The sequence below is a fragment of the Micromonospora pisi genome (genome assembly GCF_003633685.1).
GTDB lineage: Bacteria > Actinomycetota > Actinomycetes > Mycobacteriales > Micromonosporaceae > Micromonospora_G > Micromonospora_G pisi.
In genome coordinates, this window is the sequence record NZ_RBKT01000001.1 from 6,382,504 (window position 1) to 6,438,894 (window position 56,391).

General features: G+C 70.3%; 52 protein-coding genes, 1 tRNA gene and 1 pseudogene (2 of these 54 cut by a window edge). 36 read left to right on the forward strand and 18 right to left on the reverse strand.

Translation table 11 applies throughout. From position 1 onward, the window contains the following. Positions 1-76 carry the end of a TetR/AcrR family transcriptional regulator gene (locus BDK92_RS27415; protein WP_246017272.1) on the forward strand. 515 nt of this gene lie to the left of the window's left edge, so the window shows 76 of its 591 coding nt (coding positions 516-591); its start codon lies off the left edge, out of view; the stop codon is at positions 74-76. Between the two features lie 77 nt (positions 77-153). Here BDK92_RS27415 and BDK92_RS27420 read toward each other — a convergent pair whose 3' ends face one another. Then, a complete protein-coding gene (locus BDK92_RS27420; RefSeq protein ID WP_121159285.1) occupies positions 154-732 on the reverse strand; it encodes a type 1 glutamine amidotransferase domain-containing protein in 579 nt (192 codons plus the stop codon). A gap of 149 nt (positions 733-881) precedes the next feature. Between BDK92_RS27420 and BDK92_RS27425 the strand changes: the two genes are divergently transcribed. The 4 genes from BDK92_RS27425 to BDK92_RS27440 all read left to right on the forward strand — a co-directional run bounded on the left by BDK92_RS27425 (position 882) and on the right by BDK92_RS27440 (position 6,094). Beyond that, positions 882-1,556, forward strand: coding sequence for a TMEM175 family protein (locus BDK92_RS27425; RefSeq protein ID WP_211349384.1), 675 nt, complete (start codon positions 882-884; stop codon positions 1,554-1,556). A gap of 154 nt (positions 1,557-1,710) precedes the next feature. Continuing rightward, positions 1,711-3,033 carry a serine hydrolase gene (locus BDK92_RS27430; protein ID WP_147457131.1) on the forward strand — a complete coding sequence of 441 codons (1,323 nt, stop codon included), beginning with the start codon at positions 1,711-1,713 and terminating at the stop codon, positions 3,031-3,033. A gap of 192 nt (positions 3,034-3,225) precedes the next feature. Continuing rightward, on the forward strand, positions 3,226-4,416 hold the full coding sequence (wecB, locus tag BDK92_RS27435; RefSeq protein WP_121159287.1) for a non-hydrolyzing UDP-N-acetylglucosamine 2-epimerase: 1,191 nt from the start codon (positions 3,226-3,228) through the stop codon (positions 4,414-4,416). An 85-nt stretch (positions 4,417-4,501) separates the two neighbouring features. Further along, positions 4,502-6,094: a right-handed parallel beta-helix repeat-containing protein gene (locus BDK92_RS27440; protein ID WP_246017273.1), complete on the forward strand. Its 1,593-nt coding sequence runs from the start codon at positions 4,502-4,504 to the stop codon at positions 6,092-6,094. 77 nt (positions 6,095-6,171) lie between these two features. Here the strand turns inward: BDK92_RS27440 and BDK92_RS27445 are convergent, their stop codons facing one another. Then, positions 6,172-9,492 (reverse strand): ThuA domain-containing protein, encoded by a 3,321-nt coding sequence (locus BDK92_RS27445; RefSeq protein WP_121159289.1) that lies wholly within the window; start codon positions 9,490-9,492, stop codon positions 6,172-6,174. 712 nt (positions 9,493-10,204) lie between these two features. Between BDK92_RS27445 and BDK92_RS27450 the strand changes: the two genes are divergently transcribed. Together BDK92_RS27450 and BDK92_RS27455 are read left to right on the forward strand one after the other, a co-directional pair. Further along, complete coding sequence (locus tag BDK92_RS27450; RefSeq protein WP_211349385.1) at positions 10,205-10,741, forward strand: hypothetical protein; 537 nt, start codon at positions 10,205-10,207, stop codon at positions 10,739-10,741. A 104-nt stretch (positions 10,742-10,845) separates the two neighbouring features. After that, positions 10,846-11,247 (forward strand): cold-shock protein, encoded by a 402-nt coding sequence (locus BDK92_RS27455; RefSeq protein WP_425462264.1) that lies wholly within the window; start codon positions 10,846-10,848, stop codon positions 11,245-11,247. A 19-nt stretch (positions 11,248-11,266) separates the two neighbouring features. Here the strand turns inward: BDK92_RS27455 and BDK92_RS27460 are convergent, their stop codons facing one another. Continuing rightward, positions 11,267-11,737: an aminoacyl-tRNA deacylase gene (locus tag BDK92_RS27460; protein WP_121159291.1), complete on the reverse strand. Its 471-nt coding sequence runs from the start codon at positions 11,735-11,737 to the stop codon at positions 11,267-11,269. Between the two features lie 287 nt (positions 11,738-12,024). On the opposite strand from BDK92_RS27460, the gene BDK92_RS27465 reads away from it, so the two are divergent. Together BDK92_RS27465 and BDK92_RS27470 are read left to right on the forward strand one after the other, a co-directional pair. Next, on the forward strand, positions 12,025-12,696 hold the full coding sequence (locus BDK92_RS27465; RefSeq protein WP_121159292.1) for a FadR/GntR family transcriptional regulator: 672 nt from the start codon (positions 12,025-12,027) through the stop codon (positions 12,694-12,696). Between the two features lie 91 nt (positions 12,697-12,787). Then, positions 12,788-13,327: a serine acetyltransferase gene (locus tag BDK92_RS27470; RefSeq protein WP_121159293.1), complete on the forward strand. Its 540-nt coding sequence runs from the start codon at positions 12,788-12,790 to the stop codon at positions 13,325-13,327. On the opposite strand, the gene BDK92_RS27475 is transcribed toward BDK92_RS27470, so the two are convergent. The 3 genes from BDK92_RS27475 to BDK92_RS27485 form a co-directional block, all read right to left on the reverse strand. After that, positions 13,324-14,211 carry a universal stress protein gene (locus tag BDK92_RS27475; RefSeq protein WP_121159294.1) on the reverse strand — a complete coding sequence of 296 codons (888 nt, stop codon included), beginning with the start codon at positions 14,209-14,211 and terminating at the stop codon, positions 13,324-13,326. The genes BDK92_RS27470 and BDK92_RS27475 overlap by 4 nt on opposite strands. A 3-nt stretch (positions 14,212-14,214) precedes the next feature. Beyond that, positions 14,215-16,596, reverse strand: coding sequence for a phosphoketolase family protein (locus BDK92_RS27480; RefSeq protein WP_121159295.1), 2,382 nt, complete (start codon positions 16,594-16,596; stop codon positions 14,215-14,217). Positions 16,597-16,700: 104 nt separating this feature from the next. Continuing rightward, positions 16,701-17,540, reverse strand: coding sequence for a universal stress protein (locus BDK92_RS27485; protein ID WP_121159296.1), 840 nt, complete (start codon positions 17,538-17,540; stop codon positions 16,701-16,703). Positions 17,541-17,701: 161 nt separating this feature from the next. Here BDK92_RS27485 and BDK92_RS27490 point away from each other — a divergent pair, with 161 nt between their 5' ends. Next, positions 17,702-17,938 carry a helix-turn-helix domain-containing protein gene (locus BDK92_RS27490; protein WP_121159297.1) on the forward strand — a complete coding sequence of 79 codons (237 nt, stop codon included), beginning with the start codon at positions 17,702-17,704 and terminating at the stop codon, positions 17,936-17,938. Beyond that, entirely contained in the window at positions 17,938-18,507 is a 570-nt protein-coding gene (locus BDK92_RS27495; RefSeq protein WP_121159298.1) for a Clp protease N-terminal domain-containing protein, read from the forward strand. Before BDK92_RS27490 ends, BDK92_RS27495 begins: the two co-directional genes overlap by 1 nt. A gap of 95 nt (positions 18,508-18,602) precedes the next feature. Here the strand turns inward: BDK92_RS27495 and BDK92_RS27500 are convergent, their stop codons facing one another. Further along, positions 18,603-19,784, reverse strand: a complete 1,182-nt coding sequence (locus tag BDK92_RS27500) for an ice-binding family protein (protein WP_211349386.1) — start codon at positions 19,782-19,784, stop codon at positions 18,603-18,605. 385 nt (positions 19,785-20,169) lie between these two features. On the opposite strand from BDK92_RS27500, the gene BDK92_RS27505 reads away from it, so the two are divergent. From BDK92_RS27505 to BDK92_RS27565, 13 genes are all read left to right on the forward strand, one after another. After that, positions 20,170-21,309, forward strand: a complete 1,140-nt coding sequence (locus tag BDK92_RS27505; protein ID WP_121159300.1) for a S1 family peptidase — start codon at positions 20,170-20,172, stop codon at positions 21,307-21,309. 107 nt (positions 21,310-21,416) lie between these two features. Then, positions 21,417-22,430: a diacylglycerol/lipid kinase family protein gene (locus BDK92_RS27510; RefSeq protein WP_121162638.1), complete on the forward strand. Its 1,014-nt coding sequence runs from the start codon at positions 21,417-21,419 to the stop codon at positions 22,428-22,430. Further along, positions 22,423-23,457 (forward strand): YihY/virulence factor BrkB family protein, encoded by a 1,035-nt coding sequence (locus BDK92_RS27515; protein WP_121159301.1) that lies wholly within the window; start codon positions 22,423-22,425, stop codon positions 23,455-23,457. Before BDK92_RS27510 ends, BDK92_RS27515 begins: the two co-directional genes overlap by 8 nt. 69 nt (positions 23,458-23,526) lie before the next feature. Next, positions 23,527-24,993, forward strand: coding sequence for a phosphatase PAP2 family protein (locus tag BDK92_RS27520; RefSeq protein ID WP_121159302.1), 1,467 nt, complete (start codon positions 23,527-23,529; stop codon positions 24,991-24,993). Positions 24,994-24,995: 2 nt separating this feature from the next. Next, a complete protein-coding gene (locus BDK92_RS41260; protein WP_425462320.1) occupies positions 24,996-25,562 on the forward strand; it encodes a helix-turn-helix domain-containing protein in 567 nt (188 codons plus the stop codon). Next, the gene (locus BDK92_RS27530) at positions 25,459-26,064 is read left to right on the forward strand and encodes an ATP-dependent Clp protease proteolytic subunit (protein ID WP_121159303.1); all 606 of its coding nucleotides are present in this window, start codon (positions 25,459-25,461) and stop codon (positions 26,062-26,064) included. The genes BDK92_RS41260 and BDK92_RS27530 overlap by 104 nt, the downstream gene beginning before the upstream one ends. A gap of 76 nt (positions 26,065-26,140) precedes the next feature. Further along, positions 26,141-27,214, forward strand: a complete 1,074-nt coding sequence (locus tag BDK92_RS27535) for a hypothetical protein (protein WP_147457132.1) — start codon at positions 26,141-26,143, stop codon at positions 27,212-27,214. Between the two features lie 45 nt (positions 27,215-27,259). Continuing rightward, a complete protein-coding gene (locus BDK92_RS27540; protein ID WP_425462265.1) occupies positions 27,260-27,865 on the forward strand; it encodes a DinB family protein in 606 nt (201 codons plus the stop codon). A 193-nt stretch (positions 27,866-28,058) separates the two neighbouring features. Beyond that, positions 28,059-29,447, forward strand: a complete 1,389-nt coding sequence (locus BDK92_RS27545) for a M1 family metallopeptidase (RefSeq protein WP_121159305.1) — start codon at positions 28,059-28,061, stop codon at positions 29,445-29,447. A 217-nt stretch (positions 29,448-29,664) separates the two neighbouring features. Next, positions 29,665-31,062 carry a cellulase family glycosylhydrolase gene (locus BDK92_RS27550; RefSeq protein ID WP_121159306.1) on the forward strand — a complete coding sequence of 466 codons (1,398 nt, stop codon included), beginning with the start codon at positions 29,665-29,667 and terminating at the stop codon, positions 31,060-31,062. A 629-nt stretch (positions 31,063-31,691) separates the two neighbouring features. Then, entirely contained in the window at positions 31,692-32,666 is a 975-nt protein-coding gene (locus BDK92_RS27555; RefSeq protein ID WP_121159307.1) for a trypsin-like serine peptidase, read from the forward strand. Positions 32,667-32,808: 142 nt separating this feature from the next. After that, entirely contained in the window at positions 32,809-33,249 is a 441-nt protein-coding gene (locus BDK92_RS27560; protein WP_170208700.1) for a carboxypeptidase-like regulatory domain-containing protein, read from the forward strand. Positions 33,250-33,444: 195 nt separating this feature from the next. Beyond that, complete coding sequence (locus BDK92_RS27565) at positions 33,445-34,392, forward strand: sporulation protein (protein ID WP_121159309.1); 948 nt, start codon at positions 33,445-33,447, stop codon at positions 34,390-34,392. A gap of 140 nt (positions 34,393-34,532) precedes the next feature. Here BDK92_RS27565 and BDK92_RS27570 read toward each other — a convergent pair whose 3' ends face one another. After that, complete coding sequence (locus BDK92_RS27570) at positions 34,533-34,937, reverse strand: hypothetical protein (protein ID WP_246017275.1); 405 nt, start codon at positions 34,935-34,937, stop codon at positions 34,533-34,535. 224 nt (positions 34,938-35,161) lie between these two features. Between BDK92_RS27570 and BDK92_RS27575 the strand changes: the two genes are divergently transcribed. Next, positions 35,162-35,545 carry a hypothetical protein gene (locus tag BDK92_RS27575; RefSeq protein ID WP_121159310.1) on the forward strand — a complete coding sequence of 128 codons (384 nt, stop codon included), beginning with the start codon at positions 35,162-35,164 and terminating at the stop codon, positions 35,543-35,545. A gap of 2 nt (positions 35,546-35,547) precedes the next feature. Here the strand turns inward: BDK92_RS27575 and BDK92_RS27580 are convergent, their stop codons facing one another. Together BDK92_RS27580 and BDK92_RS27585 are read right to left on the reverse strand one after the other, a co-directional pair. Beyond that, the gene (locus tag BDK92_RS27580; RefSeq protein ID WP_425462266.1) at positions 35,548-37,872 is read right to left on the reverse strand and encodes a HelD family protein; all 2,325 of its coding nucleotides are present in this window, start codon (positions 37,870-37,872) and stop codon (positions 35,548-35,550) included. Between the two features lie 292 nt (positions 37,873-38,164). Then, positions 38,165-39,310 (reverse strand): LolA family protein, encoded by a 1,146-nt coding sequence (locus tag BDK92_RS27585; protein ID WP_121159311.1) that lies wholly within the window; start codon positions 39,308-39,310, stop codon positions 38,165-38,167. Positions 39,311-39,404: 94 nt separating this feature from the next. Between BDK92_RS27585 and BDK92_RS27590 the strand changes: the two genes are divergently transcribed. Together BDK92_RS27590 and BDK92_RS27595 are read left to right on the forward strand one after the other, a co-directional pair. Beyond that, positions 39,405-40,064 (forward strand): response regulator transcription factor, encoded by a 660-nt coding sequence (locus tag BDK92_RS27590; RefSeq protein ID WP_121159312.1) that lies wholly within the window; start codon positions 39,405-39,407, stop codon positions 40,062-40,064. A 101-nt stretch (positions 40,065-40,165) separates the two neighbouring features. Next, the gene (locus BDK92_RS27595) at positions 40,166-41,581 is read left to right on the forward strand and encodes a sensor histidine kinase (protein WP_121159313.1); all 1,416 of its coding nucleotides are present in this window, start codon (positions 40,166-40,168) and stop codon (positions 41,579-41,581) included. Between the two features lie 14 nt (positions 41,582-41,595). On the opposite strand, the gene BDK92_RS27600 is transcribed toward BDK92_RS27595, so the two are convergent. Together BDK92_RS27600 and BDK92_RS27605 are read right to left on the reverse strand one after the other, a co-directional pair. Continuing rightward, positions 41,596-43,665: a tetratricopeptide repeat protein gene (locus tag BDK92_RS27600; RefSeq protein WP_121159314.1), complete on the reverse strand. Its 2,070-nt coding sequence runs from the start codon at positions 43,663-43,665 to the stop codon at positions 41,596-41,598. Positions 43,666-43,723: 58 nt separating this feature from the next. Continuing rightward, positions 43,724-44,200, reverse strand: coding sequence for a MarR family winged helix-turn-helix transcriptional regulator (locus BDK92_RS27605; RefSeq protein ID WP_121159315.1), 477 nt, complete (start codon positions 44,198-44,200; stop codon positions 43,724-43,726). A 46-nt stretch (positions 44,201-44,246) separates the two neighbouring features. Between BDK92_RS27605 and BDK92_RS27610 the strand changes: the two genes are divergently transcribed. Further along, complete coding sequence (locus BDK92_RS27610) at positions 44,247-44,768, forward strand: VOC family protein (RefSeq protein WP_121159316.1); 522 nt, start codon at positions 44,247-44,249, stop codon at positions 44,766-44,768. 90 nt (positions 44,769-44,858) lie between these two features. Further along, complete coding sequence (locus tag BDK92_RS27615) at positions 44,859-45,812, forward strand: hypothetical protein (protein ID WP_121162642.1); 954 nt, start codon at positions 44,859-44,861, stop codon at positions 45,810-45,812. Positions 45,813-45,923: 111 nt separating this feature from the next. Here BDK92_RS27615 and BDK92_RS27620 read toward each other — a convergent pair whose 3' ends face one another. Next, a complete protein-coding gene (locus tag BDK92_RS27620; protein ID WP_121159317.1) occupies positions 45,924-46,103 on the reverse strand; it encodes a DUF4236 domain-containing protein in 180 nt (59 codons plus the stop codon). Positions 46,104-46,434: 331 nt separating this feature from the next. Between BDK92_RS27620 and BDK92_RS27625 the strand changes: the two genes are divergently transcribed. Beyond that, complete coding sequence (locus tag BDK92_RS27625; RefSeq protein WP_121159318.1) at positions 46,435-46,956, forward strand: NAD(P)H-dependent oxidoreductase; 522 nt, start codon at positions 46,435-46,437, stop codon at positions 46,954-46,956. Between the two features lie 19 nt (positions 46,957-46,975). Here the strand turns inward: BDK92_RS27625 and BDK92_RS27630 are convergent, their stop codons facing one another. The 3 genes and pseudogenes from BDK92_RS27630 to BDK92_RS27640 all read right to left on the reverse strand — a co-directional run bounded on the left by BDK92_RS27630 (position 46,976) and on the right by BDK92_RS27640 (position 49,148). Continuing rightward, entirely contained in the window at positions 46,976-47,431 is a 456-nt protein-coding gene (locus BDK92_RS27630; RefSeq protein WP_121162643.1) for an RrF2 family transcriptional regulator, read from the reverse strand. Between the two features lie 158 nt (positions 47,432-47,589). Further along, positions 47,590-48,550: pseudogene (locus BDK92_RS27635) on the reverse strand (helix-turn-helix transcriptional regulator); the annotation flags it as partial. A 148-nt stretch (positions 48,551-48,698) separates the two neighbouring features. Continuing rightward, the gene (locus tag BDK92_RS27640; protein WP_121159320.1) at positions 48,699-49,148 is read right to left on the reverse strand and encodes a hemerythrin domain-containing protein; all 450 of its coding nucleotides are present in this window, start codon (positions 49,146-49,148) and stop codon (positions 48,699-48,701) included. A gap of 354 nt (positions 49,149-49,502) precedes the next feature. Here BDK92_RS27640 and BDK92_RS27645 point away from each other — a divergent pair, with 354 nt between their 5' ends. After that, positions 49,503-50,279 (forward strand): glucose 1-dehydrogenase, encoded by a 777-nt coding sequence (locus BDK92_RS27645; RefSeq protein WP_121159321.1) that lies wholly within the window; start codon positions 49,503-49,505, stop codon positions 50,277-50,279. Positions 50,280-50,409: 130 nt separating this feature from the next. On the opposite strand, the gene BDK92_RS27650 is transcribed toward BDK92_RS27645, so the two are convergent. Next, positions 50,410-50,841, reverse strand: a complete 432-nt coding sequence (locus BDK92_RS27650; RefSeq protein ID WP_121159322.1) for an SsgA family sporulation/cell division regulator — start codon at positions 50,839-50,841, stop codon at positions 50,410-50,412. A gap of 304 nt (positions 50,842-51,145) precedes the next feature. Between BDK92_RS27650 and BDK92_RS27655 the strand changes: the two genes are divergently transcribed. From BDK92_RS27655 to BDK92_RS27675, 5 genes are all read left to right on the forward strand, one after another. Beyond that, a complete protein-coding gene (locus tag BDK92_RS27655) occupies positions 51,146-51,706 on the forward strand; it encodes a TIGR02611 family protein (RefSeq protein ID WP_121159323.1) in 561 nt (186 codons plus the stop codon). Between the two features lie 86 nt (positions 51,707-51,792). Then, positions 51,793-51,867, forward strand: a tRNA-Val gene (locus BDK92_RS27660). Between the two features lie 631 nt (positions 51,868-52,498). Further along, positions 52,499-52,966 carry a DUF5709 domain-containing protein gene (locus BDK92_RS27665; RefSeq protein ID WP_121159324.1) on the forward strand — a complete coding sequence of 156 codons (468 nt, stop codon included), beginning with the start codon at positions 52,499-52,501 and terminating at the stop codon, positions 52,964-52,966. 142 nt (positions 52,967-53,108) lie between these two features. After that, positions 53,109-53,684: a copper resistance CopC family protein gene (locus tag BDK92_RS27670; RefSeq protein WP_147457133.1), complete on the forward strand. Its 576-nt coding sequence runs from the start codon at positions 53,109-53,111 to the stop codon at positions 53,682-53,684. Then, positions 53,681-55,720, forward strand: a complete 2,040-nt coding sequence (locus BDK92_RS27675) for a bifunctional copper resistance protein CopD/cytochrome c oxidase assembly protein (protein WP_121159326.1) — start codon at positions 53,681-53,683, stop codon at positions 55,718-55,720. The genes BDK92_RS27670 and BDK92_RS27675 overlap by 4 nt, the downstream gene beginning before the upstream one ends. A gap of 61 nt (positions 55,721-55,781) precedes the next feature. On the opposite strand, the gene BDK92_RS27680 is transcribed toward BDK92_RS27675, so the two are convergent. Beyond that, positions 55,782-56,391, reverse strand: the 3' portion of a protein-coding gene (locus BDK92_RS27680; protein ID WP_170208701.1) for a zf-HC2 domain-containing protein. 152 nt of this gene lie beyond the right edge of the window; 610 of the gene's 762 nt are visible here — the last part of the coding sequence; its start codon lies off the right edge, out of view; the stop codon is at positions 55,782-55,784.

The window sequence follows — 56,391 nt, forward strand, 5'->3', positions numbered from 1 at the left end:
CGAAGCGGCCGGGCAGGCGCGACGGGCGGCCGAGATCCTGATCGGCGTGGCTCTCGGTGGGGACCCGGCGCGATGAGGTGGCGGTAGCAGCCCCGGCACCCTGACGTGGCGGCATGACCCGGCGGTGGAGGCCGGCCGCCGGCGCCACAGGGGTCAGGCGACGGTCAGTTGGCCGACGTGGCTCTCGGTGAACTCCTCCACCATCTTGTCGCAGAACGCCGGCAGGTCGTCGGGGCTGCGGCTGGTCACCAGGCCGTCGTCAACCTGGACCTGCCGGTCGACCCACAGACCGCCCGCGTTGCCGATGTCCGTACGCAGACTGGGGTACGAGGTGACGGTCCGGCCGTCCACCATGCCGGTCTCGACGAGCGACCACGGTCCGTGACAGATCGCCGCCACCGGCTTGTCCTGGTCGAAGAACGCCCGGACGAACGCCATCGCGGTCGGGCTCATCCGGAGGCGGTCCGGGTTGACTGTCCCGCCCGGCAGCACCAGGCCGTCGTAGTCGGCCGCGTCAGCCTCGTCCACGGTGCGATCCACCGCATGTCGACCGGCGACATGCAGGTCGTGCTTCATGGCCTGGATCTCACCGGGCGCGAGTGAGATCAGGTAGACCTCGGCGCCCGCCTGCTCCGCGGCGATTCGTGGCTGGAGGTACTCCACCTCCTCGACACCGTCCGTGGCGAGGAACGCGATTCGTCTGCCCTGCAAGGGCTGCTGCTTCTTGGCCATGAGAGGGGCCTCCTTAACGGCGCCGCCCGGCGCCGCCCGGACGGCGGCGCGTGGGCTCGTTCCCATTCGCGTTCCCGCTGCCGGAGTGCACAAACGGACGCCCGGCAGGCCGCCCGGTTGCGGCCCTTTCCTACGGGTACCCAACTCCGGTGAGCGGGCAAATCGGCGCCATCGGCATCAGGTCGGACACCAGCCGCGCCGAGAGTTTCAGCGACGCGGTCCTCGCGATCGTCATCACCCTGCTCGTGCTCGACCTCCGGGTACCGGACGTCGAACCCGGCCGGCTGCTCTCCGGGCTGCTGCACCAGTGGCCCGCCTATGCGGCGTACGTTTCGTCGTACCTGTACGTGGCCGTCGTCTGGTTGAACCACAAGGCCGCGTTCAGCCGCATTCGGCAGGCCGATCGTGGCCTGCACTGGAGGAACCTCTTCGTCCTGTTCACCGCGGCGCTGCTGCCGTTCCCGACGGCCGTCGTCTCACACGCGCTACAGGAGGACAACTCAACGGACCAGCGTGTCGCCATCGCCTTCTACGCCGCGGTCGGGGCGCTGCTCTGCTTCAGTTGGTTGGCCTTCTTCCATTACCTGACCAGACACCGGGACCTGGTCGAGGAGGGGGTGCACGAACGGCTCATTCCGATCGAACAGGTCCGGGCGATGATCGGGATCGTCCTCTATGTCGCGGGCGGGGTCCTCGGATACCTGATCGTGCCGATGGTCGGCCTGGTGGTTTTCATCGTGGTGCCCGTGTTCTACGGCTTGACCAGCGTCGGCCTGTACTACGTCTCACCCGTCGCCCGTCGGGTCTCCGACCGCCACCGTTAGTCGACGCTGGCGGGGAGCGCCGGACCGTCAGCGGCCGTGTCGGTCGACACGTCGGGCGGGTTGCGACCGCGACCCGCCGGGGACGTACGCACGGTTGGGTGACCCGGTCGTCGAGCCGCTCCGACCGGCCCACACCGCTGGCTACGTTGCCCGGGTGAACCAGAACCGACCACCCGCACGGACCACCATGGCGTTGGCGGGTCTGCTCTTCGGCCGCCTTGCCATCCTCGTCGTGACGACCCTGGTGGCCGTCGCCGTGATGCCGGCTCCGGCGCGTTCCGGCGCGACCGGGCGCCCCGACGACGGTGTGGGTGTATCGGATGGTTCTGCCAGCGCATCGGCCCGGACCCGGCTTGCCTGGCTCGCCACGGCGAACGCCATCTTCGCCGTCGACGCGGCCGAACGGATCGTGCGGTACCGGGGCTGCGACGGTGACACCGGCCGCGTGCTCGACCAGGGCATGCTGGTCTCCGATGGTGTCGCCAGCGGACGGGTGACGGTCGGCGATGTCGGTTACGCCTACCGGGTGCCGCTGCGCGGCCGGACCGGGGGCACGGTCGAGATCAGCCGTCCGGGTCGGGAGCCCGAGGTGCTCACCGGTGAGGTGGTGACGAACCCGCAACCGCCGGTCGACCGCGAGCGGGGCGGGAAGCTGCTGCCACTGACCGAACGCCTGCGGGCGATCGTGGCCGCCTCACCGAATCCGACCGGCGTCGCCGTACGTGATCTCTCCGGCCGGTACGGCGACCAGCAGATCGGGGTCAACGGCACTTTCCGTCCGAAGGCGGCGAGTGTCATCAAGCTCTGGATCCTGACCGAGTTGCTGCGGGAGGTCGACTGCGGGTGGCAGCGGCTCGACGACGGTGTGCTGGTCGAGCCGAAGGATGTGGTCGGCGGCAGCGGCCAGCTCCAGTACGAGACGTTTCCCCAGGTGGTGACGCTGTACCGGCTGGCCCGCTACATGATCATTTACAGCGACAACACGGCCGCGAACGTACTGATCAATCATCTCAACGGGTTCGTTCGGGTGAACGCGCTGATCGACACGATGCTGTTGAAGCAGACCGCGTTGAACCGCCGAATGCTCGACACCGCCGCCGCCGCGCGGGGCGAGGAGAACTACCTCACCGCCGACGACGTGGTCAGCCTGCTCGGTGCGGTCTGGGACGGGAACCTCCTCTCACCGGTGTCCCGGACACTGATGATCTCGTTCATGCTCGAACAGACCATCAACACGAAGATCCCGGCCGCGTTGCCGCCCGGCGTACCGGTCGCGCACAAGACCGGTGAACTGCCGGACGCCTCGCATGACGTCGGTTACCTGCTGATCCCGCACTCGGAGGTCGCGGTCGCGTTTGTCACCTCCGGGCCGGAGGCCACCGGCGCAGAGACGGTACGCCAACTGGCCCGCGCGGTCTACGACTACCTCGTACCCCCGGCCGTCACCGGCTTCGGTCCCGCCCCCACCCCCAACTGACCCGATACGGATGCGATAAGTGGAGTTTCGTAATTTGTGAGGCAAACGTCCCTTTAGCTGGTTAGCGTGACATCGAGCGTCACCACAGCTGCACGAGGGGCTTCACATGTACGGACCGCACACTGGGCAGATCGCCCAACCGCCAGGTGTCTTCGGGTGTCACCCGTGGGCGCTGGAAGGCTGAGGACCAGGATGCGCGGCAGCGGTTCGACCTCGGCGGAGGTCATGGTTCTGATCGGCACCCGGCCGGAGGGGGTGAAGACAGCCCCACTGGTACGTCAGTTGCGGCTGGACACCCGTTTCACCGCCACCGTGGTGGACACCGGTCAGCACCCGGGCCGGGTCGGAGAGGCACTGGCACCCTTCGGGCTCACCGCCGGGGTGACGCTCGAACCCGTACGGCACACGGGTTCTCTGGCCGAACTCGCCGCCGCGCTCATTACGGCGACCGACGCGGTGCTCGCCGAGCACCGTCCCGCCGCTGTCGTGGTCCAGGGCGGCACCCTGACCGCGCTGGTCGGCGGAGTGGTCGCCTTCTGGCACCACCTACCGGTGGTGCACCTGGAGGCCGGTCTGCGTACGCACGACCTGGACCGGCCCTTCCCCGAGGAGGCGAACCGGGCCATGCTGGCCCGGTTCGCCGCCCTCCACCTGGCTCCCACCCCGACCGCGCACCGGCACCTGCTCGACGAGGGGGTGCCGGAGGAGCGGATCGTGGTCACCGGAAACACCGTGGTCGACGCGCTGCATCACCTGATCGACCACGGCCTGGCCCAGCCGCCCCGGTGGATCGACCCGACCCGGCGGCTGATCGTGGCCACCCTGCACCGCAGGGAGAACTGGGGCGGCGGGGTCTTCGGTGTCTGCGCCGGCCTGCGGCACCTGGCCCGCCGTCACCCCGACGTCCAGATCGTCATGGTCACCCACCCGAACCCGACGCTCGGCGCGGAGGTGACCGCCCAACTGGGGCGGACTCCCGGCATCCGGCTCACCCCACCGCTGCCGTACCCGGAGATGGTCGGCCTGTTGAGCGTCGCGGATCTGGTGATCACCGATTCCGGCGGCCTACAGGAGGAGGCCGGCACGCTCGGCGTACCGGTGCTGGTCACCCGGGAAACCACCGAGCGCCCCGAGATCGTCAGCTCCGGCTACGGCACCCTGGTCGGCACCGATCCGGAGCGGATCATCGCCGCCGCGGCGGCGGAACTCGCCGTACGCTCGCTGGCCGAACGTACGTCCGCCTTCGGCGACGGGCAGGCCAGCGTACGCGCCGTCGCGGCCATCGCCGACCTGCTCGCCCTGCCGACAAAACCGGTCGAGCCGACCCGGCTGCCCGTACCGGTGGCTTCGGTGGCGAGCAACGTCCCCGTCCGCGCCGCGTAGTTCGTCTTCGTCGACGCGGCTGGGGCGATTGGGCGTTACCCGGGGCCGGAAGCGGGAAATGCGGAGGCGTCGGAGGGGGACGTACGTGTCGCTGGCTGAGGGTACGGTCTGCAACGCCCGCGAGCACGGTCTCAAGGGTGACGGTGTCACCAACGACCAGCCGGCGCTCCAGGCGTTGGTCGACGCACTCGGCGAGGCGTACGCGGCGGACGGGCGACCACGGGTCATCCACTGCCCACCCGGCACCTACTCGATCCGGGACGCCGGCACGGTGTGGCGTAGCGGGATCTCGCTGACCGGTGCCGGGATCGGGGTCACCAGGTTCGTCCTCAGCAACGAGGGGAACCGGGTGGATCCGACGCCGCTGGCCTACTTCACCACCGTGCAGCACGGCGCGAGCCGGGACAACTGCATCACCGACTGCACCTTCGCCAGCTTCGAGATCGACGGGTCCGGCGTGAAACTGGCCCGCTACGACTACCTGGCCAAGGGCCTCGGCCTGCAGTACGTACAGCGCGGGCGGTTCCGCGACCTCTACATCCACGACACCGCCGCGACCGGGCTCGGCTGCGACTTCCTCCAGGACACGACCGTGGAGGCGGTGCACGTGCTGCGCTGCGGTCGGCTGGACACCGGGCAGCAGATGGGCGGCGCCGGCATCGGCATCGGCGTCGGCGGCTGGGGAGACAGCGAGCGGCTCACCGTCGCCAACTGCACCGCCGTCGGCAATGGCACCAACGGCATCTTCCTGGAGTTGCAGAAGCCGGACTGGGTGCCGCCGCGCGGGATCCGGATCGTCGGGTGCCACGTCGAGGACAACCGCTTCGGCATCTCCGACTGGGGCGCGGAGGGCCTGATCGTCAGCGCCTGCACGATGATCGGCAACCACGAGGCCGGGTTCGACGTCTCCGCCCAGGGCACCTCCGGGGTCGCCGGCCGGGGCGGCATCGTGGCCGACTGTGTCATCGACGCGAACATCATCGACGGGCTGAGCATCGGCAACACCCCGGGACGGTACGTCGTCAGGGGAAATCGGATCAGCCGCAACGGCCGGTACGGCTACTGCGAGCACAATCTCGCCCGGAACCCGATTCCGGGCCGCGAGGTCGTGCTGGACGGGAACGAGATCTGGGAGAACGGGCTCGACGGGATCCGGATCGACGCCGGACTGAGCGACGGCGCGATCGTGAACAACCGGATCCGGGACAACGGTCGGCGCTCGGCCGGCGGTGACAGTGGCGCGGGGGAGGCGGTCAGCTACACCCGTACCTCGGTGCGGGACAGTGGCGCCGACTGGCCGGTCGACGGGCACCGGGGCAAGGTCGTGCGAATCGGCCCCCGGAGCGCCGTGGTGGCGACCAACACCAGCAACGAACTGTTGCTCGCACCGGTCCGGCCCGGCGCCACCACCGCCTGGACCGGCGGTACGCCCTCGGCAGGGGAGCGTTACGAACTGCCGGAGGCACCCACCCGGCGGGCCGGCATCACCCTCGCCTCGACCACCTCCGATCTCACCCTGCGCCACAACCGGGTCTGGGACAGCCAGGAACGGAAGACCCAGACGCACGGGCTGTTGGTCACCGGTGAGGGCCCGCACGGTTCGGCCGACATCCAGGACAACGACTTCGCCTGCAACGCCGTCGCCGCCACCCGGATCGAGACCCCCGAGTACGCCTGACCCGGCCCGGAACGCCGAACGGGTGGCTGCCCGGGTACGGACAACCACCCGTTCGGTCTCGGGTGCGGGACGGGTTGTTACGGGGTGGTGCCGCCGAACTCGACCCAGTTCAGGTTCACCAGGCCGGTGGTCGGGCCACCGGTGACCGGGGTGAACACCAGGTAGAGCCGTTGGGCGCCGGCGGGGTGGTTCACCGGCACCGACTGGCTCGCGTACGCGCCGTTGCCGCTGGTGGCGTTCAGCGTGGCGGTGGCGACCAGGGCACCGGTCGGCGAGCCGACCCGCAGTTCCACGTTGGCGCGCGGCTGCCCGACGGTGGTCGTGGATCCGCCCGAGTAGCGGAACGTCACCGTGCTGACGCCGGCGAAGTTGATCGGCTCGAACGCGATGTGGTCACCGGCGTCGATGCCGCCGACCTGCGATCCGCCACCGGTGTCGGTGCTGGCCGCGATCGTCACGCCCTGCTGGACCTGGGCGTGCTCGGCCTGCTGCCGCCGTACCTGGATGATCGCCTGTCCGACCGTGGTCAGCGCCGGCTGGCCGCCCGCGCCCAGGTCGGTGTAGGTGGCGCTGATCCCGCCGTAGAGGTAGCCACCGGCGTGGTCGGCACCGTCGGCCGGGGTGGGCAGGGTTCCGGTGCAGCCGGTGGTCTCGGTCTCACCGTGGCCGTGGCTGTCGTGACCGAGGACGAAGGCGACCGTGACCCGGCTGCAGTCGATTGTCCCGTCCTCCGGGTCGGTGACCGCGACCGTGTACGGCACGGTGTCACCCCAGTTGAAGAACGTCCCGCCTGCCGGCACCGTCACGGTCACCGTCGGCGCCGTGTTGCCGACCACGATCTCCCTGGTCAGCACCGCGGTCTTGCCGCTGGAGTCGGTCACCGTCAGCTTGGCGTGGTACACCCCGTTGGTGGTGTAGGTGTACGTCGGGTTCGGGTCGGCCGAGTCGACCGTGCCGTTGCTGTCGAAGTCCCAGGCGAACGAGATCGACTCGCCCGGGTCAGGGTCGGACGATCCGGCGCTGGAGAACTGCACCGGCAGCGGGGCCTGGCCCGAGGTCGGGTTGGCGGCCAGCTGCGCGATCGGCGAGCGGGTGCCCTTCACGTACCGGATCATCGAGAGCTGGGCGTCCGGGTTGGCCCGGAAGAAGCCGTCGCCGTACTCCAGCACGTAGAGGTTGCCGTCCGGACCGAACTCCATCTCCATCGGGTTGTCGAAGATGACGCCGGGCAGGAACTGCTCCACCCCGACCAGTTGTCCGCTGCCGTTGGTGCGCATCATGAAGAGCTTGTCGCGGGTGAACTCCCCGAAGACCACGCTGTTGTCGTAGTACTCCGGGAACTTCGTCTCCGAGGTGTTCGCCTCGTCGTAGGAGTAGATCGGGCCGCCGTGCGGGCCGACGCCACCGGTGCCGATCACCGGCCACTTGAAGTCGCAGGTGGTCGGCGGGTTCTGCAGGTACGCCCCGGCGCAGGTGGTCCGGGCCTCGTAGGTGTACCAGAACTGCGGCTGGGCCACCGCCGGCAGCGTCGTCCGGCCGGTGTTACGCGGTGAGTCGTTCACCGGCGCACCGCAGTTGAACGGCTGCCCGGAGGTACGGGTGGCGAAGTCGTAGTCGATGTACGGCAGGCTCGGCGAGTAGCAGTACGGCCAGCCGTAGTTCGCGGCCTTGTTGGTGGCGAACCACCGGCCGGTGCCCTCCGGCCCCCGGGTCGGGCTGGAGGTACGCGAGTCCGGCGAGTAGTCGCCGACGTACACGAAGCCGTTGTGGTCGACGTCGAACCGGAACGGGTTGCGCAGGCCCATCAGGAAGATCTCCGGACGGGTCTTGTTGTCGTAGTCGCCGTTCTCCGGGAAGAGGTTGCCGGCCGGGATGCTGTACGTCCCGTTGTCCTTCATCTTGATCCGCAGCAACTTGCCGCGCAGGTCGTTGGTGTTGGCGGAGGAGCGCTGGGCGTCGTACCCGGGGCCCTGGGTGGGGGACTCGTTGATCGGGACGTAGCCGTCCGAGCCGCTGGCGTTGGTGTCGTCACCGGTGATCAGGTAGAGCAGCCCCTTGCCGTCGAACTTGACCTTGCCGGCGACGTGGCAGCAGATGCCCCGGTCGGTGTCGACCCGCAGGATCTGCTGCTCGGTCGACATGTCCAGGCGCGGGTTCGGGCCGTCGACGAACTTGACCCGGGAGAGCTGGTTGTAGCCCTTGAACTTGTCCCAGACCGTCGGGTCGGTGCTGGTCGCGGGCGCGTCGCCCTCGTTGACGCCGGGCGTGGCCGGGTTGTCCACGGGGGTGTTCAGCACCGGCGAGTAGTAGATGTAGACCCACTTGCTGGTGGCGAAGTCGGGCGCGATGGTCATCGTCTGGAGCCCGTCCTCGTCGTGCTGGTAGACGGGGATGGTGGTGATGACCGGGCTGGCGCCGGTGGTCGGGTCGTAGAGCCGGATCTCACCGCCACGGGTGTTGTGCAGCACCCGCCCGTCGGGCAGGACCGAGAGCGACATCGGCTCGCCCGGCTCGTCGTTGAGGGTGACCTTCTCGTAGTTGCCGAGTACGGTCGCGCCGCAGTCGCCCTCGACCACGCCGGCAGCCCACTGGATGCCGCCGAGCAGGTGCTTCTTGAAGCCGCCCACCCGGTACGTGTCGATCGAGTGGCCGAGTCCGGTGTAGAAGGAGCGACCGCCCTGGTAGTCCTTGCACCAGCTGACCGGGTGGTCGAAGCCCATGGTGCCGCCCGCGAAGCTCTTCTCCTGGGCGGTGGCGAGCACGTGCGACGAGCCCCGGACGTTGGTGGTGAAGTTGTACCACTCCTCGGTGAGGGTCAGCGTCTGCGGCACCGCCTCGGTGGCGGGGTGTACCCGGTCGGCGACCTCGACCACACCCTCCTCCAGGCTGGCCGCGCCGGACGCCTTCGCTCCGACGAGGTTCTGGTAGAAGGCCCAGTCCGGCTCGGTCTCGGCGGCGGCGTGTACGCCGACGTACCCGCCGCCGGCCTTGACGTACGCCTCGAAGGCCGCTTCCTGGGTCGGGTTGAGCACGTTGCCGGTGGTGTTGAGGAAGACCACCGCCCGGTAGTTGTCGAGGTTGGCCGGGGTGAACGCGGCGGCGTCCTGGGTGACCGTGGCGGTGAAGCCGTTGGCGTCGGCGAGCGCCTTGATCGTACGGACACCATCCGGAATGGAGGACCGTCGGGTGCCGTCGGTTTTGGTGAAGACGAGCACCCCGTACGTTTCCGGGGCGCGGGCGGTCGAGCGCAGCGCCGCCGGTCCGTTCTCCTCGCCGACCAGGCGTTCCTCTGCGGTGGCCTGGTCGGGTGCGGCGCTTGCCGGGGCGGCGACCAGGCCGGGGATGGTGATGGCGGCGCCGACCGTGGCGGCGAGCCACCGGCGCAATGGTCTTGTCATGCTTTCCTCCGGGGGTGTGGAGCGGGCATACGGCCGCGCCGTCGGGCCGGACCCACTGGGGCCCGGTGCCGCGGTTCGGTTGCCGTTGTCGGGCGCGGTGACGCATCCGTCATGGATGGTTGGTGGTCGCGCGCGCCGCCACGACGAACCACGTTCTCTGCTTGCCGAGCCGACCAGTGCGGGCCGGTTCCACCGCCGCTGAGGGGCGGGGTTCTGGGCTCAGCCGCGTGACGGCGGCCAAGTTCCGGGTACGGACGGGTCGCCTACGACCGCGTCGTGCCGGCTCATCTCGTCGCGAGGGACGAGGGGGGTGTGCGCAAGCGGCCGGGCGCTGTCGTGTCCATGTCTCGCTACCTTCCTCGCGGCCGGGGCCGCGGCGACGATGCGGGAGTGGCTGTTGGACAGTGGCGCCGCCGATGCGCCGCTGAAACGTTTCGTTAGGGTCCCATGCAGGGGATTTGGAGCTGTTCTGGTTGAAACAGAACCTTAATCCGTGGGCAACACGAAAGATAGACCCATGACCAACTAACTTCCGTCAATACTGATGAAAGTCACTGTGTTACGCAACGAAAGTCCCCGGACGCCCGCCGCCGCCCTGTCCGCCATCCCGACGACCGGTCGACATGGCGCACGTCACGCGAGTTGTGAATCTTCTGTGTGGGTAGTCGGCCGACCGTCCCGGCGTGCCCCGGCCCTCGATACGCTCCGGCTCGTGTCCAACCTCAGTCGGATCCGCGCCTGGTTGATCGTCTTCGTCATTGGTCTGGTCCTGAGTGGGGTGACCGCCTTCCCTCTCGAAGCCGAGAGCCGTCTGCTGGTGCGGCTGCTGCACGCCGACTGGTCACCGGCGCCGGAGCACCTGCCGGTGCTGGTCGACTGGATCGACCGGGTGCATCGGGGCATCGTGGTGACCAACGACCAGTTCCCCTTCCTCGCGTACGGCACCGACTGGTTGGCCTTCGCGCACCTGGTCATCGCGGTCGCGTTCTGGGGTCCGTACCGGGACCCGGTGCGCAACATCTGGGTGGTCCATTTCGGGATGATCTCCTGTGCCGCGATTGTCCCACTCGCGCTGATCGCCGGCCCTGTCCGGGGGATCCCCTGGTGGTGGCAGTTGATCGACATCTCGTTCGGGATCTTCGGCATCATCCCGCTGCTCTTCGTCCACTGGGAGACCCGCCGACTCGCCGCCCAGGCGCCCCCTGTCGCGGCGCCCGGTCCGGAGCCCGCCACGGCAACCGGAGATTGACACTATGCTGTTGACGCGGTAAAAGGTGCCGCGCTGTGTGGCGGAGATCGGGCGAGACGGGATCGGGTGCGGTGATCAGGGGTAGGTTCATACGGTTCGACGAGGTGCGCGGGTACGGGTTCATCACGCCGGACAACGGTGGCGAGGATGTATTCGTGCACGCGAACGTGCTGGGCGACGAGAAGTACGCCTTCGCACCGGGCGTCCCGGTGGAGTTCGAGGCGGTGGAGAGCGACCGGGGTATGAAGGCCCTCGCGGTCCGCATCCTGAAGACGGAACGGGCCCTGGCCTCCACGGTCAGCGTGACCCTGCCCGAATCCGTACCGGCCGCGTCCGAACGCTCGGACGACGACGGCATGTGCGACGTGCTCACCCCGGCCGGGTTCCGGCACGAGGTGACCGAGCTGCTGCTCGAAGCCGTACCGACCCTGACCGGGGCGCAGATCGTCACGCTGCGGCAGAGCCTCACCGTGCTCGCCCAGCGACACGGCTGGGTGGAGAACTGACCGCCACGGGGGACGACAGCTAGCGCGACGGCTCCGGTTCGGTCACGTCGGCGACGGTCGCGTCGAGCGCGGTCAGCGCGTCGTCGGCCGCGAGGGCGATGGCGACACCCCGTTCACCCGCACCGAGGGTGATCTTCCGGCCACGGATCCGTTCGTCCGCGACCACCGGCCACGCCGTGGTCGAACCGAACGGTGTGATGGTGCCGCGTTCGTAGCCGGTCGCGTCCTTCGCCGTGCCCGCGTCCGGCAGGGAGAGCCGGTTCACGCCGAGCAGGGCGCGGAGTTTCGGCCAGGAGATGACCCGGTCGCCGGGGACGAGGACGAAGACGTGGTCGTTCTCGCCGCGACGGATCACGATCGTCTTCACCACGTCCGCGACCGCGACGCCGAGCGCCGCGGCTCCCTCGGCCACGCTTCCCACCGGTCCGTGCCGGAGCACCTGGTAGGCGACGGCGGCGGAGTCGAGGGCGTCGGTGGCGGAGCCGGGCATGATCGAACTCTACCTCCGGGGCCGGCCGGCCGGACGGCACTTCCCGGGTGGCCACCCCGGTCGAGAAACCATCGGATGTCGTTGCGGTCGTGGTCATGGGAGCCGGGGAGAGGTACGCCCGCTGGGCCGCACTACTTACCGACAGTGGTTGTGAAAGCGTTCGAGAGACTGGTAGACATCGGATGTATCACGGCCGGTTCAGTGCCTCGACGGAACGGATCACGTCTCGGTGGCACCGCGCTGCCAGCCTGTGAGCTGACTGTCCGAGCGGGCCGGAGGGAACGAGCATGGCGCTCACCGACGAAGCGATCCACAAGATCAAAGAGATGATCGTCTCCGGCGAGTTGCGCCCCGGCGATCGGCTCCCGAAGGAGGCCGACCTGGCCGACCGGTTGGGGCTGTCCCGCAACTCCCTGCGTGAGGCCGTGAAGGCACTTTCGGTGATCCGGGTGCTGGACGTACGCCAGGGTGACGGCACGTACGTGACCAGCCTCGACCCCGGTCTGCTGCTGGACGCGATGAGCTTCGTGGTCGACTTCCACCGCGACGACACCGTTCTCCAGTTCCTGGAGGTACGCCGAATCCTGGAACCGGCCGCCGCGGCGATGGCCGCCCAGCGGATGACCGAGCAGGAGATCGCCACCCTGCGTACCCTGCTCGACGGGCTGGGCGGTGAGCCGACCATCGACGCGTTGGTCGCCAACGACCTGGAGTTCCACCGTCAGATCGCGGCCGGCGCCGGCAACGACGTGCTCTGCTCGCTGATCGACAGTCTCTCCGGTCCCACCACCAGGGCCCGGATCTGGCGGGGCCTCACCCAGGAGAGCGCGGTGGCGCGCACCCGTGAGCAACACGCCGCGATCCTGGACGCCATCGCCGCCCGGCAACCCGAACTCGCCCGTTCCTGGGCCACCGTGCACGTGGCCGGTGTCGAGGACTGGCTGCGCCGTGCCCTGTAACTCGCCTGAGCTGGGCATTGTCATATTTCCGACCGATGTGGCTCGGCCGTTCGGTCAGGTGCGGTGACCTGCTGGTCTTACGCTCTGCGTCATGTTCGACACCCTTCGTCAGGACTATCGGCGCAACCGTGATCCGTTGGTCCGGCTCGTGCTGACCGTTTTCCGCTTCGGACAGTGGACGGTCGGCCGCCGTACGCTGATCCGTCGCCTCTGCACCCTTCCGTACAAGGTGCTCAACCTGGTGGTCATCCGCCTCGGCACCAACAGCGACCTGCCCCGTGAACTGTCCTGCGGCCCCGGACTGCGGCTCTTCCACCCGTACGGGCTGGTGTTCCACCGGGACGCCCGCCTCGGGCGGGACGTCAGCGTCTACCACCACGTGACGATCGGGCGGCGGGACCACAGCGGTGAGCCGCAGATCGGTGACGAGGTCACGCTCGGCGCCGGCGCCACCGTACTCGGGCCGGTCGTGGTCGGCTGCGGCGCCAAGATCGGTGCCGGCGCCACCGTGCTCGACGACGTGCCGCCCGGCGGTCGGGCGATCGGCCCACGCGCACAGGTCACCGGCGTCCGGCAGGGCGAACGGCGGGCCGACTCCGATCACGGCAGCCCACTGCTCGCCGGAGGCTAACCCCGACCGGTCGCCAGTTCGCGGACCACTACGGTCGGGCACTCGGTGTGGTGCAGCACCTGCTGGCTGACCGAGCCGAGCAGCAGACCCCGGAAGCCACCGCGACCCCGGCTGCCGACCACCAGCAACTGGGCCCGCCGGCTCGCCTCGACCAGCACCTCGACCGGGTGGCCGGCGACCACCTCGCCGGTGATCGACAGGTCCGGAAACCGTCGCCGACAGTCGACCAGTTGCTGGTCCACCGCGTCCTGCTCGGCCCGGGACATCTCGTTCGGGTCCGACTCCGCCGGCCGCCACCGGGTCGTCGACCCGGTCCAGACCCGTACCGCGTGCACCGGGGCACCGCGTCGCGCCGCGCGTTCGATCGCCCAACCGAGGGCGAGCTGCGCGTACGGGGAACCGTCGGTCCCCACCACGATCCGACTCCGGGCCGGGTCGGCACCGGCGGCGCCGGACGGCACCACCACGACCGGGCAGTGCGCGTGGGTGCTCATCGCGATCGTCGTCGACCCGGCGAGCAGGCCGGTGAAGCCACCGTGGCCGCGACTGCCGAGCACCACCATCGTGGCGTCGGCGGAGCGCTCCCGTAGCCCCATCGAGGCCGGTGACTCCAGCACCTCACCCCGTACGTCCAGTCCCGGATGACTGGCCACGGACTGGTCCACCGCCGCCGCCACCATGCCCTCCACCGCACGCCGCGTGGTCTCGTCCGGCCAGGTCCCGGGGCCGGGTCCGGGACCGATCCAGGTCCCGGCGGCCATCCACTCGAAGGCGTACGCCAACTGGACCGGCTCCCCGGTCCGGCCGGCCTCGTCGAGCGCCCAGTCGAGCGCGCGGGTGGCGCCCTCGGAACCGTCGTAACCGACCAGGATCGGTCTGTCCATCCGTCAGCTCCGGGTTCCGACCCAGCGCCACTCGGCGACCCGGGGAGCGTCCTCGCCGTAGCGGCGGGTGTACTCGCGACACTCCTGCCGGGCGTCGACCATGGCCTGACGCAGGTGGGCGGCGCGGGCACCGAGCCCCGGCACCCGGTCGATCACGTCGACCACCAGGTGGAACCGGTCGAGCTGATTGAGCATCACCATGTCGAACGGGGTGGTGGTGGTCCCCTCCTCCTGGTAGCCCCGTACGTGCAGGTTGTCGTGGTTGGCGCGGCGGTAGGTCAGCCGGTGGATCAGTGCCGGATAACCGTGGTAGGCGAAGATCACCGGCTTGTCGCGGGTGAAGATGGTGTCGAACTGGGTGTCCGGCAGACCGTGCGGATGCGCCGCCTCCGACTGCAACCGCATCAGGTCGATCACGTTGACCACCCGTACCCGGAGTTCGGGCAGGTGCCGGCGGAGCAGGTCGGCGGCGGCCAGCGTCTCCAGGGTGGGTACGTCGCCGGCGCAGGCGAGCACCACGTCCGGTTCGGCGCCCTGGTCGGTGCTGGCCCAGGGCCAGATGCCGAGCCCGCGCCGGGCGTGCAGGATCGCCTCGTCCATGGAGAGCCAGTTCGGGCTGGGCTGCTTGCCGGCGACCACCACGTTGATGTAATGCCGGCTGCGCAGGCAGTGGTCCATGGTGGTGAGCAGGGTGTTCGCGTCCGGTGGCAGGTAGACCCGGACCACCTCGACCTTCTTGTTCACCACGTGGTCGATGAAGCCCGGGTCCTGGTGGGAGAAGCCGTTGTGGTCCTGCCGCCACACGTGGCTGGAGAGCAGGTAGTTGAGGGACGCCAGCGGGCGGCGCCAGGGGATGCCCCGGGTCGTCTTGAGCCACTTGGCGTGCTGGTTGACCATCGAGTCGACGATGTGGATGAACGCCTCGTAGCTGGTGAAGACCCCGTGCCGGCCGGTCAGCAGGTACCCCTCCAACCAGCCCTGGCAGAGGTGCTCGGAGAGCACCTCCATCACCCGCCCGTCCGGGCCGAGGTGGTCGTCGCCGGCCCGTTGGGCGCCGAGCCACACCCGGTCGGTTGCCTCGAAGACCGCGTCGAGCTTGTTGGACGCGACCTCGTCCGGGCCGAAGAGCCGGAACCGGTCCGGGTTGGCCACGATCACGTCGCGCAGCCACCGGCCGGTGGCGGTGGTCGCCCCGGCCGTCGTACCGCCCGGTTCCGGCACCGCTACCGCGTAGTCGCGGAAGTCGGGCAGCGTCAGGTCGCGCAGCACCTGGCCGCCGTTGGTGTTCGGATTGGCGCTCATCCGCCGGTCACCCCTCGGCACCAGGCCGGCGATCTCGGCTACGGGCGAACCGGTGGCGTCGAAGAGTTCCTCGGGGCGGTAACCGCGCAGCCACCGTTCGAGCTGTGCCAGGTGTTCCGGGTTGTCCCGTACCCCGGAGAGCGGGACCTGGTGGGCGCGGAAGGTCCCCTCGACCGGACGGCCGTCGACCTCGCGCGGCCCGGTCCAGCCCTTCGGCGTACGGAGCACGATCATCGGCCAGCGGGGGCGTTCGACCACGCCGGTGCCCCGGGCCCGACGTTGGATCGCGGCGATCTCGTCCAGCGCCCGGTCCAGGGTGCCGGCGAGCTCCTGGTGCACCCGGTCCGGTTCGTCACCGGCGACCACGTACGGCTGGTAGCCGTAGCCGCGCAGGATCGACAGCAGGTCCTCCTGGGGGATCCGGTCGAGCACCGTCGGGTTGCCGATCTTGTAGCCGTTGAGGTGCAGGACGGGCAGGACCGCCCCGTCGCGGGCCGGGTTGAGGAAGACGTTGGAGAGCCAGCTGCCGGCCAGTGGCCCGGTCTCCGCTTCGCCGTCGCCGATCACACAGGCGACGATCAGTTCCGGGTTGTCGAAGGCGGCGCCGTACGCGTGCATCAGCGAGTAGCCGAGCTCGCCGCCCTCGTGGATCGACCCGGGTACCTCCGAGGCGACGTGGCTGGGGATGCCGCCGGGAAAGGAGAACTGCCGGAACAGCCGCTCCATGCCCTCCTCGTCGCGGGAGACCGACGGGTAGCGCTCGGTGTAGGTCCCTTCGAGCCACGTGTTGGCCACGATCGCGGGTCCGCCGTGTCCCGGCCCGGTTATGAACATCATCTGGAGGTCGCGGCGGACGATGGTCCGGTTCAGGTGCGCGTAGACCAGGTTCAGCCCGGGGCTGGTACCCCAGTGTCCGAGCAGCCGGGGCTTGATCTGCGCCGGGGCCAGTGGCTCGCGCAGCAGCGGGTTGGCCATCAGGTAGATCTGCCCGACGGTCAGGTAGTTCGCCGCCCGCCAGTACGCGTTCAGCCGACGCAGTTCGTCGTCGGCGAGCGGGGCGTGTGGTTCCACGGCGGTCTCCATCGGCCTCAGACTCTCGCGAGTCGGGCGCTCGCGCAGCCGGATCCGGGATGTTGACTCCGACCGGGTCGTCAGTTCCGGGCGGAGGACCGGCCGGTCCCGGGCCTCTACGCCTGTATGTAGAGCTCGTGCGCGGTACGGACGATCACCACCGGGGCGGGTGAGTGGTAGAGCAACGTCTGGCTGAGTGCCCCGAGCATGCTGCGTGAGGGTTGTTCGCCGCGCATGCTCACCACGACGAGTTCGGCCGTACGGGACGCCTCGATCAGGAGGTGCTTGGACTCGCCGGAGCGGACCTGCTGGGTGACCCGGACCGCCGGGTACCTCTCCTGCCACGGGGCGACCGTCTCGGCGAGTTGCCGGGCGATGGAGGGGTCCGGTTCCTCCGAGGGGTCGTCCGCCTCCCATACCCGGAGCACGACCAGTTCGGAGTCGCGTGTGGCGGCGGCGTCGAAGGCGAAGTCGAGGGCGGTCGACGTACCGGCCCCGCAGTCGATGCCGACCAGCACCGGCGCTGGCGGTGGCAGGTTCTCCCGGGCGACCAGCACGCTGCACCCGGCCCGGGCGGCGATCTGCACGGAGATCGCCTCGATCGGTACTGCGGTCTGACCGGAGAGCCCGCCGTCGCCGAGTACGAGCAGCGCGGCGCTGCCCGACTCCCGCAGCAGGGTGGTCAGGGCCGGCCCTTCGATCAGCGCGCAGGTGAGTCGTAGTACGGGTTCGGACTCGGTGGCGACCTGGGCGGCCTGGTTCAGGATTCGTTCGGCCGGTTCCCGTAGCTCCCCCTCGATTGGTGCCGACGGGTCGGCGATCCAGTTGAAGGCGTGCACGATCCGGAGCGGTCGCTGGTGTGCCGCTGCCTCGTGTGCGGCCAGCCGAACGGCGGTCAGGCTCTGTGGTGAGTCGTCCACGCCGACCACGACCGGTGCGTCCGCGGTCAGGCTCATCGTTCTCACCTCCGGGCCGGGGTCTCGGCGACGGTCGGCGGGCCGGGACGTGCGGAAACAGGCCCGGTACCGACAGTAGTGGCGGTTCGGGACCTGGTGGGCCGGAACCGGTTTGTCAACCAGGGTTGACAAGCGCCATACTGTCAACCTAGGTTGACAGTATGAGTCAGGCTACGGATCTCGCGGCGGCGGCGGGGAGCACCGACCCCAGGGTCGGACTCCGGGCGGTGCTCGCCCTCCGCCGACTGCTGGAGCGGCTGGAGATCGTCCAGGTCGACAACGCTCGACGCCAGGGCTGGTCCTGGCAGGAGATCGCCGACGCGCTGGAGGTCAGCCGTCAGGGCGTCCACAAGAAACATGCCGGCCGGTCGCCGGCACCTACCCGGGGAGAGTCGTGATGTGGAATCGCTTCACCGTGTCGGCCCGACAGGTCATCGTCACGGCCCAGACCCAGCGCCGCGCGCTGCGGCACGACTTCATCGGCACCGAGCACCTGCTGCTCGGACTGCTCGACGACGAGGCCGGCCCGGTCGCGGCGCTGCTGCGCGACGCCGGGATCGACGCCGACCGGGTCCGGACGGAGATCGCCGCCATGGAACGGCGCGAGCTGGGCGAGACGGACGCCGAGGCGTTGCGCTCGATCGGCATCGACCTCGACGCGGTCCGGGCCAGCGTCGAGCAGACGTTCGGCGAGGGTGCGCTCGAGGCGCCGCTGCCACCGGGGCGGCGCCGCCTCTTCGGTGGGCGGTTGCCCCGGACCCGCCTCTCGCCCCGGGCCCAGAAGGTGCTGGAACTCTCGCTGCGCGAGTCACTCCGGTTGCGGCACGACCAGATCGGTCCGGAGCACATCCTGCTCGGCCTGCTGCGCGAGGGGGAGGGGCTCGCCGCGTCGATCCTCACCCGGGCCGGTCTGGACCTCGACGACCTGCGCCGTCGCACCGTCCACGCCCTCGGCGCGGCAGCCTGACGGACGCCAGGCACGACCAGGGCGGCGACGGCGGTCAGCGGTTGTCGGTCGATGAGGTCCCGCCGGCCCGCTCTCGCGCGTCGACGGAAGGCGGGTCAGGCGACGGAGAAGGTCACGGTGCCGGTGTACTCACCGGACACGGCCGCGAGGGGTAGTTGGACGGAGACGACGGGGTCCCAGGTGGCGGAGTTGGTGCCGCGACCGCCGGTGAGGGTGTACGCGGTGCGTTCCACGTCGATGGTCTGAGCGTCCTGCGGGGTGGGTTGGCCGGAGGCGAAAGTGCCGGTGGTCGAGGTGGCCGGCCCCGACCAGTACGACACGTTGACGCTGGTGATGGTCTGGACCGGGCTGCCGGTGGTGACGAAGTCTGACGCGACCACCGTCGCGATCCAGGTCGCGTCCTCGAGTCCGCGCAGGTCGCCCACTGTCACCGGCCCCAGGTTGGCGGAGACGGTACCGCCGGGAGCGGCGCTGCCGAGGTCGGCCGCCTCCGGTGCGGTGATCGACAATTCCCTCGGTTCGGCGCAGGTCGACCGGGTGATCGTGTCGGTGTCCAGGGTGACCGCGCCGTTGATCGCCAACGTCCGGCCGTCGACCACCAGTCCGGCGCCGACGGTGATCGAGGTGAAGGCGAGGACGTCCCCCCGCAGGGTGGAGTTGGCCCCGAACGTGGCCGAGCTGCCGACCTGCCAGAAGACATTGCACGACTGGGCGCCGTTGATCAGGTTCACCGTGCTGTCGGCGGCGGTGATGAGCGTGGAGGCCGTCTTGAAGATGAAGACCGCGCTCGGGTCGCCCTCGGCGTCGAGGGTCAGCGTGCCGGTGATCCCGAAGGTGCCGCTGACGGAGTTGTACACGCCGGTGGTCATGGTGGTGCCGCCGAGGTTGTCCGAGATGGTGTCCGTGGTCGTCCGCGCTACGGCGTTGTTGTAGGCGATGGCCAGGTCGGCCTGGGCCTGCACGGCGGGGCCGTCGTTCGAGTGGATCGAACCGTTGACCTGACCGGGAGGGAACCCGGTCACGGCGGTACCCGGGCTCACTCCGATATCGCCGGTGACCATTGACAGGCCGGTGCTCGTGACCGTCGTGCCGGCGAGGATCGCGAAGTCGGCGGCGGAGCCCAGTGGCACCGGCACGGTCTCCGCCCTCGCGCTTCTTGGTGCGACCACATCGACCAGCAGAGTGGTCGCACCGACCAGGACCAGGACCAGCGTCACAGCCAACCGGTCCATCGCGCGGAGCCTGCGGCGAGTGATCGTCGGGCGGAGAGGCTCCATGGGTCCTCCTTGCGGGATCGATATGTCGAGGAATCGGATAAAACCGCCTTTAGTGTCCATAAAATCCCCAGCGCAGATCTGGAGCCCATGAACCGCACCGCCCTGGTTGCGACCGTTAGGTCAGCCGCGACCGTAGGTGCTGGCAAGTGGCGCAGGATGTCCACGACCCATGGCCAGACGGTCAGCACGTTGAACGCGTGCCAACGAGCGCGTGATCGCATCTGCTCGAACAGTCGCCGGTCGCGGCAAGATATGACATAGAGGATATGTATCCGCTTCGATTTATTGAGGTTAGCGTGAGCGCACTGACGGCGTTGCCGCACCGGGCCGGGATCCGGCCGGGCGTGCGCGGCGTCCCCTCACCCCCGATCGAAGGGACCCGTCGATGCAACATCGACCCACATCCGTCGCAGCGGCAATCCTGCTCGCCGCCGGCATGTTGGCCACGCTTCCCCAGGCGGCCTCGGCCAAGCCCAGCACCGAGGCGGCTGCGCCGGACGTCTCCGTCGAGATCCTCGACGCGATGCAGCGCGACCTCGGCCTCACCGCCGACCAGGTCCAGACGCGGCTGGCCGCCGACAGTCGGGCCGCCAAGGCCGAGGAGAGCCTGCGGGGATCGCTCGGCAGCCGGTTCGGTGGCGCCTGGCTCGTCGACGGCAGTCAGGTCGTCGTCGGAGTCACCGACACCGCCGCGGCCGAGCGGGTACGCGCCGCCGGTGCGCAGCCGAAGCTGGTGGCCCGCAGCGAGGCGGCGCTGACCGCGATCAAGGACACGCTCGACGCAAAGGGCAACGCGGCGCCGAAGTCGGTCACCGGCTGGTACGTCGACGTCACCAGCAACACCGTGGTCGTCCAGGCCACCCCGGACGGGGTCGCGTCGGCGGCCGGCTTTGCCGCCGCCAGCGGCGCACCGGCCGGCGCGGTCCGGGTGGCCGTCTCGGCCGAGGTCCCGCAGACCTACTACGACGTACGGGGTGGCGACGCCTTCTACATCGGCAGCGGGCGCTGCTCGATCGGCTTCTCGGTCAACGGCGGGTTCGTCACCGCAGGTCACTGCGGCAGCACCGGTCAGGCCGTCTCCGGCTCCAACCGGGTCGCCATGGGCAGCTTCGCCGGCTCCTCCTTCCCCGGCAACGACTACGCCTGGGTCCGGACCAACTCGAACTGGGTCCCGCGCGGCGTCGTGAACCGCTACAGCGGCAGCACCACCGTGGCCGTACGCGGCTCCACCGAGTCGGCGGTCGGCGCCTCCATCTGCCGGTCCGGCTCGACCACCGGCTGGCGCTGCGGCACCGTGCAGGCGAAGAACCAGACCGTCCGCTACTCCCAGGGCTCGGTCGGCGGCCTGACCCGGACCAACGCCTGCGCCGAGCCGGGCGACTCGGGCGGCTCGTGGCTCAGCGGCAACCAGGCGCAGGGCGTCACCTCCGGCGGGTCGGGCAACTGTTCCAGCGGCGGCACGACCTACTTCCAGCCGGTCCGCGAGATCCTCTCCGCGTACGGGTTGAGTCTCGTCCTCGGCTGATCGACGCAACGGGTGACGGGGCGGGCCGGCGTACCCACGCCGGCCCGCCCCCAATCCGTGCCGGGTTGCGTAAAACGTCACGCCGTGCCGGGTCGCTGGCGCCGATGATGTGCTGCACACTGACGCCCGTGAGGCAGCGAAGCGATACGACGGGTGACGGCGGCGTACGTTCCGCGGTCGTGGTGAACCCGACCAAGGTCGACGTCCAGCAACTGCGCCGTACGGTCACCAGCACGCTCGCCGAGGCCGGCTGGCCGGAGCCGCTCTGGTACGAGACCACGGTGCAGGACCCGGGTCAGGGGCAGACCCGACAGGCGATCGAGGCCGGCGTCGAGGTGGTCTTCGTCTGCGGTGGCGACGGCACCATCCTCTCCTGCGTGAACGCGCTCGTCGGCACGGACGTGGCGATGGCGGTCCTGCCCGGCGGCACCGGCAATCTGCTCGCCGCCAACCTGGGACTCTCCACCGAACTCGCCGCCGGCCTGGAGGTGGCGATCGAACGGGGCCGCCGGCTGCTCGACGTGGGCGTGGTGCACGACCAGGTCTTCACCGTGATGGCCGGAATGGGCTTCGACGCCCAGATGCTCGCCGCCACCTCGGAGACCTCCAAGGCCCGGATCGGCTGGCCGGCGTACCTGATGGGCGCCGTACGGCACCTGCGGGACCGGCCCATGCGGGTCCAGATCCGGATCGACGACCGACCGCCACTGCGCCGCCGGGCCCGGACCGTGCTGGTCGCCAACGTCGGCCGGCTCCAGGGCGGCGTACGGCTGCTCGCCGACGCCGAACCCGACGACGGCTACCTGGACGTCGCCATCCTCACCCCCCGGACCGTCGGGCACTGGGCCGTACTGATCTGGGCGGTGCTCGCCCGGCGCGAGCGGGTGCCCCGGATGGAGGTCTTCCGGTGCCGCCGGGTGCAGATCACCAGCGCCCGGAAACAGCCGAGGCAACTCGACGGCGACCTGATCGCACCGGACCGTTCGCTGCGGGTGCACGTCCGTCCACAGGCGCTCTGGCTCTGCGTACCGCGACCGGTCGAGGCGCCGGACCTGACGATGGACGCCACGGCGGTGACGGAACGCGGCGCCCGCCGGGCGGAACGGGTGGGCGGTGAGTAGCACCCGGAGGGTGCCGGAAACCCGGTTGATGGCCGACGACCAGCTTTCCGCCGACGACGCGTGGCACACCCTGACCCGGTACGGCGGCTGGCACCTGCTGCGCGACGCCTTCATCCGCTTCCGGTACGGCGACGGCTTCAGCCACTCCCGGGCCACCGCCCTGCAACTCTGCCTGGCGGTGGTGCCGTTCCTGATCGCGCTCACCGGGTTGATCAGCGACCTCGGCGTCGAGGACGGTGGTCGGGTGGTCGCCGACACGGTCGTCGCGCTGACCCCCGGCCAGAGCGACGCGATGGTGCAGGAGTTGCTGGTCGACACCGAACGCACCGAGGACATGGGAGAGCTGGCCCTGGCCCTCGGACTGATCACCGGGCTGGCCGCGCTGACCACCACGATGGCGCAGATCGAGCGCGGCGCCAACCGGATCTACGGGGTGGAGCGGGACCGGCCCGCGCTCCGGAAATACCTGCGGGCGATCGTGCTGGCCCTCGGCGCCGGCGTACCGGCACTGCTCGGCTTCCTCATCCTGGTCGGCGGCGGCCCGCTCGGCGACTCCGTCCAGCGGTACTACGGCTGGGGCGGGATCGCACACACCACCTGGGACGTGCTCCGCTGGCCGCTGAGTCTGGCGTTGACCGTCTCGGCGGTGGCGGTGCTCTTCCGTCATGCCCCGCGCCGCCGCCAGCCGGGAGTGTCCTGGCTGCTCTTCGGGGCGGCGCTGGCCACCGCGCTCTGGTGGCTGGCGAGTGTGCTGCTGGCCGCGTACGTCCGCTTCAGCGATGGTTTCGCGGAGACGTACGGCGCGCTGACCGGGATGATGGCGCTGCTGATCTGGGCGAACCTGACCGGGATCGCGCTTCTCGGCGGTCTCGCCTTCAGCGCCCAACTGGAGGCGTTGCGGATCGGGGTGCCGGAGCCGGCCGAGCCGGACCTGTGGCGGCCTCGCCCGGATCCGGTCGTGCCGGCCGCCCGCACCGCCCCGGACGACGCCGACGCCTCGGACACGGCGGAACCGCGCTCCTCCTGAGACCCGGCACCGGTGTACCGCGCCCACCGATCGGGTATCGAGCACGCCAGGCATCGAGGAGGTGCGGGTGTGGGCGCGGTGAAGGACATTCTGCGGCGGCCGGGCGGCCAGTTCACCGAACGGAGCCTGGCCGGGCTCGTCTTCATCGTCGGCACCGGGGCGGGATTCGCCCTGCTGCTGATGCTGGTCCGGGTCGGATGGGGTCCGCTGCACCGGGTCGACGCCGGGGTGGCGGCGTGGTTCAACGAGCTGGTCGCACCGCATCACCCGCTGGTCACCGTACTCCGGGCGATCACCGACCTGGGTGGTCGACCGATCATGATGTGGCTGGTCACGGTCGCGGTGGTCGGGCTGCTGATCCGTCGGCAGGGCCGGCTCGCCGGATACCTCGTCGTCACCGGAATCGGCGCGCTGGCGCTCGATCCGTCGCTCAAGGCACTTGTCGGTCGGTTACGCCCGGTGGTCGACGTACCGGTCGCGGCGGGCGTGGGCAACAGCTTCCCGAGTGGGCACGCGCTCGGCTCGATCGTCGCGTACGGCGCCCTGCTGCTGGTCTTCCTGCCGGCTGTCCGGCCCCGCTGGCGCCGCCCCGCGATCGTGTTCGTCGCCGTACTGGTCTTCGCGATCGGACTGACCCGGATCGCGCTCGGCGTGCACTTCGTCTCCGACGTGATCGGCGGCTGGCTGCTCGGGCTGGCCTGGCTGGTCGTCACCGGGTACGCGTTCCGGTTCTGGCGACGTGAGCGGGGCCGGCCGGTGCCGGCGCTGACCGAGGGGCTGGAGCCGGAGGCCCGGCAGGACCTGCGACCGGCACCGGCCGAGGAACGGATGCTGCCGCACCCGCTCGCCGGCAGCGCGGAACTCGTCACCGGCTGGGTGCTGGTCTTCGGCGCGCTGTACGGCTTCGGCATGCTGGTCAGCTACTACGCCGGGGACACCTTCGTGGCGACCCTGGACACCGAGGTCCCGCGCTGGTTCGAAGCGCACCGGACCGCCACCCTCGACCAGTTCAGCTACGGCTGGAGCAAGGTCGGCGACACCCACGCCATCCTGCTCGTCGCCCTGATCTTCTGCCCGCTGGTGCTCGCGGTCTGGCGCCGCTGGCGACCGGTGCTCTTCGTCGCGCTGACCATGTTCGGCGAGCTGGCGCTCTTTCTCGCCACCGCCCGCGCGGTCGACCGGCCCCGACCGGAGGTGGCGCACCTGGACGGGCAGTTGCCGACCGCCTCGTTCCCGTCCGGCCACATCGCCGCCACCATGTGTCTGTACGTGGCGATAGCGGTGCTGGTGATGCCCCGTACGGACCGGTGGTGGCGCTGGCTGACCGTGGTGGCCGCGGTGGTGATGCCACTCGGCGTGGCGCTCTCCCGGATGTACCGGGGGATGCACCATCCGAGCGACTTCGCCGGTGCGATCCTGCTCACCGTGCTCTGGGTCGGCCTGCTCTACCTGGTCGTACGCCCCAACGCCGACCTCGAACAGGGCAGTCGTCCGTCCCCCGCCCCGGAGCCGGAGCTGACTAGAGTGGCGGCATGAGGATGGGCCCGGAGCAGATCGTCCCGCCGACCCCGCTGTTGCGCCGGCTGATCGGTTCGGTGCTTCGCCGGGTACGTCTGCGGCAGGGACGCACGCTGCGAGACGTCGCCCGGTCGGCGGGGGTGTCGGTGCCGTACCTCTCCGAGGTTGAGCGGGGCCGCAAGGAGCCCTCCTCGGAGGTGCTGGCCGCGATCTGTCGCGCGCTCGGGTTGCACCTGGCGGAACTGCTCGAACACGTACGCGACGAGCTGTCCCGGATCGAACCCACCCGTCCGGTCCGCCCGGTTCTCCCACCCCGCGCCGGAGCTTTGTCCACCTCCGACCGCACACCGCGAGCCACTTGCGCTGTCAGCGGATTGCCCCACAGCAGAAACGATTCCACCCGGCCGCCGCGCCGGGGGACGCTGCGAAGGTCGGTTATCGGGGCGAGTGGATCGCCCACCGGCCGAGTGGGAGGCGGGATCCATGAGCGGGTTCGGGGTTTGGATGCGGGCCGAGACGCAGGCGTCCTTCGGCGATCAGGTCTACGACCGGTTGCTGCAGGAACGGATCATTTTCCTCGGTACTGAGGTCGACGACAGCTCGGCCAACCGGATCAGCGCCCAGATGCTCCTGCTCTCGGCCGCCGACCCGGGCCGCGACATCAAGCTCTACATCAACTCGCCGGGCGGATCGATCAGCGCCGGCATGGCGGTCTACGACACCATGCAGTTCGTGCCGAACGACGTGGCCACGATCGCCATGGGGTTCGCCGGTTCCATGGCGCAGTTCCTGCTCTGTGCCGGCACCGCCGGCAAGCGGTACGCGTTGCCGCACGCCCGGGTGATGATGCACCAGCTCTCCGGCGGGATCGGTGGCACCGCCGCCGATATCGCCATCCAGGCGCAGAACATGCTGCACGTCAAGCAGACCACGCACGAACTGCTGGCCCGGCACACCGGGCGCACGGTCGAGGAGATCACCCGGGACTCCGACCGGGACCGTTGGTACACCGCCGAGCAGGCGAAGGCGTACGGCATGATCGACCATGTGATCGCCCGCGCCGGCCAGATTCCGGAACCGGCCGAGTAGCGGGTCCTGTCGGCGACCCGGACCGTCTGCCGGCCGGTGGATGGTGCGCTGGTGTGCCGGCACTACCGTCGAGCGGGTGATCAAAGCAGAGGTGGGCGGTGCCGACCGTTCGTCGGCGCCGCCCCCGCCGTTGGAGCCGGACGTGCCACGGTGGATCCAACTACCGGTACGCGTCGTCGCCACGCTCATCCTGGTGCCGCTCGGACTGCTCTGGGCGGCGCTCCGGTACGCCGGCCGTCTGCTTCTCCGCTACCTGATCCTTCCGCTGGGCTGGGCCGTCGACCGTCTGCTCTGGCGTCCACTCGTCTGGGTGGCGCGCAATCTGCTCTGGCGCCCCCTGGTGTGGGTGGCGCGTTATCTGCTCTGGCTGCCGCTCGTGTGGGTGGCGCGCTGTCTGCTCTGGCTGCCGATGGTCTGGCTGGCGCGGCAACTGGCCTGGGTGAGCGTCCACCTGCTCTGGCGGCCCCTGCTCTGGGTGGCCCGCCAACTCATCTGGTTGCCGCTGGTGTGGCTCACGCACCATCTTGTCCTCGTGCCGCTGGGCTGGCTGCACCGTCAGCTGGCCCCACCGGTACGGGCCCTCGTCAGGCTGCTCGTGGTCGCCGCCCACTGGTCCGGCGGCCAGCTCCTGCGGCTGTCGGGCCTGCTCTGGGCGGCACTGGCCCACCTGGGACGGGCCCTGGTCGATGGGGTGAGGTTCGGCTGGTGGGTCGCCGCCCTGGTCGGCCGGTTCGGCTACCGGTTCCTGTTGCGTCCGGTGGGACTCGCGCTGGCCTGGCTCGGGCGCCACACCCTGGTCCCGATCGGGTACGCGGTCGCCTGGCTGGTCGGCCGGATCGTCGCCCTGGCGCGGCTGATCTGGCTCGGGCTGCGGTACGTGCTGCGGGTGCTGATCTCCGGGGCGCGTTTCGGCTGGTGGCTGGCTGTGCTGCTGGGGCGGTTCGTCCACCGGTTCCTGCTGCGGCCGGTCGGGATCGCGCTGCGCTGGCTCTGGCGCCACAGCGCGGTGCCGTTCGCGGCTGCCGTCCGCTGGGGCTGGTCACACGGTGTCGTACCAGCCGGCCGGTGGTTACGCGACGACGTGGTCGGACCGGTGCGGGTGACCGTCCGGCAGGTCCTTGTCGCACTCGGACTCCGACGGCGCGCCTGACCGTTCCAGGCGCGATTGTCCGGACCGATCCGTAACCTCGGTCCCATGGACATCGACTGGAACCAGGAACTGCTGGAACAGCTCGACTGGCACTGGAGCAACCAACTGCGGCCGCGTCTGGACGGCCTCACCGACGACGAGTACCTCTGGGAGCCGGTCGCCGGCTGCTGGAGCGTCCGTCCCCGGCAGGACAGGGGCGGGGTGGAGGGGGTCGGTTCGGGGGAGTGGACGATCGACTTCGTCTATCCGGAGCCCACTCCCGCGCCGGTGACGACGATCGCCTGGCGGCTGGGCCACATCATCGCCGGCGTCTTCGGCGCGCGCAACGCCGCCCACTTCGACGGTCCGGCGATGAGTTACGACTCGTTCCCGTACGCGGGCACGGCCGGGGCGGCGCTCGCGCAGCTCGACGAGGCGTACGCCCGGTGGACCGAGGGCGTACGGGCGCTCGGGGCGGAGGGGCTGGCTCGCCCGTGCGGTCCGGCCGAGGGGCCGTTCGCGGAGTACCCGCTCGCCTCGCTCGTGTTGCACATCAACCGGGAGGCGATCCACCACGGCGCCGAGATCGCGTTGCTTCGGGACCTCTACCGGGCAGGCCAGGGTGGGACGGTGCCGGAGTCGGGGGCGGCTGTGCGATCGACGGGACAGTGATGAGCTTGACTGCCTGGCGATGGCGCGGGTACCGTACCTGACTTAACCGGTTAAGAGTCCGGCTGGCGTAAGCATCCTGTGGTGGGGATGACGGCGTCCGGCCGGTCCGACGGGCGACCGCCGGATCGGCCGGACGTACCGTACCGGCCCGGTCTCTTCCCCGTCCTCGACGCCGGCACTAGCGTGACGCGCTATGCACATGAATCGACGGATCACGGCGGTCGCGGCGGCGGCGACCCTCATTCTCACCGTCACCGGAGCGCCCGCCAGTGCCACCTGGAGCCGGACCGGTGCACCGGGCGTCGGCGACGGCTACTTCCCGCTCGCCGGCAACGGCGGATACGACGTACGACACTATGGACTGGAAATCCGCTACCAGCCGGCGACCCGGGCGTTCTCCGGGGTGGCCACGATCAGCGCACGGGCGACCGAGCGGCTCAGCCGGTTCAACCTCGACCTGCGCGGGTTCGACGTACGTTCGGTCACCGTCGACGGGCACTCCGCCCGCTACGACCGGGACGGCCAGGAACTGCGGATCTCACCGAAGCACGGGTTCTCGACCGGTGAGCGGTTCACCGTCGTGGTGAGGTACGACGGCACCACCGGCCAGCCGACCGACAACGAGGGTGCGCTCTACGGCTGGGTGTCCACCCCGGACGGCGCCTTCGTGGCGAACGAGCCGGAAGGCGCGTCCACCTGGTACCCGGTCAACGACCACCCCACCGACAAGGCCAGCTACGACTTCCGGATCACCGTTCCGGAGGGCAAGACGGCGGTGGCCAACGGCGAACTGGTCAGCCAGAAGACCAAGGCGGGCTGGACCACGTTCACCTGGCGGGCGACCGACCAGATGGCCAGTTACCTCTCCACCGCCTCGGTGGGCGACTACGAACTGCGCCGTAGCAAGGGCCCGAACGGGCTGCCCATCATCGACGCGATCGACCGGGACCTGCCGGCCGACGCCGCCGCCGGGTTGGCCCGTACCCCTGAAATGATCAGCTACTTCGCCGGTCTCTTCGGCCGCTACCCGTTCACCTCCTTCGGGGCGATCGTCGACGACGACACCGATGCCGGGTACGCCCTGGAAACCCAGACCCGACCCATCTACTCGGGCCCGCCGTCGGAGGGTACGGTCGCGCACGAGCTGGCCCACCAGTGGTTCGGCAACAGTGTGAGCCCGGAGCGCTGGCAGGAGATCTGGCTCAACGAGGGCTTCGCCACGTACGCGGAGTGGCTCTGGACCGAGCACGTCGGCGGCACCACGGCGGCGGCCCGGTTCGACTCGTACTACGCCCGCCCGGACACCTCCAGCATCTGGAACCCGCCGCCGGGTGACCCCGGTGCGGACAACCTCTTCGCCGGTTCGGTCTACACCAAGGGCGCGATGACCCTCCAGGCGCTGCGGGAGAAGATCGGCGACCGGGCCTTCTTCACCCTGCTGCGCACCTGGTACGCGGCGAACCGCGACGGTACGGTCGGCACCCAGGACCTGGTCCGTCTCGCCGAGAAGGTCTCCGGTCAGCGGTTGCAGTCCTTCTTCCAGACCTGGATCTACACCCCGGGCAAACCCACCACCTGGTAACCCCGCGCTGCGTGTAAGGAAGGGCCCCTTGTTAACGCTATGCGTTAACAAGGGGCCCTTCCTTACACCGGGAGGCGGGTAACTTAACCGGTTGCGTTCATCGATACATGCCCCTACGCTGATCCCTGCGCCGCAGGAAGCCGGGTGGCAGCTGCCGGGCAGCAGTTGCCGAACCCTCACGTCCCTCCCCGTCCAGGGGCTCTTCCTGAGGTAGGTCATGAAAACAAGGATCTCTGTCGCCGTCACGGCGCTGCTCGCCCTCGTCCTTTCCATACTCGCCTTCATCCAGCCGGCGCATGCCGCCGCGGGCTTCACTGTCAGCGGCGGACAACTGCTCGACGCCAACGGCAACCCGTTCGTGATGCGCGGGGTGAGCCACGCGCACACGTGGTACCCCAGCCAGACTGGTTCCTTCGCCAGCATCAAGTCGCTCGGCGCGAACACCGTACGCGTGGTGCTGAGCACCGGGGCCCGTTGGACGCAGAACAGCGCGAGCGATGTCGCCAACGTGATCTCCATCTGCAAGCAGAACCGGTTGATCTGCGTGCTGGAGGCGCACGACACCACCGGGTACGGGGAGGAGAGCGCGGCGATCACGCTCGATCAGGCGGTGAGTTACTGGATCAGTGTCCAGAGCGCCCTGGCCGGCCAGGAGCGCTACGTCATTCTCAACATCGGCAACGAGCCGTTCGGCAACAACGCCAGCGTCAGTGCCACCTGGCCGACGGCGACCCGCAACGCCATCACCCGACTGCGCGACGCGGGTTTTGACCACACGATCATGGTGGACGCGCCGCACTGGGGTCAGGACTGGCAGTTCATCATGCGTGACAACGCGCAGTCGGTGTTCAACAGCGACCCGGACCGCAACACGGTCTTCAGTGTCCACATGTACGGCGTCTTCGACACCGCCGCCGAGATCATTGACTACCTCGGTCGGTTCCGCAGCGCCAACCTGCCGATCGTGGTCGGCGAGTTCGGGCACAACCACTCCGACGGCAACCCGGACGAGGACACGATCATGTCCTACACCCAGGCCAACGGGATCGGGTACATCGGCTGGTCGTGGAGCGGTAACGGGGGCGGTGTCGAGTATCTCGACATGGTGACGAACTTCGACGCCGGCAGCCTCACCTCGTGGGGCCAGCGGATCTTCAACGGGGCCAACGGCATCCAGCAGACCGCCCGTGAGGCGAGCGTCTACAGCGGCAATCCGACGACTCCGCCGACGACGCGCCCGCCGACCACGCCGCCGACCACCCGGCCGCCGACCACGCCGCCGACCACCCCGCCCAGCACCCCACCTCCGGGTACGCGCAGTTGCACCGCGACGTACGCGATCACCGGCCAGTGGCAGGGCGGCTTCCAGGGCGACGTACGCGTGACCGCTGGGGGCGCGGCGATCGGCGGCTGGACTGTCACCTGGACCTTCGGCAACGGCCAGACCGTCAGCCAGTCCTGGAACGCCACGATCACCAGCAGCGGCTCCAACGTGACCGCTCGGAACGTGAGCTGGAACGGCAGCCTGGGCGCGGGTGCGAGCACGAACTTCGGTTTCCTGGGCAGTTGGAACGGCAACAACGGCGTACCCGTGCTCCGCTGCGCCGCGAGCTAGGGCGCCGCCGGGGTGCGGCGCGCCGCACCCCAACTTCGTGAACGGGTTCTCGTGACACCGGCCGGGGTATCCCCGGTTCGGTCATCGGTGGCCGGGTCCATTTCCGTGGACCCGGCCACCGTCGTGTATCGGATAGCTCCGAGGGGCGATTTACGGTTGTTGCCGCGGCGTTTGTACGGCTCGAACTCGTCTCCCTATTTGCCGTGGGCGTGACCTGATTCGCCCGTGGGTGCAACGTGTTGAACATGAATGATCACGTCCGGCGAATCTCTTTCCGGAAGGGGCGACTTCTACTGTCCCGATGGGATTTAACGCCTTGTCGCGGATCTGACACGGTATACCCGCTTAATGGCGTTGCGGCGTCCTTCCCTCTCTGTAATTGTCTCTCTACAGTGAGCGATATCGGCAGGTGGAAGTGGTGGAGCGTCGCAGGGGGTGTCGAGTCGAGAAACGTCCGGGGAGCCTGAATCGGCGACCGGTTGATGACCGGCTCTTGGCGCCACCGATGGCGAAGACCACGGAACCTCGCCGCGATCAGATCGAATATCCAGCTCGGACCGAGGGGTCCGGAGCCGAATACTGCCGTGCTCAATTCGAGCCCGGGTACATGAGGGAAAGGGAGTTCCCGAATGAACACAAGAAATGGACTGGGTCGGACCTGGCTGCGCGGAATGACGGTGGCGGTGACCGTACTGGCGACCGGCCTGACGGTCGCCACGGCGCCGGCCAGTGCGGCGCCAGGGTCGGCACGTCCGGACACACCGGTCGCGAGCGACGGGTCACGTGTCTCGGTGTCGAGCCGGGCGGCGGTCGGCGGCACCTCCGGGTTCGCCGGCACCGGCAAGATGGTAGGGGCCAACCTGTCCGCGCCGAGCGGTTCGTCGGCGACGGCTCTCGGTACGGAGTCGATCTTCGGTCCGGACAACCGGATCCGGATCAACCCGACCACCTCCTTCCCGGCCCGTGCGGTCGTCATGATCACGCGGAACGGCAACGCGCACTGCACCGGCTGGATGTACGGGCCGGACATCGTCGCCACCGCCGGTCACTGCGTGCACAGCGGCGGTAGTGGAGGTTCGTGGTACACCGGTCAGCTCACCATCTGGCCGGCGCGCAACGGTTCCTCCGCCCCGTACGGTTCGTGTGGGGTCCGGCAGCTCTACTCGGTGACCGGCTGGACGGTCAGCGGGGACGAGGCGTACGACTACGCCGCGATCAAGCTCAACTGCACGATCGGCTACAGCACCGGCTGGTTCGGCTACTGGTGGCAGGCGGCGAGCCTCGCCGGTGCCAGCACCCTGATCAACGGGTACCCGGGTGAGAAGCCTTTCGGTGAGCAGTGGCGGGGCGACTCGGTGGCTCGCACCGTCGCGGTCAGCCAGGCGAACCAGATCTTCTACAGCAACGACACCACCGGTGGTATGAGTGGCAGCCCGGTCTACCAGAACCGGGCCGCGGGCAGCCCATGGTGCACGGGTTACTGCTCGATGGGGATCCACGCCTACGGCTTCCCGCACAGCGGCTACCCGCACAACACGTACAACCACGGGACCCGCATCACCGAGGCGAGGTTCAACAACATGCAGGCATGGAAGGCTGCCTGACCGATCGAGCGGGTGGGCCGGGGCTTCCCGGCCCACCCGTTTGTGTGCCACGCGTACGGAGATGCCTACTTTCCGTCGTGGAGACGGAACCGGTGTGACCGCCCGTGCGTCAGATGGTCCAGATCGTTATAAGGAGCTACCAATGCGGTCAACTCGTGCACGTGCACTCGTCTCCGTCGTCTTTGTTGTCGCTGTGCTGTCCGCCTGCGCCCAGCCGTCGGCCACCGCACCCGGAGCGCCCGGCGCGCCGAACGGCGACTCGCCGGTCTCCGCGTCCAGCCACCCGGCGGATCCCGCTGCCGCCACCAACCGGGGCACCGTCACCGGCCGGGTCGTGGGCGCCGACGGTTCACCGGTCGCCGGTGTCGTGGTCCAGCCCAAATCCCTGGAGAGCCCCGCTCGTCCGATCCCGGAACTGGTGGTCACCACCGACAAGCAGGGCACCTTCCAGTGGACCCTGGAGCCGGGCAGGTACGAGTTCCAGGTCCAGCCCGTCGGGGCCTCGACCACGGTCCGGGCCGCGCCACAGGCCACCACCGTGACCGTCGGTCAGACGGTCACGCTCGACCTCAGGCTCGGCTGACCCGTCGAGGAGCAGCGCCGACACCGTCAACGGCCCTGGCGTCGCGTCCGCACGCCGTGACAGGTCCGTGTATTGAACCGATTTCATGTCCGGACACGTGCGGGTGATGTTCCGACTGCTCTCAGCGATCTCACAGGGACGACCACTACTGTTCGGTACGTCGTACGTCGATCCACCGTGGATGGTGTCAAGCCAATGGTCTTCAAGAAGATGTTAAGCGCACTCGGGGTCGGTGGGCCGAGCGTGGACACGGTGCTGTCCAACCCCAACACCCGCCCGGGCCTGGTGCTCGAGGGCCAGGTGAACCTGCGGGGTGGGGACGCCGCCGCGAACATCGAACACATCAGCCTTTCCCTGGTCACCCGGGTCGAGATGGAGTCCGGCGACAGCGAGTACGCCGGCACGATGGAGTTCCACCGGCTGCCGGTGACCGGCGCGCTCCAGCTCGCCGCCGGCCAGCAGCTCAGCATCCCGTTCCAGCTTCCGGTGCCGTGGGAAACCCCGATCACCGACGTCTACGGTCAGCGCCTGCACGGGATGACCATGGGCCTGCGTACCGAGCTCGCGATCGCGCGGGCGGTGGACAAGGGCGACCTCGACCAGGTGTCGGTGCACCCGCTGCCGGTCCACGAGCGGATTCTGGACGCGTTCAACCAGCTTGGGTTCCGGTTCAAGAACGCCGACCTGGAGCGCGGCCACATCCACGGCGTGCAGCAGACGCTCCCGTTCTACCAGGAGATCGAGTTCTTCGCCGCGCCGCAGTACTCGAACGTCGTACGCGAGGTCGAGCTCACCTTCGTCACCAACCAGTACAGCGTCGACGTGATCATCGAGTGCGACAAGCGGGGCGGCTTCTTCACCGGGGGCCACGACAGCTTCGGCCGCTACTCCGTCCAGCACGCCGGGGTCGAGTCGGTCGACTGGGTCCGGGTGGTCGACGGCTGGCTCAACCAGACGATCTCGGGCTACGGCAGCCGGGCCAAGCAGGGCGGTCACGGCGGCTACGGGCACGGGCACCGTGGCGGCGGCATGGGTGGCGCGGTCGCCGGTGCGGCGCTCGGCTTCGGTGGCGGTCTGCTCGCCGGTGAGCTGCTCGAGGACGCCTTCGGCGGCGACGACGGCGGCGACTTCGGCGGCGAGTGAGCGAGAGACCGGTACGCCGGTCGAAATGACGATGGTGCCGCGGTCGCCAGGGAGAACCTGACGACCGCGGCACCGTGATGCTCAGGGGTTACCCGCTTCCGGTCGGTGCCGGAAGTCCGTACGGCTGGGCACTACCGGAGTTACCGGTTACCGCCGCGCCGCCACGAGTTACCCGCCTTCGCGATACCACGGCTCAGCATGTAACCGATGCTCAGCAGGGCGATGAAGAACCACGCCCGGTCGGCCCGGAACACGTCGAGGCCCGCGTTGTCATCCCCGATGATCACCGAGGCGGCGATGACACCACCCACGGCCAGCAGGAACACGTAGAACTCGGTTGTCAGGAACGCGGGCTTGGTTTCGCTGCCCGGCTTCCGGTCACCACGCCGGCCCGACATCATCTGCTGGTCCGAGACCATCTGTCGGCTCGACATGTCGTCCTGCATGTAGGAGCCCTGCATATTCTGCTGGTCCGACATGGGTCGGTTCATCGTCGGCTGATCCGACATCCGCTGCGACGACCTGGACGGAGTCTGCGTACTCATCTTTTCCTCCTCAGGATTCGATGAGGCTTTCGGCGCCCCCTCGGCCGCAGTCCGATCTCGGCCCACGGTGAGGGCGGCACCACCTGGCTACCCGAGCCACTTCCCGGCAAACGAAAAACCTGGTCAGCCGGTGTCCCCGGCGCTGGCGCACGCGCGGACCGTTTAGGCCCGCACCGCGCGGGCAGGCAGACGGGTACGGATGACATCCCACGAGGTGGTGTGAAGTGCGCGGAGACGACGAGAAGCGGAAATCCACCCGCCAGGCCCAGGAACGGGTCGGCCGGGGCGAATACGGCTCACCGGACGAGGTGACCCTACCGACCGACGGCGAGCACGAGGCCCGTCAAGAGGACTGGCAGGACCCGGCGGACGCCCGTACCGACACCGGGGTCTTCCGGGACGGCGGCCCCACCCGGACACCACGGGGCATGGTGACCACCACCGGGGGCACCGCCGGCCCGGCGAGTGTCCGCCGGACCGGTCCGCCACGGGGCAAGGGAAAGGTGGCCCCGACCACCACAGGTGACGCCACCACCGGCGGGATGAGCACCCCCGTCGGTGGGTCGACCAGCGACCAGTCAGGCGACGCCAGTCAGGCGGGTAGGTAACCTCACCGACCGGTGATGCCCGGTCCGTCACAGTGCAGTACGCCGAGCCGCTGGGTGGCGCGGGTGAGCGCGACGTACAGGTCGCTGCGCCCGCGCGGCGACTCGGCCACGATCCGCTCCGGCTCCACCACCAGGACGGAGTCGAACTCCAGCCCCTTGGCCTGGGGCACGGTCAGCACCACCACCTGGCTCTCCAGCTCCGGGTGCTCGCCGATCGCAGCCTCGGGCACCGCGTCGGTGATGGCCCGACCCAGTTCGGTGGCGAGGCCCTCGGGCACGATCACGCCGAGTCGTCCGTCGTCGATCGTGCCGGCCTCCCGCAGCACCAGCTCGACCAGCCGGTCCGCGAGCTCGCCCGGCTCGACCCGCAGATCCCAGGGGGGTACGCCGGTGCGACGTACCGCCCGGGGCGGCTCCAGGCTCGGGTCGATCTCGGCCAGCACCCGACCGGCCACCTCCATGATCTCGGCCGGGGTGCGGTAGCTGACGCTCAGCTCCCGGATCCGCCACCGGTCGGCCACGTACGGCCCCAGCGCCTGACGCCAGGAGGCGGCCCCACCCAACGCGCCGGTCTGGGCCACGTCCCCGACCACCGTCATCGAACGGCTCGGGCACCGGCGCATCAGCAGCCGCCACGCCATCGGGGAGAGTTCCTGGGCCTCGTCGACGATGATGTGCCCGAAGGCCCACTTCCGGTCGGCGGCGGCCCGCTGCGCGGTGGTCAGTCGGTCCCCGGTCTCCTGCCGTTCGGCCAGCTCGTCCGCACCGAGCAGGTCGGTGACGCTGAGGATCTCGCCCTCTGCCTCGTCCTCCAGGTCGATCGAGCGGGAACCGAGCGCGATCTCGAGTGCGCCCTCGGCGTACTCGATGAGTTGCTGTCGCTCCCGCTCGACCAGCGCCTGCGCGGACCGGTCGTCCTCGCCGAGCAGTTCGGCGCTCTCGTCGAGCAGCGGTACGTCGGCGGGGGAGAAGCCGCCCTCGGGGTCCCGGCGCAGCAGCGCCAACTCGGCCTCGGTCAGCTCGTCACCGGTCAGCCCGGCTCCGGCGGCGGCGAGCCGATCGGCGGAACCGAACAGATCGCTCAGCAGTTGCTGCGGGGTGAGCACCGGCCAGAGTTCGGCGAGCGCTTCCTGCACTCCGGTTTCGTCGCGCAGCTCGCGCCGGATCTCGGCGAGGTCGGCCTCCTCCAGCAGGTTCTCGCCGCCGAGCGGGTCGGCGCCGATCCGCTCGGCGACCTGGCGGGCCAGCGCGTGGATGATCTCGATGTCGAAGAGCGGTTGAGCCAGGTTGTGCGGCCGACCCGAACGGCGGGCCCGCTCCCGGGCGGCGAGTACGGTCTGCCGGTCCAACCGGAGGGTGTCCCGCTCGACCACCACGTCCATGCCGTCCTCGGGCACCTGCTGCCGGTCGCGGATCGCGGCGGCGAGCAGCTCGGTCATCACCGGCCGCCCCTTGATCTCGGCCACCGTCGCCGGCTCGCTCCGGGTCGCCTTGACCCCGGGGAACAGCTCACCGAGGGTACGCAGCAGCACGCCGGTCTCGGCCAGTGTCGGCAGGACCTGTGAGATGTAGCGCAGGAAGGTGGCGTTCGGGCCGACCACCAGCACGCCCCGGGTGGAGAGCTGCTGGCGGTACGTGTAGAGCAGGTACGCGGCGCGGTGCAGCGCCACCGCGGTCTTGCCGGTGCCCGGACCGCCCTGGACGACCAGAACCCCGGGCAGCTCGGCCCGGATCACCCGGTCCTGCTCGGCCTGGATGGTCTGCACGATGTCGCTCATCCGCCCGGTACGGCGGGCGTTGACCGCGGCGAGCAACGCCGCCTCGCCGGTCAGTCCCTCGTGCTCGGTCGTCCTGGCCGCGTCCAGGTCGAGCACCTCGTCGTTGATCCCGACCACCTTGCGGAACCGGGTACGGATGTGCCGACGGCGCCGGACTCCGTCCGGGGAGGCGGCGGTGGCGAGGTAGAAGGAACGGGCGGCCGGTGCGCGCCAGTCGATCAGCAGCGGGTCGTACTCGCCCTCGTCGTCGAAGATGCCGATCCGCCCGATGTAGCGCGGCGCCCCTTCCTCGACGTCGAGCCGCCCGAAGCAGAGGCCGTTCTCCACGGCGCCGTACGAGCCGACCTGTTCGGCGTACATGGCGATGGTGCTGTCCCGTTGGGAGCGGGCCTGCTGCGTGCCGCCGTCGCTGCGCAGCTCCCCGGCCAGACGTTGTGCGGCCTGGTCGCGCAGCCGGTCGAGCCGGCCGTAGAGCATGGAGACGTACTCCTGCTCCCGCCCGATCTCGTCGGCGTGCTGGTCATCCGAGGTGCCGGAGTACCTTGACAAACCTTCTCCCCATTAGCTATAGTGTTCCGAGAACGGCATTTATCTGCCGTTCTTTTTTATGCCCAAATGACGAACATAGCGCAGCACCACCCGCTCCGACCATTCTCCTTTTCGCCGGGGCGCGCTCGGCGTCGTCTGCGGCAACCATTATCGACCCCACCCGGCGGGGATCTCCGCGTCCCGGTCCGTGCCGCCCGCCCCGAACCCAAAAGCCGGCCGGCGCCGCCCGCGGGGGCGACATCGACCGGCGGATGGTGCCGATCAGCTCCGGACCGTGGCGGTCCGGGCGGGATCAGTTCAGGCCCTTGGCCACCTCGTACAGACGCTGCGGGGTGACCGCGCCGGCGAGCACCCGGCCGTCGTCGAGCAGCAGCACGTTCACCAGCTTGGTGGTGAAGAGTCGGCCACCGCCCCAGTCTCCGCTCACCTTCGGAAACGCGTCGAGCAGACCGTTCATCAGCTCAGCCGGGGCACCGTTGGCGGCCCCGGCCGCCGGGGCGCCCCCGAGTGCCGGACCGGTGGCCCCGCCGGCCGGCGGGCGACCCACCAGGACGGTGGTCCAGCCGGTGCCGACCGTGCTCAGCCCGTCCGGTGCCGCCGAATCGCCCCGCGGCTTCTGCCGTACCGGATGGTCAGTGCCCTCGGTGACCTGGGTCCCCGGCGGCGGGTTGAAGGTGAAGTGGCTGTCCCCGGGCCGGTCGAAGTCGACCTGGGTGAACGCCATCTCGAAGGCGGGCTTCTCCGTGCCGGCGGCGAAGACCTCGAACCGCAGCGGTACGTGTTCCCTGCTGTCGATCGCGACCCGGATCTGATCCACCAGCGACGTCGTGTCCCTGGGGCGCAGGATCAGCTCGTACGCGTGCCGCCCGGCGATGGTGGCCGCCCGCCCCACGGTCACCTCGGTGCTCGGGTCGATCGCGGCCAGTGCCTGGTCGGCCGCCTCCTGCGGCGTCGACGGCAGGCCGGCCGGGATCTTCCCGGTCGCCGTGCCCGGGCCCTGCCCGGCGGTCCCGGGCAGCGTGTAGTGGGTGGCCGTGTTGTCCTGACTGCGCCAGGTCCAGAGATCAGCACCGTTGCGGACAAAATCGCTCTCGCCGAGGGTGCCGAGCAACGCGACCCGGGCGCGGTCCGGTCCGGCGTACCAGACCCGCAGGGTGTGCGTACCCGACGCCAGTGCGGTCAGGTCGCTGCTGCCGGATCCGGCGAGGCTGGCCAGGGCGGGCAGGCCGAGGTCGGCTCGCTGGACGACCGTGCCGGAGAAACCGTCCACCTGGGCGGTCTGCAGGTCGACCAGGAGTTGGGCGGCACTGCGCGGCGGCAGGGCCGGGTCGGCAGCCGCGCCGAGCGTACCGATGGCGGCGCCACCACCGATCACCACAGCCGTGGCGGCGACCGGCACCAGCCAGCGCAGCGCCGGGCGGTTCTTGAACACAGACATGTCGTACCTCCTGCCGCCCATGTTGCCCTGCCGGTGCTGTGCGGCGGCTGAGAAGTGGTGTTGTTGGTGCCGGTGACGGTGGCACCCTTGGCGCGTGCGGTTGCTGGTGGTGGAGGACGAGGCGCGGCTCGCCGCCGCCCTGCAACGGGGTTTGCAGGCGGAGGGTTTTGCGGTCGACATCGCCGGTGACGGGCTCACCGGTCTCGACCTCGCCCGGCACGGTGGGTACGACGCGATGATCCTGGACGTGATGCTGCCCGGGCTTTCCGGCTACCGGGTGGTGCGCCAGCTACGGGCCGAGGAGCAGTGGCTGCCGGTGCTGATGCTCTCGGCCAAGGACGGCGAGTACGACCAGGCCGACGGACTGGACTGCGGGGCGGACGACTACCTGACCAAACCGTTCTCGTACGTGGTGCTGCTGGCCCGGCTCCGGGCACTGCTGCGTCGTGGCGCGCCGCAGCGTCCGGCGGTGCTCACCGCGGGGGACCTCAGCCTCGATCCGGCCAGACGGAGGGTGACCCGCGCCGGTGCGGAGGTCGAGTTGACCGCCCGCGAGTACGGGCTGCTGGAGTACCTGCTGCGCCGGGCCGGGGAGGTGGTCTCCAAGACGGAACTGCTCGACCATGTCTGGGATGCCAGCCTGGAGACCGCCCCGAACGCGGTCGAGGTGTACGTCGGTTATCTCCGCCGCAAGATCGGTCGGGACCGCCTCCAGACGATCCGTGGCGCCGGCTACCGCCTCACCATCACATGAGCCTCCGCCAGCTCCTGCCCCCTCGGTTGGGAAGGGCCCCTTCCGCTACCGAAAACGATAGGAAGGGGCCCTCCCTTACCCTGAGCCTGCGGGCGCGGTTGATGGTGATCGGGGTGGCGGGGTTGGCGGCCGGCCTGGCCGTCGGCGGCGTGCTGCTGGTCGTGGCACTCGGCTACGCGCTGGAGCGCACCGTCGACACCGAGGCGTTCAAGACCGCCGACGCGGTCGCCATGCTGGTAACCGAGAACGCCCTGCCGAACCCGTTGCCGGTCGCCGGAGCGGAGGTACGCGTGCAGGTCGTCGACGCGCACTCGCGGATCACCGCCGCCAGCATCAACGCCGACCGGCTGGTGCCGATGCTCGACCGCGACAAGATCGCCGGTATCCGGGACCGGTCCGGGACCTACATCCCGGGACGCCAGCTCGGAGTGACCGGACCGGTACGCGTGGTCGCGGTGCCCGCCGGCCCGCCAGGCGACCCGCAGACCGTACTCGTGGCCAAGTCGATGAGCGACGTCACGCACAGCCTGAAGCTGGTGCGTACCGTCCTGACGATCGGGTTCCCACTGCTGCTGGTCCTGCTGGCGGTGGTCGCCTGGCGGGTGATCGGCGCGACCCTGCGGCCGGTGGAGGCGCTGCGGGCCGGGGCCGAGGAGATCACCGGCGGTACCCGGCCGGGGCAACTGCCCGTACCCGCGTCCCGTGACGAGATCCACCGGTTGGCGGTCACGCTCAACGGGATGCTGGACCGGCTGGAGGCGGCCCGGCTCCGGCAGCGGGCCTTCGTCGCCGACGCCGCGCACGAGCTGCGCAGCCCGCTGGCGAACATGCGTACCCAGTTGGAGGTGGCGCAGCACCTCGGTGGCCGTACCGACTGGGCGGCGGTCGCCGACGACCTGCTCGCCGACACCAACCGGTTGAGCCGGCTGGTCGACGACCTGTTGCTGCTGGCCAGGGCCGACGACGGGGTTCCCCGGCCACGACGGGCGAGTGGGCCGGTGGAGCTGGTGGAACTGCTGAGCGGGGTGGCGCAGCGGTACCCGTCGCCACCGGTGCGGGTCACGCCCACCGCCGTACCGGCGTGGACCGAGGGGGAACCGGACGCGTTGAGCCGGGTGGTGGCCAACCTGCTCGACAACGCGGTACGGCACGCGGCGGGTGAGGTGGTGCTGACCGTGGTCGCGTCGGAGCGCGCCGACCCGGGTTTCCACCTGGTGACCGTCACCGACGACGGCCCGGGTATCCCGGAGAGCGACCGGGAGCGGGTCTTCGACCGGTTCACCCGGTTGGACGACGCCCGGACCCGGGATGCCGGCGGAGCCGGACTGGGCCTGGCCATCGTCCGGGAGCTGGTACGCCGCCTCGGCGGTACGGTCCGGCTCGGACCCGCCGATGCCGACGGCGGTCCCGACCACGCCGCCCCTCGCCCCCGCCCCGGGGCTGCTCCCGCTCCCGCCTCCGGCCCGGGCCTACGGGTCGAGGTACGGCTACCGGCCGTGCGCCCGCCGGCCGTCTGAACACCGGGGGCGTCTCAGCTTGCCCCGGTTCGCTTGGTGCAGACCGGTTCGCTCCGTCCCACCAGGTCCACCGAGTAGACGACGGCCACCGTGAAGCAGTAGTCGGTGTTCCGGTTCAGCGAGTAGACGATGAAGCTGTCGGTGCCCGGGGGTAGTTCGTGGATGGCCCTGGGGTCCTGCCCGGTCCGCCCGGCCGAGATCACCACCGGGCCCTCCGCGCCCGGCGGATAGGTCCAGCTGAGGCTGACACTGTCCCGGCTGTCCCGCAGGGAGAGTCCGCTGGGCGGCGCCCCGGGCGTGACCGGTGGCGTGGCGACCGGGCCGGCCGGCGCGCTCTGTTCCGGTGTCGTGCCCGGGCTCGGCCCGTTCGGGGTCGGTTGACCCGGTCCGGTCGGGCCCGGGTCGGAGTCGCTGGTCAGCGCGAAGCCGGCGACCACGGCAACCGTGCCGAGCAGCACCACCACCAGGCCGGCGACGATCACCGGCAGGGTTCGCCGCAGTGGCCGGCGCGGCGGTTGGTAGATCCGGACCGGTAGTTTCGCCTGTTGTCGTCGTTCCGGCAGGTGGCGGGTGCCGGTTCCGCCGCCCGTACCGGCGGTGCGGAACCGGTCGTCGCCGGGTGCGGCGGTCATGCCCGGTACGGCGGGCGGCAGTGGGGAACCGCCACCGGGAAGCGGGTGGTCCCAGCCGCCACCGGCCGGGGCGCGATCCCAGCCGCTGCCGGCCGGCGCGTGGTTCCAGTCCGTGCCCGAGGGCTCGTGGGCCCAGGAGTCGTTGTCCCGTTCGGTTGACTGGTCGGTACGCCAGTCCGATCGGCCGCTCGCCGTCCAGCCGTCGCGGTCGTCGGCGGGTTCGTCGTCCGGATCGGGTTCGGCCCGGTCGGGGGGCCACCACCGGCTGTCGTGCTCCACCGCGCTCTCGCCCGACGCGGGGTAGACGGCGTCGGCCGGCGAGGCACCGGGGCCGAAGGGACCGTGGTCGACCGGGGAGCGTGGTGGCGGCACCCGGGGCGGCGGCATCCGTGGTGGTGGCGGGGGGTCGGGCGGACCGGCGCCGGGGGGCGTCGCCGCAGCCGGATAGTGCTCACCGCTCGCCGCTGCCGGCGGGTAGCTCCCGGTGGACGGCGGGTAGCCGCCCACGGGTGCGGCGTACGGCTCGGCGGCGGGTGGATGGGTCGTGCCCGGGGCCACGTACGAGGTGGCGGGGGCCGGGTAGTCGTGGTTCGGTGTGGCGTGGGCGCCGGTCGGGGCGGCGCGGTCGTCCGGGCCGGGGTAGGCGTCGGCGGGTGCCGGGTAGCTGTCCGGGCCGGGGAAGTCGTCGGTGGTGGCGGACGGTGCGGGGTCGAGGTGTCCGGCCGGCGCCCGGTCCGGTTCGGCCGACTGCCCGTCGGCGCAACTGTGGTCCGGGTTCGCCGCGGCGCGGGCGAGCGCCGCCACCTGCACGGCGAGCGGGTGGTCGGCGGGAAGGTGTTCGCGGCACAGTTCGCGGGCGAGGGCCAGGTGTTCGTGTGCCTCGGCGAAGTGCCCGCAGTCGCGCTGCATCGAGCCGAGTCGGGCGAGCATCCGGATGCCGCTGAGGTGGCCGTCGCCGTACACCTCGCGGTGCAGTTCCCAGGCGTCCTCCAGCCGGTTGCGCGCGAGCTGGCACTCACCCTGGGCGTACTCCACTGTGGCCAGGTCGGCGTGGGCGGCGAGGACCCGTAGTGACTCGGGACCGTCGGTGGCGGTCAGCTCGATGATGACGTCGCGGTAGAGCCGGGCGGCCCGTTCGTGGCTGCCGACCCGGTGCAGTACGGCGGCGAGGGTGGCCGCGCTGGCGACCGTACGTGGGTCCGACGGGCCGTGCAGCCGGGTGGCCGCGGCGTACGCGAACGCGGCCCAGCCCCGGGCGGAGTGCGGTTCGCCGAGTGCGACCAGCACCCTGGCCTGTAGCCCGGCCGCCTCGGTCAGTTCCGGCGAGGCGTGTGCCGGGCTGGGATCGGCGCTGTTGAGGGCGGCGCTGAGCAGTTCCTGCGCGCCGGCCAGGTCGCCGGCGGCCACGAGTTGTTGCGCCTGGGGGGTGAGATCGCCGAAGCCGGGAGACACGTCCCATCGTGCTGGTCCAGCAACGTTCAGTACAAGAGGTGGATGGGGGGCAGTTTGGTCATGATGCCGGACGTTTCGGGTCGAGATGGTCGACCAATGCTTCGCTGATTCGCCGCAGTTGGTCGATCTGCGCTGGGCTGAGCGGGTCGAACAGGTGCCGGCGTACTCCCTCGACGTGGCCGGGCGCGGCCGCGACCAGTTCGTCGAAGCCCTGGTCGGTCAGGACGGCGAGCTGCCCGCGACGGTCGGTGGGACAGTCTTCGCGCCGGACCCAGCCGAACTGTTCCAGGCGCCCGACGGCGTGCGAGAGCCGGCTGCGCGAGGAGCCCACCCGCGCGGCCAGTTCGCTCATCCGCAGCCGGCGGTCGGGAGCTTCGGAGAGGTGCACCAGGATCACGTAGTAGGCGTGCGGCATGTTGGCGTCCTGTTGCAGCTCCCGGTCGAGCGTCTCCATCAGCGCCTGGGTGGCGGCGAGGAAGGTCCGCCAGGTGCGCTGTTCCTCGGGATCGAGCCAGCGGGTCATGAGGTAGAGCATAACGCGGATGGTTGAACGCTCAACTATCTCGCGCTACCGTGGGCGCATGGGTATCCACCGCCTCAACCACGCCGTACTCTTCGTCGGCGACCTGGCCCGCAGCGTTGCCTTCTACCGCGACGTACTCGGCTTCCGGCCCGTCCCGATGACGCCGGACAACTTCGCCGGAGCCGTGTTCCTCCAGGCTCCGGGCTCCACCAACGACCACGACCTGGGTCTGTTCGAGGTCGGTGGCAACGCCGGACCGTCCGGTGCCGGGCGCGGCACGGTCGGCCTCTACCACCTCGCCTGGGAGGTCGACACCCTGGACGAGCTGTCGGCGACCGCCGCCCGGCTCGCCGAGGCGGGTGCGCTCTCGGGCAGTTCCGACCACGGCACCACCAAGAGCCTCTACGCCCATGACCCGGACGGGCTGGAGTTCGAGGTGGTCTGGCTGGTCCCGGCCGACCAGCTCGACGACGCGGCGCTCGCCGCGCGCAAGCGGATCGGCCGGCTCGACCTCGACCGGGAGAAGCAGCGGTACGGCGGGCAGACGCGCGGCGGAGTGGGCATCTCCGTACCGGCCTGACGGGCGGGCGTACGAAACCGATCGGTGAGCCCGGCCGGCGCGGGGCGGGGCGGATGTGACTTCGTCCGACCGGCACGGTACAACGACAGCATGGATCCCGACCCGATCACCGATGTCCTGCGTGACCTGCTCGTTTCCGGGGTCGCCGGGTGGGCTCCCGGTGCGCTGTCCGCGCCCGGGCGCCGCGCCACCCTGGTCTACGCGTACCCGGGGGGAGACAGCGCGACGGTCGAGGCGGCGCTGCGGGTCTTCTCCGGTCCCGCGCAGCCGAGGCGGGGACAGCGGGTGACCGTCGTGGTGCTCGCCGCGCAACCAGGTGACCTGGGGGACAGGCTTGGCGCCGGCCAGGCCGAGCTGCCGGCGGAGCTGAACGTGCACGTCGTACCCGGTGGATTCGACCGGTTGCCGGTGGCCCTCAAGGCGGCCGGTGCCGCCGGTGCACCGCTGTTGGCGGTGCTGGACGCGAGCCAGGGACCGGCACCGGACCCGGCGGCGGTCGCGGCGGTCACCGCAGGGCGGCCGGCCGAACTGCTGCTGGTGCTCGGCGGCCCGGCGCGGGCCGAACTGGACCACCGCCGGGTGCTGTCCGACGCCGGGTTTTCCCTGGTCGGGGACGTGGAGTTGATCGGTACGCCGGATCTCCCACCTCGGCTGCTGGTCTTCGGTACGTCCTCCGGCAAGCGGCTGGAGGCATTCAAGGACGGGCTCTGGGCCGTCGGCGGCGACTCGCGGGTCCGGTACCGGGATCCCCTTGTGCCCGGAGAGCCGCTGCCGATGACACCGAGTCCGGACCCGCAGCCGCTGGGACGACGCCTGCTGGCCCGGCTCGGGACCGTGGGTCGTTGCTCGGTGAGCGAGTTGCGCCAGTTCACCGCCGGGCAGACGGTCTACCGGGCAGGGGACGCGAACCGGGCCCTGGTCGACCTGCTCGCCTCGGGGCTGGTCCGCCGTGACCCGGTCGACGGGCGGCTCGGCGGCGACGTGGTGATCGAACTGGTGCCTCCGGCGGTCATGCCTCCCGGGTCGGCCGCCCCGGTCGGCTGACCGGCGGGCGACCCGGGCCGGTCGGGGACGCGGGCTGGTCCCGGGACGCGGAGCGGACATGCCGAGCGGGGTGCCGACCCGCTGGCCGGCACCCCGCTCGGATCGCTTTGTTCAGTGTCGCGCCTTGTCCTGCTTCCAGGACAGTGGGCCGGGCAGGTCGACGCGGTGCGCGCGGGCCCGGGAGTTCCACGACCAGCGACCGATCTTGATGCTCCAAGAGGAGAAGCCGTTTTCGGTGAAGTTGAGGATCAGCGGACCGAACTTCTTGCGCTTCCGGAACATCAGGCCCATGGCCGTGCTCCCTTCGTAGGTTCTGTCGATGTCGGGGGATGGATCCAGGATTCCCTGCCCGTTGTCGGGCCAAACCTGGCCGGTCCTCTTGCGACGGTCCTACCCAGAACCCGTCCCGTCATGATATGCATCGATATCTCGGATGGTGGTTGGTGATTGACCGGGTAGGTCGGCACCGGCACCATGGGGGCAGGTATCGACGGGCCCAGCCCGTCCCCCTTCCTCCCTGATCGCCGGCCACCGTAGTCCGCGCGGTCCCGCCCGATCCACTTTGCTACCGGCCCGGACCGGTGTCGGGTCGGTCGGCCCAGCCGCGTCGAGGAGGGACACGATGATCGTTACGGTGTCCGGTGATCCGAGCCCGAACTCGCCCACTCTCCACCTGGCCGAGCAGGTGAGCGCCGCGATCGCCGCCCATCTCGGTCGGTCGACCCCGGCCACGGTCGACCTGGCCCGGTTGGCCCCGCAGCTGCTGGGTACCGGCAGCACCGACGTGTCCCGGGCGGTGGAACTGGTCCGCCGGGCCAGCCTGCTGGTGGTCGCGACCCCGACCCGGCAGCGCGGCTACGCGGCCGTACTCAAGCTCTTCGGCGAAGTCCTGCCGGCCGACGGCCTGCTCGGGATCGGCGCGGTGCCGGTGGTGACCGCACCCGAGCCACGTGGCAGCCACGAGACGCACCGGCAGTTGGCCGACTGGCTCGCCGGCCTCGGTGCCACGGTGGTGGATCCGCCGCTGCTGATGCCGGAGACACTCGTCGCCCGACCTCGCGCGGTCGCGCTGGCCTACGCGGTCCGCCTGCTCGGCACCCTGCCCCCGGTCCCGGTTCGCCCGGCGGTATGGCTACCGGCCTGAGCGCTCCGCGACCCTTGGTTCAGCGTGGTTGCCACGCGTCGGGCCGGGTGGTCAGCTTCCGTACGTGGGCCGGCATCCGACCGCTGACCAGTTCGGCCAGACTCACCTCGTCGACCACGTCACGAACCGCCGCCCGGACCGCGATCCAGAGCCGGGGCAGGTTCTCGGCGGCTCCTTCGTACCGGGTCTCCTCGGGGCGCAGTCCGCGTACGCCGGCGAGTGGCCCGTCGACGGCTCGCAGGATCGCGCCGACGCTGACCTCCCGGGGCGGGCTGGCCAGGGTGTAGCCGCCCTCCGCGCCGCGCTGCGCCCGTACGATGCCGGCCCGGCGCAGGTCCGCCAGGACAGCTTCGAGGAATTTGCGTGGCATGTCCTGCTGCTGGGCGATGGCCTGGGCCGACATCAGCGACGGGTACGCCGAGGCGAGGCTCAGCGCCGCCCGGACCGCGTAGTCGCCGCGCGCGGATATTTGCACCACCCCATCATGCCCGTTCGCCGACCCTCCTCCCGGGACAGGCCCACGGCCAGCGACCGGAGGTGGGGGACGGGCGCGTCATCCGGGGACCGAGGCGTGCGGCGGCGCACCGAGCAGGAGCTGCGGTCCGACCGGGCGCTGTCCCGGCACCCGGGGGGTGACCGTGGGTCGGTCGGAACCGCCGATCCCGTTGCCGGTCGTCTCGGCGGGTTCGGCTCCGTCACCGGTGGGGACGACGGGCCGCCCCAGCCCGGTCCGGAAGGCACCCGGGCTCTGACCCACCTCACGCTGGAAGAAGCGGCCGAAGTTGGTCGGTTCGGGAAAGCCGAGCCGCCGCCCGATCTCGGCGATCGGTTCGTCGGTCGCCGCGAGCAGTCGCCGGGCCTGCAATGCCACCCGGTCGTCGACCAGCTGTTTCGCGCTGCGGCCGGTCTCGGCGAGGCAGGCGCGGGTCAGCGTACGCACCGAGCAGCCCAACCGGGCGGCGTAGTCCTCCACCCGCCGGGTGTGCTGGAAATGCGCCTCGATCTCCCGACACAGCCGCTGGTACGTGCCGTCCTCCGCGGCCGTCGCCGGGTCCGGGGCCTCCGCCGCTGGTGCGACCGGTGACGCGGGTGTCCCGCTGGGAAGGAGGGCGAGTCGGAGCAACAGCACAGCGAGTTGGTGGCGCAGCAGGTCGGTGGCGAGTTGCCGGCCCCGGTGGCGTTGGCAGTCCACCACCAGTTGGCTCACCTCGTTGATCACCGCATCCTGGTCCTCGCCAGCCAGTTGCCAGTGGGTGGGCCCGAGCGGATAGCTGCCGGGGGTGAGCCGGTCGAGGGTGTCGTCGGACCAGCAGACGACCGCGGCGTCCCACCCGCCCGGTGCGTCGGTACGGACCAGTTGGCCCGGTCGGGCCAGGATCAGTGTCCCCGGTCGACACTGGTACGTCTGGAAGTCGACCTCGTAACTGCCGTGCCCGACGGTCACCAGAAGCAGAAGATGGTGGTCGAGCAGCGCGGGCCGTCTCGGCCCGGAATCGGTCGACAACTCGCGCAGGGTCGAGGTGCCGATGCGCGCCAATCGTGATGCGGAGGCGGAACCGGCCGTGTGCTGGGAAGTCTGACCGAAACGGACCATCCGCCTGACGGTAGCCGCAGCTCAGGCCCCGCGCATCCGAGCGCGCCGACGCGTGGCCGATTGATTTCAGACAGTGACCGGATGGGACCAGCGGTCGGACGGCCGGCCACCGAGGTCGTACCGGAGTGGTTCTGTCGCTGCCCTGTGGTCAGCGACCCGGCGCGCGGTCGTCGATGCCGTACACCCGTAGTTCGTCGACCCGGTGGTCGTCGAAGGCCGCGCCGGCCCGCTCCAGCATCTTCGGGTCGTCGTCGATCGCGAACTCCGGCAGCACCTCGGTCTCCTCCGTCTGGATGTGCTGCGCGACGGCTTCGCTGAACTCGCGCAGTGCCCCCTCGAACCGGTCGCTGGTCGGGTCGCTCGCGCGCAGCGCCTCGAGCCGCTCCTCGGCGGTAGCCAGATCCGGCATCCGGTCGGCGGCCCGGTCGTTCCCGGCCAGCAGCGGATAGACCTGTTCGGCGGCGCGCCGGTGGGCGGCCAGCCGGGCACGGACCTCCTCCACCACGGCTACCCGGTCGACAGCGGGATCCCGCAGTTGATGGAGGAGTTTTTCCAGGACCCGGTGGTCCTGCTGGATCAGGCTAACCGCGTCGTTCATCGCGTCATCCTCCTGGAGCGCCGAGCATCCGTTGGGTACCCGAGGCGCAGGAGCGTCAAACGGCGCCCCGCCTGCCCCGCCGGTCGGCGTCGGGGTCGTCGGAGGCGTCGTGACCGAGGCTCCGGTGGTCCGGTCCGGGTCCGTCCCGGCTGGACCGGAGGTGGATCGACGAACGGAACCGGCGCGGGTCGACGGCCGGGGAACGGACACCACCGGGGCCCAGCCGGACCCGAGGGACGGGCGGGTCCGAAGGGGTTGCCCCGATGGTGGCACCGCGACTAAGTTACCGAACGGTATCGGATGAGTTAGTGATGTCACAAGAGTGACAAACGACGATTCCTGGGAGAGGTGCGCATGCCGGGGCTCTTCTCGGTCGAGGGCAAGACGGTGCTGGTCACCGGTGGTTCGCGGGGGATCGGGTTGATGATCGCCCGCGGCTTCGTCGAGGCGGGCGCACGGGTGATCATCTCTTCTCGTCGTGCCGACGTCTGTGACGAGGTGGCGCAGCGGCTCTCCGAGTTCGGAACCTGTGAGTCGATCCCCGCCGACCTCTCCAGCGCCGAGGGCGCCGACCGGCTCGCCGAGCTGGTGTCGGCTCGGGTGCCAGGGCTGGACGTGCTGGTCAACAATGCCGGCGCGACCTGGGGGGCGCCACTGGAGGCGTACCCGGAGAGTGCGTTCGACAAGCTCTGGGCGGTGAACGTCAAGGCGGTGTTCCGGCTCACCACGGCACTGCTGCCCGTGCTGCGCGGTTCGGCGAGTGTCGAGGACCCGGCCCGAGTGATCAACATCGGGTCGATCGACGGCATCAGGGTGCCCTCGATGGAGGTCTACGCCTACTCGGCGACCAAGGCGGCGGTGCACATGCTGACCCGCAGCCTGGCCCACCAACTGGCCCCGGAACACATCACCGTCAACGCGATCGCGCCCGGTCCGTTCGAGAGCAAGATGATGGCTTTCGCGTTGAACGACCCGAACACCCGGGCGGCCATCGAGCATCAGGTGCCGCTCGGCCGGATCGGTCGACCGGAGGACATGGCCGGGGCGGCGATCTACCTGGCCTCCCGTGCCGGCGCATACCTGACCGGTGCGGTCATTCCGGTCGACGGGGGCATGACCACCCACGGCTGAACGGATCGGCACCGATCGGGCGAGAATGCTACATACGTGGTACCTCACCTGGGCGTACGTACCGGGTCAGGGTAGGCCGACGCCGCGCGGACTCGGCAGGTCCGCGCGGCGCCGCTGTTGTCCCTGCCGTTCACCGACCGGCGAGCAGCCGGTTGACCGCGGCATCGACGTCCAGGTGTTCGCTCTCCCGGCCCCGGGGCACGACCACGTAGGTCCGCCGCAGGAACCTGACCAGGACGCTTCGGGGCACCTCGAACAGCGCGTTCCCGTCTGGTGAGGAAAGGGCGAGCGCGACGAAGTCTCCGCGCGGTGTGGCCCAGGGCCACACCCGGACATCGCCGATTCCGGCGGGCTCGTCGAGCCCGGTGACGAGTAGCTCTCGGGCGAAGGACCAACTGACCGCTTCGCCGCCGGCAGATTCGGCATGAAACAGGACATGGACCGCGTACGGGTCGGCTGGGTCGTAGCGCAGACTGGCGCGCACCGGCAGCGCGGTGGCATCAGGTGCGACGAGCCTTAACGACGTCTCGACCTCGACTGTCGTCGGTCGGATGACACTCATGGACGTTCTCCCCCCGGCACCGCTGCGAGGCGTACGTGCCCCGCTTTTCCCATCCTCAGGTGATGAACCTGGTTACGCTCCGCCATACGCTGATCTCACCCAGTAGTGGGAAGAGGGTCCCCAAACGCCGCTCAAAATCGAAAATTTAGGTAGGATGTCCAGTTCTACCCAGGTCCCTGATTCCACCCGGCGCCGGATGGTTCACACGTCGACTCACTCCGGTAACGTCCAGTCGTCCTGTTGAGTGACGGGCCGGGGCGACACTGAGGGGCGAAATGGTCATCAAATGCTCCTCAATGGAGCAATGACCGACGGTGACGGTGACGCGGTGCGCCCCCTGCTGGGTGGGTCGACACCCGTGATCAAGGAGCGGAGGTACCAGGTGTCCGACGACGAGCGCGTCACCTACGAGAGCGGGCCGAAGCCCGCCGAGGGCGACTCCCTGGTGGCGGAGCGAGAGTCGGAGCCGAAGAGTCTTCGGCAGCGGGTACAGACGGCCCTGGAGATCATCCGGGCCAACCCGACCGGCCGGATCGCTCTCAAGATCGTCGTGGCGGTGGTCGGCGCGGTGGTGGTGCTGGTCGGGCTCGCGCTCATCCCGTTGCCCGGCCCCGGCTGGCTGCTGGTGATCGCCGGTCTCGGGGTCTGGGCGATCGAATACCACTGGGCCCGGCGCCTGCTCGCCTTCACCCGGCGCAACGTGCAGGCCTGGACCCGCTGGGCGGGCCGGCAGTCCTGGCCGGTACGGCTCCTGCTCGGAGCGGTCGGCCTGGTCTTCGTCAGCGTGGTCGTCTGGCTCTCGCTGAAGTACAGCCTCGGTATCGACCTGGTCGCCGACGTACTCCACTACCTCGCGACCCACTGAGGCCCATGCGGCGCCCCGCCCGCAGGGGATGGCCACCCCCGAAGATGCGGGGTGCCGACCGGATCAGGTACAGTCATGCGCGCTGAGGGCGATTAGCTCAGCGGGAGAGCGCTTCGTTCACACCGAAGAGGTCACTGGTTCGATCCCAGTATCGCCCACCAGTAAGAGGGTATGTCCTGTCGAAGGACATACCCTCTTGTTGTTGGCGGGTGACCGATCGAGGGATTGGCGGGTCCGCCATTCAGTCACCGCTTTTCCCGTTGAGTCCGGTGTGACCCGAATGGTCCCGACAAGCTGACCGATGCGGACCGTCGTGACTCCGCGTAACCCCATTCATCACCGGTTCGTTGAGCGCGAAGAAGCGTGACAGCGGGGAAGAAGCGGGACAGCGTGAAGAAGCGGGGCGGGGCGGTAGTGGGCCGGACGCGGGTGCCGGTCGACCCACCCACCCGGTGAACTCCTGACCGCCGAGCGGACCCGTCCGGTGAGTTGACCGCCATCCATACTGGACCGGCGGACGAGGAACCGGGGCGTCCGGCGTACGGCTCGGTGATGACCTGAGGGTCGTCGCCGGCCTGCCCTCCTCGGCTTCTGCTTCGGACTGTTGCTGGCCACGGTCGCGGACGTACCGAGCTGGTCCGGACTCGGACACGTCTGCGCCCACCCGCCACGGTGGTCGTCATGGGTGGCGGTGACTGACGTACGCGGTCGCGACCTCGGCGCTTTGGCGAGGAGGTGGTTAGGCTCGCCAACGGCGGCACCCGCCTGCCATGAGCAGCGAGGAGACACGACATGACCACCCCTGACGGATCGGCCGAAACGGACGTCTGGTTCCCCCACGACGAGGGCCAACTGTCGGCGGAGGACACGCTGGAGGACCGAGGGCTCGACGACGCGCTCGACGAGGGCTACTCCCCGCCGGAGAACTACCGGGGCTCGACCGCCTTCGGTGTGACCGCCGAGGAGGCGAGCATCGGTGAGTCGCTCGACCAGCGGCTCACCCAGGAGGTCCCGGAGCAGGCGACGCCGTGGGACGGCCCGGTGCTCCGTACCGACCTCGACGAGGACGCACTCTCCCGCGAGGCTGACGAGTTCCTGGATGCCAACGAGGTCGGGGACCTGCGGGCCGGGCGCCTGGTCGCCCCGGACGAGGGCTTGGGACCCGACGTCGACGGTGAGTCGATCGGCAGCGATGTCGGAATCGCCGGTGGCGGCGCGTCGGCCGAGGAGGCCGCGATGCACATCGTCGAGTTCCCCTGACCGGTTCGACCCGACCAACCCGACCTGATCCGACGGGCCGGTGCTGGTGTGACGTGCCCCGCACCGGCCCGTGGGAACTCCAGATCGCGTCCGCACGACCACCTACCGGGTTCCGGAACAGGCGGAAGTGAGGTCGGTGCTCGTGCGGGTCGGACGGATCGTGGCGCGGATGGTGTTGCCGGCGGTAGCCGGGCTCGCCGTACTTCTGGCCGGTGTGCCGGCCGCCGCGCCGGCCTGGGCGCATTCCCGGCTGCTCGGCACCAACCCGGCCGACGGCACGACCGTGACCAGTCCGGTCGCGGCGGTCCGGCTGACCTTCGACGAACTCGTGCGGGCCGACCTGAGCACCGTCGTGGTCGAGGACGCGAACCAGCGTCGTTACGCTGACGGGCCGGTCCAGGTGCTCGACCACGAAATGAGCCAGCCGGTGCATCCGCTGGGTTCTGGCGACTACCGGGTCGCGTGGCGGGCGATCTCCGCCGACGGGCACCCGGTGCAGGGCGAGTTCCGGTTCAGCGTGGCGCTGCCACCCGGTCAGGAACCGGCTCCGCCGGTCCAGCCCGCTCCGCCGGTCGAGGCGGCCCCGGTCGGTGCGACCACGACCACACCCGCCGGCCCGGACCGGCGTTGGTGGTGGGTGGGGGGAGCGGTCGCCCTGGTCGCCGTCGCCGCCGGCCTGATCCGGGTACGGCACGGTCGAGCGGCCCGAACCCGATGAGCGGCCCAGGTGCACCGGAGATCCGTGCCGTTGCCGCTCCGGTCTCCGCTGGCGCCGGTGGGCGGCGCTGGTGGTTGCCGGCCGCCGTCGGGGTAGCGGCACTGGCCGTGCTCCTGCTGGCGCTGCGGCTCGGCGGGGCGGTGGAGAGCACCGCGATCGCCGGACTGCCCGACCCGGGCCCGGTCACCCGCTGGGGGCTGCCCCTGCTGCGGCTGGTCCTGGACGGGTTCGCCACCGTCACCGTCGGTCTGCTGCTCACGGCCGCCTTCCTACTTCCCGGCGACCGGGGCAGTGTGTCACCGCGCGGTTACCTGCTGCTTCGTCGGGTGACCGGCTGCGCGATCGGCTGGGCGTTCTCGGCAGCCGCCATGCTCGTACTGACCGTCTCCGACCTGCTCGGGCAGCCGATCGGCCAGGTGCGTTCCGCCACCGTCCTCAGTTTCGCCACCTCGATCAGCCAGGGGCGGGCGCTGGCATTGCAGGCCGGGCTGGCGCTGCTGCTCGCCGTACTGTCCAGGGCCGGGGTATCCCGGACACTGGCCGCGACCATGGCCGTACTGGCGCTGGTCGCGGTGCTGCCACCGGCGTTCACCGGGCACGCGGCCGGCGCCGGCAACCATCAACTGGCGGTGACCAGCCTGGCCCTGCACGTACTGGCCGCCACCGTCTGGCTCGGCGGCCTGGTCGGGCTGCTTTCGGTACGGAGCGGGCGGTTGCTGGCCGACGCGGCGGCGCGGTACAGCCGGCTCGCCCTGGCCTGCTTCGTCCTGGTGGCCGTGAGCGGGCTGACCAACGCCTGGGTACGGCTGGGGGAGTGGAACCAGCTCTGGCACTCCAGCTACGGGTCCCTGCTGCTCGGAAAGATCGCCGCGCTGCTGCTCCTGGGCGGGCTCGGTGCCCTCCACCGGGCCCGTACGCTGCCGGCCCTGCGGGCCGGAACGGCGGGGGCGTTCGTCCGGCTGGCCGCCGGCGAGGTGGTCGTCTTCGCGGCCACGTTCGGTCTGGCCGTGGCGCTGTCCCGCAGCCCGACCCCGGTTCCGGACAACCCGGTCGAGCCCGATCCGCTGGTCGAGCTGCTCGGCTTCGGGCTGCCACCGGCGCCGACGGCGGCACGGATGCTCGGCGACGTACTGCCGGACATGTTCTTCCTGACCCTGACCGGGTTCGGGATCGCCGCGTACCTGATCGGTGTGTATCGACTGCGCCGCGCGGGCCACCTGTGGCCGTGGTCGCGGACCGCGAGCTGGCTGGCCGGGCTGCTGCTGCTCGCCGCGATCACCAACCTCGGCGTCGCCCGGTACGCGTACCTGCTCTTCAGCGTGCACATGGTCCAGCACATGGTGCTCTCCATGGCGGTGCCGATCCTGCTCGTCGGCGGGGCGCCGGTCACGCTCGCCCTGCGGGCGCTGCGCCGACCCGCCGACCCCGAGGTGCGTGGCGCCCGGGAGTGGTTGCTGATCCTGATCCACAGTCGGGCGTTGCGGGTGCTGACCCATCCGTTGATCGCTCTCGGCATCTATGTCGCCAGCCTCTATGGGCTCTATTTCAGTGGGCTGCTCGGCACCCTGATGCGTTACCACCTGGGGCACCTGGCGATGCTCACCCACTTCGTGCTCGCCGGTTACCTGCTCTTCTGGGTGCTGATCGGGATCGACCCCGGCCGGCGGCGGCTGCCCCAGCCTCTGCTCGTGGTGATCCACTTCGCGGCGATGATCTTTCACGCCTTCCTCGGTGTGATCCTGATGCAGTCGACCACGGTCATCGCCCCGGACTGGTACAGCTCCGTACACCCGGACTGGGCCGGCACGCTCCTCGCCGACCAGCACCTCGGCGCCGGCATCGCCTGGGCGTTCGGTGAGGTACCGGCGGTGATCGTGATGGCTCTGCTGGTCCGGCAGTGGATCCGGGCGGACGAGCGGGAGCAGGCCCGGCTCGACCGTGCCGCCGACCGGGCGCGGGCGAGCGGCGAGGAGGACGAACTCGCCCGCTACAACGCCTTCCTGGCCGAGGCGGCCCGTCACGACACGCGCCGGTAGCGCGTGGCGTTAGGAAGGGGCCCTTCCTCTACCGGAAACGATAGGAAGGGGCCCTTCCTTCTCAGGCGGCGCGGTGGGTGTCGTGGCGGGCGTGCGCGGGGCGGGGACCGGGGTGGGAGCGGACCAGCCGCAGCGGCGGCATCGGGGCGGCTTCCTCGGCGTCGAAGCTGGCCCGCCAGCGGGACGGCCCGGAATCGTGCTGCCGGGGCGGTTCGCCGGGGTCGAGCGCCGGCCGGGTCAGGGCGAGGATGATCAGGTAGCCGGCCACGATGAAACCGTGGCTGAGGATCCGGCTCACGTCCACCCGGCCGACGATCATGTCGTTCGCCGAGAGCAGGGTGAGCACCGCCACGAAGGCGGTGAGGGTGGGCAGGATCCCGACCGGCCGGGTACGCCGCAGCGCGATCCAGCCGAAGCCGGCGCCGATGGCCACGTTCCAGGCGGCCGACTCGTGCCAGAGGTGGTTGGCCGGGACCGTGGTCCCGGTCAGGTCGTGCAGGTGCTGGGTGCCCGCGATGCCGGCGATCTGTGCCGCTCCGAGGACGAACTGCACCGCCCCGAGCACCCCCAACAGGACGCGCAGCGTGATCGCCAGGCGCAGCCGGCCGGGGCCGGGTGCCGCCGCGAGCAGCCGTTCGTCGAGTTCGCCTTGGGCGCTGACCACGCTGGTC

Excerpts from the sequence above, each read along its gene's own strand:
- BDK92_RS27420 (WP_121159285.1), bottom strand. The coding sequence starts at position 732 with ATGGCCAAGAAGCAGCAGCCCTTGCAGGGCAGACGAATCGCGTTCCTC.
- wecB (WP_121159287.1), top strand. The coding sequence starts at position 3,226 with ATGCGCGGCAGCGGTTCGACCTCGGCGGAGGTCATGGTTCTGATCGGC.
- BDK92_RS27445 (WP_121159289.1), bottom strand. The coding sequence starts at position 9,492 with ATGACAAGACCATTGCGCCGGTGGCTCGCCGCCACGGTCGGCGCCGCC.
- BDK92_RS27460 (WP_121159291.1), bottom strand. The coding sequence starts at position 11,737 with ATGCCCGGCTCCGCCACCGACGCCCTCGACTCCGCCGCCGTCGCCTAC.
- BDK92_RS27465 (WP_121159292.1), top strand. The coding sequence starts at position 12,025 with ATGGCGCTCACCGACGAAGCGATCCACAAGATCAAAGAGATGATCGTC.
- BDK92_RS27470 (WP_121159293.1), top strand. The coding sequence starts at position 12,788 with ATGTTCGACACCCTTCGTCAGGACTATCGGCGCAACCGTGATCCGTTG.
- BDK92_RS27475 (WP_121159294.1), bottom strand. The coding sequence starts at position 14,211 with ATGGACAGACCGATCCTGGTCGGTTACGACGGTTCCGAGGGCGCCACC.
- BDK92_RS27480 (WP_121159295.1), bottom strand. The coding sequence starts at position 16,596 with ATGGAGACCGCCGTGGAACCACACGCCCCGCTCGCCGACGACGAACTG.
- BDK92_RS27485 (WP_121159296.1), bottom strand. The coding sequence starts at position 17,540 with ATGAGCCTGACCGCGGACGCACCGGTCGTGGTCGGCGTGGACGACTCA.
- BDK92_RS27490 (WP_121159297.1), top strand. The coding sequence starts at position 17,702 with ATGAGTCAGGCTACGGATCTCGCGGCGGCGGCGGGGAGCACCGACCCC.
- BDK92_RS27495 (WP_121159298.1), top strand. The coding sequence starts at position 17,938 with ATGTGGAATCGCTTCACCGTGTCGGCCCGACAGGTCATCGTCACGGCC.
- BDK92_RS27500 (WP_211349386.1), bottom strand. The coding sequence starts at position 19,784 with ATGGAGCCTCTCCGCCCGACGATCACTCGCCGCAGGCTCCGCGCGATG.
- BDK92_RS27505 (WP_121159300.1), top strand. The coding sequence starts at position 20,170 with ATGCAACATCGACCCACATCCGTCGCAGCGGCAATCCTGCTCGCCGCC.
- BDK92_RS27510 (WP_121162638.1), top strand. The coding sequence starts at position 21,417 with ATGTGCTGCACACTGACGCCCGTGAGGCAGCGAAGCGATACGACGGGT.
- BDK92_RS41260 (WP_425462320.1), top strand. The coding sequence starts at position 24,996 with ATGGGCCCGGAGCAGATCGTCCCGCCGACCCCGCTGTTGCGCCGGCTG.
- BDK92_RS27530 (WP_121159303.1), top strand. The coding sequence starts at position 25,459 with ATGAGCGGGTTCGGGGTTTGGATGCGGGCCGAGACGCAGGCGTCCTTC.
- BDK92_RS27540 (WP_425462265.1), top strand. The coding sequence starts at position 27,260 with ATGGACATCGACTGGAACCAGGAACTGCTGGAACAGCTCGACTGGCAC.
- BDK92_RS27545 (WP_121159305.1), top strand. The coding sequence starts at position 28,059 with ATGCACATGAATCGACGGATCACGGCGGTCGCGGCGGCGGCGACCCTC.
- BDK92_RS27550 (WP_121159306.1), top strand. The coding sequence starts at position 29,665 with ATGAAAACAAGGATCTCTGTCGCCGTCACGGCGCTGCTCGCCCTCGTC.
- BDK92_RS27555 (WP_121159307.1), top strand. The coding sequence starts at position 31,692 with ATGAACACAAGAAATGGACTGGGTCGGACCTGGCTGCGCGGAATGACG.
- BDK92_RS27560 (WP_170208700.1), top strand. The coding sequence starts at position 32,809 with ATGCGGTCAACTCGTGCACGTGCACTCGTCTCCGTCGTCTTTGTTGTC.
- BDK92_RS27565 (WP_121159309.1), top strand. The coding sequence starts at position 33,445 with ATGGTCTTCAAGAAGATGTTAAGCGCACTCGGGGTCGGTGGGCCGAGC.
- BDK92_RS27570 (WP_246017275.1), bottom strand. The coding sequence starts at position 34,937 with ATGAGTACGCAGACTCCGTCCAGGTCGTCGCAGCGGATGTCGGATCAG.
- BDK92_RS27585 (WP_121159311.1), bottom strand. The coding sequence starts at position 39,310 with ATGTCTGTGTTCAAGAACCGCCCGGCGCTGCGCTGGCTGGTGCCGGTC.
- BDK92_RS27595 (WP_121159313.1), top strand. The coding sequence starts at position 40,166 with ATGGTGATCGGGGTGGCGGGGTTGGCGGCCGGCCTGGCCGTCGGCGGC.
- BDK92_RS27605 (WP_121159315.1), bottom strand. The coding sequence starts at position 44,200 with ATGCTCTACCTCATGACCCGCTGGCTCGATCCCGAGGAACAGCGCACC.
- BDK92_RS27610 (WP_121159316.1), top strand. The coding sequence starts at position 44,247 with ATGGGTATCCACCGCCTCAACCACGCCGTACTCTTCGTCGGCGACCTG.
- BDK92_RS27615 (WP_121162642.1), top strand. The coding sequence starts at position 44,859 with ATGGATCCCGACCCGATCACCGATGTCCTGCGTGACCTGCTCGTTTCC.
- BDK92_RS27620 (WP_121159317.1), bottom strand. The coding sequence starts at position 46,103 with ATGGGCCTGATGTTCCGGAAGCGCAAGAAGTTCGGTCCGCTGATCCTC.
- BDK92_RS27625 (WP_121159318.1), top strand. The coding sequence starts at position 46,435 with ATGATCGTTACGGTGTCCGGTGATCCGAGCCCGAACTCGCCCACTCTC.
- BDK92_RS27640 (WP_121159320.1), bottom strand. The coding sequence starts at position 49,148 with ATGAACGACGCGGTTAGCCTGATCCAGCAGGACCACCGGGTCCTGGAA.
- BDK92_RS27645 (WP_121159321.1), top strand. The coding sequence starts at position 49,503 with ATGCCGGGGCTCTTCTCGGTCGAGGGCAAGACGGTGCTGGTCACCGGT.
- BDK92_RS27650 (WP_121159322.1), bottom strand. The coding sequence starts at position 50,841 with ATGAGTGTCATCCGACCGACGACAGTCGAGGTCGAGACGTCGTTAAGG.
- BDK92_RS27655 (WP_121159323.1), top strand. The coding sequence starts at position 51,146 with ATGACCGACGGTGACGGTGACGCGGTGCGCCCCCTGCTGGGTGGGTCG.
- BDK92_RS27665 (WP_121159324.1), top strand. The coding sequence starts at position 52,499 with ATGACCACCCCTGACGGATCGGCCGAAACGGACGTCTGGTTCCCCCAC.
- BDK92_RS27675 (WP_121159326.1), top strand. The coding sequence starts at position 53,681 with ATGAGCGGCCCAGGTGCACCGGAGATCCGTGCCGTTGCCGCTCCGGTC.